The sequence below is a fragment of the Vibrio sp. SCSIO 43097 genome (genome assembly GCF_023650755.1).
GTDB lineage: Bacteria > Pseudomonadota > Gammaproteobacteria > Enterobacterales > Vibrionaceae > Vibrio > Vibrio alginolyticus.
The window spans coordinates 1,267,270-1,323,304 of the sequence record NZ_CP071841.1 but is presented as its reverse complement, the minus strand read 5'-3'; the positions used below and the strand labels follow the sequence as shown (position 1 = coordinate 1,323,304).

The following is a 56,035-nucleotide window of genomic DNA, read 5'->3' as shown; positions in this document are numbered from 1 at the left end:
GAAGGCTTCGGCCCTGGCGGTACTAGCGTTATCGTTGACTGTCTAACAGACAACGGCAACCGTACTTTCCAAGATGTACGCCAATGCTTTGTGAAAGTCGGTGCGAAAATTGGTGTTGAGGGCTCGGTTTCTCACATGTTCGATCACCAAGCGGTATTCCAGTTCAAAGGCGACGATGATGAAATCATCCTAGAAACGCTAATGATGGAAGATGTAGACGTTACTGACGTTGAGCTAGAAGACGGTGTTATCACTGTATTCGCACCTCACACAGAATTCTTCAAAACAAAAACTGCGCTTAACGGTGCATTCCCAGATCTAACGATCGATGTTGAAGAAATCACATTCGTTCCGCAAACTCATACGCCTGTATCGGGTGAAGATGCTGAGAAGTTCCAGAAATTCCTAGATCTTCTAGATGACTGTGATGATGTTCAGCAGGTTTACCACAACGCAGAGCTGTAATTAATTCGCTCATATCGTTGTAAAAAGGCTTCCTCGGGGAAGCCTTTTTTGATCGCTTTTTCTCAAGCAGAGCTATACGTTACGATATTTGGAATAACACAGCGACATGATTACACCAAAACAGATACCTTGAGTTAGCATCGCCGTGCCGCCATAGCTAAAGAAGGGAAGTGGGCTACCCATTACTGGCAACAAGCCACTCACCATGCCCGTATTGATAAAAGCATACAGAAAAAAGCTCATCGCTAATGCGCCACTTACCAGCCGACTAAAAAAGTGGTCAGACTGACATGCAAGCAACATAACGCGTGCAGTAATAAACAAGTACAATGCGAGTAAGACTAAACTGCCAACAAAGCCCCATTCTTCCGCATAGGTCGAAAAAATAAAGTCCGTATGACTTTCTGGAATAAAGCCAAGTGTTCCCTGCGTTGCATTCATCCAACCTTTGCCTTTCATACCGCCTGAGCCAATCGCAATCAAAGATTGGATGATTTGGTAGCCCGAACCCAGTGGATCGGACTCAGGGTGCAAGAACTGTGTTACACGGCTCTTTTGATAGGTTTCCATAACGAAGAACCATAAAATAGGTGCTAACGTTAAAATGCTCGCAATAAACCCGCAGATTATTTTCCAGCTCATGCCAGCCAAAAACAAAACGAACAATGCATAAATGATGGTAAAAACTGCACCGTCTAAATCCGGTTGTAGCGCGATTAACCCGGCAGGAATCATTGTAATAAGTAAGCAAAATGCAATTTTCCGACTGTCTGGTCGACCTCCTTCAATATGCAGCATCCAGGCGATCATGATTGGAATGGAAAGTTTGATTAGCTCAGACGGTTGAAAGCGGAAGAAGCCGATATCGAGCCAACGTTGAGAGCCATTGGTGCTATCACCAAATAAAGCGACAGCAAGTAGCAGAGCAACCGCAATAATGTAGAGATATGGAGCTGAGCGCTGATAGCTGGACGCTGGAATCGAGGACATGACCAAGATACAAACTAATGTCAGTCCGCAGCGCGCCAAATGTTTGAAGAGCATCGCCTCATTAAAGCTACTGGCACTCCAGAGAGTGAGCGAACTTAACAGCATGATCGGAATGATCGCCATGAGTAGTGGCAAATCAACTCTTGGGAAATAACGCTTATTCATTTTCAACGACCTAATAACGCACCTATTTTGAGTGCGAAAACAACTAAAACTCGAAGAGTTCAAACTATTCCGATGCTAAGAATCTCGATTTCGAAACAACAGACACCATGCAAAGGTGTGTAAGAAAGGAGAGTGCGCACTGTCTGTTATGGGTAGCTGTGGGATGGATAAATACACTAGCCTCAGATTTTAAGCCAGTGTTTTTATTGTGACTGCCGTAAAAATGTAGCGTTACGAATGAACGGAATTGTATTTTCTGTTTAAGTGAATGTCATTCATCCTCTCTCAATACCATTCACTCCGCATAACTGCCATTGGTCGCATGCAAAAGCAGCGTGCGATCTTCTCCCTTAATCTGAAACCATCAAATCACGTTCAACTAAGGACAGTACATGATGGTTTCTCAATTTCGCTCAATCAAAGCTCTTAAACTGGCAAGTACCTTTATCGCCGCATTTGCACTCAGCAGCAATCTGACTCTGGCTAACCCAAGCGAGCGCACACTCAGTCAATTCAACCAAGCGGCGCAGGGTGACTCTGGTTTAGTTGATACCGTTTACGGCGAATTATCCAAACAACTTGAAGAGCAGGGCGCTACGCCGGTGACTTTGGTGTATTTAGGCAGTGCAGAGACGTTGCAAGGTCGTGAGGCGTTTATGCCTTGGAACAAGATGAAGTTCACCGAGCGCGGTCTTGCCACAATCCAAAAAGGTTTGGACCTAATGGCGAATCAGCCAGTACCACTGCAAGAGCAACAACGCTTACAAGGTTTGCCGGAATATCAACTAGCCACCGCTATGGCAGCTACTACGTTTACCTCTCTGCCAGACATGTTCAATCACTTTGAGCGTGGCTACGAGCTGTACCTTTCTCTGCTCGATGAACCGAGTTTTAGTCAGCAACCTTTCGCGGCTACTTCGTGGATTTACCGTTATGCCATTGAAGCGGCACTGCGCGCTGAAGATGTTCAACAAGCCAAAATATGGTTAGCGCAAATGGAGCAATTGGGCGACAGCAATCTAGAAACGCAAACCGCGAAAGCGTTGCTAGCCAAGTATTAGGGAGGCGTCATGATCGTTTTTAATCAACTCAGTCGCGATTACGCCCTTGGCAACCAAACGGTGCGTGCATTGCGAGACGTGTCTGGTGAAGTGTTTGCCGGCGAAATGGTGGCATTGTGCGGGCCGTCTGGTTCAGGCAAAAGCACCTTACTTAATGTGCTTGGCATGCTGGATACTCAATACCAAGGTCAGGTGACATTTGCAGGCAGCCCATACCCAACCGGACAAATGCAGGCTGCAAAAATGCGCCGTGAAAAGCTTGGTTTTGTATTTCAAAAATTCAATCTTGTGCCCGTGATGACAGCGTTAGAGAACGTGGCGTATCCGCTACACCTCAACGGTTTTTCAAAAGCGGAACAAACCGAGCTCGCTACACAAATGCTAGAACACGTTGGCTTGGGCGAGTTTATTCATCACATGCCCGATAACTTGTCGGGCGGTCAGCAGCAGCGTGTGGCAATTGCTCGTGCGTTAGTACACAAACCGGCGTTGGTGATTGCCGATGAGCCAACCGCAAGCCTTGATAGCCAAACTGCCAACAAGGTCATCGACATTATGAAAGGGCTCGGACACGAGCTAGGCACCACTTTTATCGTCGCCACTCACGACCCTCGCATGGCATCCCGTTGTGACCGCACCATTGAGTTGGTGGACGGCAAGATTACCCAAACGCACGCAAGTGTGGAGGAGGTTTCATGGGCAAGCTAATTCCTGTTCCCGTTCGCCTTGCTTGGTTGAACCTACAACGCAATCGCCGCCGCAGTTTGTTGTCGATGCTGATCATCGCCATTGCCGTGTTTGCCTTAACCAGTGCGGGCGGTTTTGGTCTGTACACCTACGACAGTTTGAAAGAGTCGACAGCGCGTGACACGGGGCATCTGACGTTAACCACGCCGGGTTACTTCGCTAAAGAAGAAGAAATGCCACTGAGTAACGGGTTAACTCATGCTGACGACATCACCAAGCAATTGATTGGGTTGAATGAAGTGCGAGGTGTGCAGCCTCGAGTTGAGTTCAGCGGTTTGATTTCCAACGGCAACAAGTCATCGATCTTTATCGGCATTGGTGTTAACGAACGCGAATTCGATATGAAAGGACCGTTTTTGGACGTGCGCGAAGGGCAAACGCTGTCCAACATTCATGCATCGCGTTATGACCCTACAGAGCCAGAAGTGATGCTTGGCGTTGATTTAGCGAACAACCTAAGCGTGCACGTTGGCGATTGGATTACCTTGCTGGCGACCACTACCGATGGCGCATTGAATGCGTATGACTTCAAAGTACGAGGCATCTACTCAACAGGCGTGCCTGAGCTTGATAAACGCCAGCTTTACGTACACATCAACAGCGCGCAATCGCTGCTCGGTTCAGACAAAGTCAGCGCGTTATCTGTCTTTCTGTTCGATACCAGTTTAACTAGCCAAGTCGAGCAACAAGTGGCTTCGGTTTTGAGTAAGCAAAAGCAGAACTTTGGCGAGCAAGATATTGAGATCACGCCTTGGCAAGAACGTGCGTTCTTCTATCTCAAAGTGAAAGATTTGTACGACCGTATCTTCGGCATCATGGGAGCAGTAATGGCGCTGGTGGTCTTTGTCGCCCTGTTCAACACCATGACCATGTCGGTAACGGAACGCACCCGTGAAATTGGCACCCTGTCAGCACTTGGTAGCTACCCTCGCGAAATCATTGCTGGGTTCTTGCGCGAAGCAGGGTTACTTGCCGTGATTGGCAGCTTAATCGGCGCTTTGTTTACTGCGTTAGTCACCGTCTTACTGATGGTCGTGGATGTGCAAATGCCGCCACCGCCAGGACGCACAGAAGGTTATCCATTGACGATTTACTTCTCTTGGGAGCTGGTCGCTGTCGCAGGATTCGCAGTATTGATGATTTGTTTGGTTACGGCGTTTTTCTCGGCGCGCAAAGGGGTGAACAAGCCAATTACGGAGGCACTGATTTATGTTTAATTTCAAATCACTATTACCAATTGCACTGCTGACGGTAAGCGGCATGGCAAGCATGAATGCCAGTGCGAATGAAACAGCGCTAGATGCACAGCAAGTCGCGCAATTGATTGAAAAAGCGGATAGCTACCGCTTGCAAGATGATTCCTCCAAAGTGGTGTCTCTGGTGCGCTTATATCAAGACCAAGAGTTAGATAAAACCCGCCTTTACCACGTGTACACACGCCCAAATCGAGAATCGCTGGTGGTATTCAAATCGGCGGTTGAAGCAGGGCAAAAGATGTTGATGATGGGCGACAACTACTGGCTACAAATGCCGAAGAGTCGCCGTCCGATTCGCATTACGCCAATGCAGAAGCTGCTTGGTGAAGCGTCTATCGGCGACATCTCAACTCTGACGTGGAGCCAAGATTATCAAGGTGAATGGAAAGCGACAGAAACCGTTTCGGTAAACGGGGAAAGTGTCGCGGCTTATCACCTTGCTTTAACCGCGAAAACCAAAGGGGCGAGCTATCAGAAGATCGACTTGTGGTTGTCTGAGCAAGATGCGTTTCCAATTAAAGCTGATCTTTACCTGCGCTCTGGCAAACTCGCCAAGCAAGCGCAATACGGACGTGCAACTGACAACGGTGAAGACTACGTCAGTGAGATGACCTTGCTTGATAGCATTCAGCCGAGCAAAAAGACCGTTATCGAGTACCAAGAAATCGTGCCTTGGCAGCTAGATAACAAGTTCTACAACCCAAGTTATTTGCCGAAAGCCAACACGACTCAGCTTTAGTCTGAGCTTCGTAAATAGAACCATGAAAACGAGCAAGGAAGTCACATGAAATCGCACCAGCCTAACCTTAACAAAAGCACCAGTTTGTTGATTGCTGCGTCGTTGTGTGTGGGCGCAGCAGCCCCAGTTTTTGCCAATGATGAGCTGAGTTTTGAGTGGGATTGGGCTGTCAGTTACGAAACCGCTAAGCAGCGTGACAGTGCGTTTATGCAGGCGCAGGGCAGTTCTCGTGATTCACTTAATGCACTGTTGGATGTGCAGGTGAATTATCAGAACTTTAGTGGCTTGTTTGCTCTGTACAGCCAAGGGTTGTACCTCAACCAACAAGGAGAGAGTGATTGGTGGAGTGAAGCTGATAACCAACTGTTGATTCGAGAGTTGGCTTGGCTAGGGGAGTGGCAAGTCGGTGACACTACACTTGATGTGAGTTTGGGTAAGTTGCGCGTGGATTGGGGAGTGGGTTATGGCTACCGACCTTTGGACCTGTTTAAGCCTTATCGACAAAACCCGGTTGGCTTAGTCGCAGAAGAGGGGGCGGGCGTGTTTTCACTTTCACACTACGATATGGCCGGCGAGTGGACAGTCATTGCGACGGATTCAAGCTGGGGGCAACAAGACCAGAGTGCACTTGATCAAGCCGCAGAGCAGCAAGGTGTTGGTATTCGTCGTTATGCGCTGGTGGGTGATACCGAGTATCAACTTATTGGTTATTACGATGATGTGCGCCGAGGTTTACTCGGAGCCAGTGCCATTGCGGTGTGGGATGAATCCATCGCCATGCACGGTTCCATGCTGTGGCAAAAGCAAAGTGTTGGCTATCAGTTTCAGCAGGGTGATCTTTACCAACCCGTTTCGGTTGAGGAGCAGGGCAGCGCATTCCAAGCCTTAATTGGATTGAACTGGGCAAACCAAGCTGGACACAACGTGATTGCTGAATATTGGTACGACAGCCGTGCATGGTCGAAAAGCGAATGGCAACAAGCAATAGAACGTGGCGAACTACTCTCTCAAACCCTTAATCCCCAAACGTCTCTACTTGCAACAAGCTACGCTCAAGGGTTTCAGCATGCCAATATCGTTCAGCATAACGTAATGCTGCACTGGAGTTGGGATGTAGAAGCATGGGCTGCATGGAACGGCAAAGCGGATATGGGCTGGCTAAGTGATGTAACTCCTACGTTGGATGTGATGTTGTCGCCGCAAGATGGCGGTGTGATTGTCACGCAGTGGCTTAACTACCAATGGATTGATACTGGCGACCAAAGTGTAGAAGTGGAAGTTGCCGCACGCTTTTTAACCGGAGACGACCAATCTGCTTACGCACAAATCAATGATAAGCATATGATTGTATTTAACATCAAAGGGAAATTCTAAATGTGTTCAGCAAAATCAGTGGTGAAAAGTGGATGGCCGCGTAGCTTATTAGTGACCACGGCATTTTGTCTCTTTATCGCAGCAATGACGCTCTCGGTTTGGGGCGGTCCATTTTACATTCATGTAGCGGTTAGCTTTGGATTTGGCTATTCAGCTATTTTTTTCTCATGGCTTGTCGACCGCCTGTTTCCTACCATTCCTCGTTTGGCGGAAGTGGCTATCTCGCTGACGGCATGCCTACTGTTTGGTGTGGTGAACGCTCAGCTTTGGCTTGGGGAATACTTCGGTATCTCAAGTATGCTGTCGGTTGGTCTAATGGGATTGTTATTCAGTGCCATGTGCTTTTTCTATTTCTATTCACGCGAGCAACATGCGATCGCTCAGCGAGAGTTGGAAGCCATCAAACGCGAGAAAGCAGAGCAAGATCGTGCGCTGTTGCTGAGTCAGCTTAAGCAGATGCAAAGCCAGATTGAACCACATTTTCTATTCAATACCTTGGCGAATATCAGCGCGCTCATGTCGCAAGATGTTGATAAAGCCAAGCTGATGTTAGAACAGTTAACCGCGCTGCTGCGAGCAACGCTCAAAAGCTCACGTGAAGAGCACACCACCATAGACAATGAAACGGCGTTACTTGAGGCTTACTTAGGCATCCAACAAACTCGTTTGGGTGACCGACTCAGTTACAAGGTTGAAGTGGAAGAGGGGTTAGGCAGAACCGAATTACCGCCGATGATGCTCCAACCTTTAATCGAAAACGCCATCATCCATGGTATTGAGCCGAAGCGAGAAGGTGGCGAAGTCAGCTTGCTCATAAAGCGCGAACAACAGAACTTGAAGATTGAAGTCAGAGACACAGGTGTTGGCTTGAATCACGTTAGTGGGCACATGGGCTCTGGCGTGGGTTTAAGTAATCTCAAGCAGCGAGTTGAAGCTTTGTTCGCAGGACAAGGAGAGGTTTCTATCAGTGAGTCTGCTCAGGGTGGCGTTTGTGTTCGCCTGAGTTGGCCAATGGAATCGTAATCAAGGAAGAAAGGAATGAATACAGGGTTTACAGCCATTATTGCTGATGATGAACCGCTATTGAGGCGTCATCTAGATAAAAGCCTAGCTGAAGTGTGGCCAGAGCTAGAGGTGATAGCCAAAGTCGCGGATGGTGAACAAGCGTTGCAAGTCATTGAGCAAAACCAACCTGACATTGCGTTTCTTGATATTCGTATGCCAGTTCTGGATGGCATGACACTAGCGCAAAAACTCAATCAACTCGCCAATCCACCTTTGATTGTGTTTGTCACCGCGTACGATGATTACGCCATCAAAGCCTTTGAACAAAATGCCGCCGATTATTTGCTCAAGCCTATCTCGGATGAGCGCCTCCTGACAACGTGTGAAAGAGTGAAAGCACGCCTTGCTAAGCGAGAACAAGAAAGCAGTAATGTGCAGATGAGCAGTCTGTTAGAACAGTTGCAGCAATTATCCGCGCCACAAACGCCGCAATATCTTCAGTGGATTAAAGCGACGCAAGGGGAAGACATTCATCTGATCGCCACGTCTGATGTGTTGTATTTCAAAGCGGAAGAAAAATACGTTTCTGTGTATGCCCAACAAGGACAAGGCAAAGTGCAGGAGTATTTGATTCGTACATCTTTGAAAGAGTTGATAGGGCAGCTTAACCCAGAACAGTTCTGGCAAGTACACCGTTCAAGCGTGGTGCAAGTGTGCAAAATTAACAAAGTAAACAAAGACTTTGCTGGCAGAATGTTTGCTCACGTTGGAGAGAACAAGCTCCCGGTGAGCCGTGCATCTCAAAGTTTGTTCAAAGGGATGTAATCGCTAGAACTGCTCACTTTTTACACTGTAAACTCGCTGCTCATTTTTTTCAGCAATAAAAACAAAAAGCGCCTAGGTCATAAGACGTTAGGCGCTTTCTTCGTTTTATAGCGACGATTTCTCTGCAGAGGCGAATGGGTTTATTCGCTGATCGTCACTTTCTCGATAATGATTGGATCGCATGGCACATCATCGTGACCAAGCTTAGAGGTCGTTTTCACTTTCGCGATGCGGTTTACGACATCCATACCCGCGGTCACTTTACCAAACACGGCGTAGCCCCAGCCTAGGTTGGTAGTTGCGGTGTGGTCTAGGAAATCATTGTCTTCCAAGTTAATGAAGAACTGTGCTGTTGCAGAGTGCGGAGCATCGGTACGCGCCATTGCGATAGTGCCAACAAGGTTCTTTAGACCACGGTTTGCTTCGTTCGCGATAGGGGCGCGTGTTGGCTTTTCTGCCATGTCTTCGGTATGACCGCCACCTTGAATCATAAAGCCATCGATAACGCGGTGGAAAATGGTGCCGTTGTAGAAGCCATCTTCACAGTATTTTTTGAAGTTCTTTGAACTAACTGGTGCTCGTTCTAGGTTCAGTTCAATCTCGATGTCACCGAAATTGGTGGTCATAATAATCATCTGGTTTTGCCCTTGTGGGTGCTTAGTTGGCGGCATTATAGCTAAGTCGCATTATGATAGCAGAAATAAAAACAGCGACGTTTTGGCGTCGCTGTTTGCATGTTGAGTGTTTGAGGAAAGCTCTAGACCGTAAAGCGACCGACCAAGTCGTACAGTTCGTTGGCTTTGTGGTTAAGGTTGCCACTGCCTGCACGGTTTTGATTCGCAAGGCTTGCCGACTGACCGCTTTGTTGAGAGATCACTTCAATGCGTTGTGAAATCTCTTGCCCAACTTGGCTTTGCTCTTCGGTTGCCGTTGCGATCAGGGTGTTCATGTCCATGATGTTAGCAATTGCGGCTTGGATTTCTTGCAGTGCGGCAGAGGCAGCTCGTGCTTCCTCAACCGTTGCTTCACCACGCGCTTGGCTTGAGCCCATGGCTTTCACTGCCGCATCCGAGCCAGACTTCAATTGCTCAATCATTTGGTGAATTTCGCCTGTGCTGTCTTGAGTGCGACTTGCCAGTTTACGAACCTCATCGGCAACGACTGCGAAGCCGCGACCTTGTTCGCCTGCACGGGCTGCTTCAATGGCTGCGTTCAGTGCCAATAGGTTAGTTTGCTCGGCGATGTCTTGAATAACCTCTAGCGAAGAAGAAATGTTTTTTACGTCGCTCTCTAAACGAGAAATCACCGTGCTGGCTTCTGACACTTCTAGCGCGAGCGCTTCGACAGAGTTCGCTGCTGAATCAACAATGTGTTTTGCTTGTTGTGAGTTTTCATCGGCGTCTCTGGCTGATTGCGCTGCTTGGTTAGCGTTGTTTGAAATCTCGTGCGCCGTTGCTGTCATCTCGGTCATTGCCGCAGCGACCTGTTCGGTTTCTTCACGTTGACCTGAAGCTAACTCGTCCACTTGCGATGCACGCTGTGACATCTCGTTGGTCTCTGAAACCACTTCTTGTCCGACATGGCTAACACTCTTGATGATGCCTTGCAGGCTTTCAACGAAGATATTGAAGTTGCGGCTCAGCTGCGTGAACTCCGGCACGCTCGATTCTTCCATGCGCGCGGTTAAATCTGCATCGCCTTGTGCGAAAGAGTGAATTGAAGCATCAAACTGCTCAATAGGTTTCATGATGCTGCGGTTAACAAATACGGCAAAGACTGCAACTATCGCTGTTATCGAGGCACAAAACAGGGCTATTGCCGTCAGTGTGGTGTTGAGATCTTCGTGTGCGGCTTTTCCCATGTCTGCCACAATGGCGTCGATATCGTCCGTGTAGAAACCCGTTCCCAACATCAAGTCCCATTCAGGAATAAAGACTGAGTAGCTCAGTTTCGGTAGTGCTTCACTCTGACCGAGTTTCGGGAAGTAATAAGTCGTGAACTCGCCAGTTTTGGCATTTTTTAACAAATCCTGAATCAGGTAATTGCCTTTCTTGTCCTGCAAGTTATAGAAGTTTTCCCCGATGCCTTTGGTGTTTTTACCCACCACGACGCGAACGCCTTTTGAATCATAACCAAAGATGTAGCCGGATTGACCAAACTCTAGTTGTTTCAAGATAGGCAGAGCCTCTTCCAGTGGGGCATTTTGTGCGAGTAGCGGCTCGACAGCGGAACGCGCCATTTGGACGTAGTTTTTGAGCTCGGCTTTTTTCATCTCCATCATTTGACTTCGAGTCTGCTCAATCTCGTGTTCGTTGTAGGCTGTGGTTTGTAGATAGGTGAACCACATCATGCCTATTGCCATGGTTAGAATTGGAATTATTGAAAGGATATATAGTCGCTTTCTGATCGTCAGATTCATAGAGACGTCCTTCTCTCGGCGCAGCGTTACAAGTGACAAGCTGAATAAGCTTGCCTGATAAAATTATTAATACTTATTGTTGTAATGCTTAGAGATTAACCGAGTTAATCAATCAGAAGTACTGGAAGTTTATAAATTTAGACTAAGGTCGTAGCATTTTTAAGCAGGATCACAATTAACGTGAACACGAACCGTTATTGCAGCGAGAAGTGCCCGTTAACCAGTAGGAGACGCGGTAACGGTTTTTGGCAAATTTGAGGTAAAGCCAATCCGCAACAGGTTTGACAGCGCGCCAACGCAGCGGTGCATACAACCAACCGCTACCGACCAGTTGCCATGCGCGATGAGTCACATCCAACCCAAGCAGAAGCTCTCCCTTATCGTTGAGGGCATGCAAAATGGTGTTGGCTTGCTCCGGATCGATCTGCGGATAAGCGGCGAACGCCTCGCTGTAGATATCGACGGTTTTGATTTGCTGCTCGGCATCGCGTTGTTTTAGCGCCTTCATCTCTTTGGCACAAAGCGGGCAGGTTCCGTCATAAAATATGGTGAGTTTTGTCATTGCGGTTTTCTTGTTTGAGATTTTCTAATCGCTTTTACGTGGCGAATTTTCTTTTGGTTCATTGTTTTGCAAGTAATGCAGCCAATTGTCGCGAATGTTGCCGTAATTGAATTGGCAGAACTCTTTGCGATCACGCAGGTAGTCTTTTTCTACTTCATCGAGTAAGGCTTTGTATTGCTCAGGATCACTACCGTACACCAGACATAACGTTGAAAAGTAACGCTGCAAATCAAAGCTGTGTTCGTCAATGTACTCGCCAAAATCGTAGTAGTCCGGTCTGTCGTCGGATTCGAATGCGAACATGTCGGCGGCGCTAATGGCCATATCTGCGCCATCTTCTAGGAAGTCAATCATTAAAATAGTGGCAAAATTATCGACCGCATCTTCTTCTTTTCCGAGAACAGGGATGCTTTGATCTTCGATGTAAGCATGTCCAGCTTCATGAAGTAAAGTGTGCAATAACGTATCTAGCGACCCTGTTTTTGGGGATTTTCCGAAGCGTTCTTCATACTGATTATTGGAGAAGTAATTGAGCGACTCCAAATAAAAAGTGTAAGGAACGTATATTGTGTGTGTATCAGGGTCATACATTGGACCATCTTCTCCGCCGTAAACCAGCGTGAGAGCTTTATCAAATGGAAAGTAGGCCTGAGATAGCTCAGCAAAGATGGTGTTTACATCGCTGCTTTGAATCGATTGTTGGGCGATTTTTTCATGAGTTGTCTCTACGGGAGAATATTGAATACGAATGTTTTCAGCTGCTGTAGCTGATGAGACGACGCTGAGTAATAGCGCAGCGCAAAGCGAATGAATGTTCATGTGGGACTCTTGTTATTGAATAACTTGTATAAAAAATTATACATGTTTTTGCCTGATGCATAGTTGGGGTTGTACTCATTAGCCAAAGTCGGGACGTCGGTCTCGAAAAGCAATCATGATAACATCGCATATTTCGGCTGCTTGGTTGTCTAGGGCGTTTATCAAGACCTCTTGGATAAGAACGGCGGTGAAGTTATTAGCTATGCATCGTATTCTAAGAAGCTTACTGAGTAACTGTGCTTCGATCTTTATCTGTAAAAATGATAATAGGCAGTTAATCATTGCAAGGTTTAACCATGGGGTTGGTGAATGTCACTGAATTGAAGAAAATTATCAGCGATATGTTATAATCCTGCTCCGTTGTAACGAAAACGTTTGTTGCAGCCTGAGAGTTTCCTTGGATTCGGCTCGTTTATACACCATGAGCCAGAGTTGAAAAGCTACGACAGGAACAGGCAAACCCAATTGTTTTGAACGCGCTCTCGGCGTTTAGCGGTTACAACGGGAAGGAACTTTGTTTGATAGTAATTGACACATTCTGTTTAAGTAAGGGAGCCCGAAGTGGTTCAGAAAGTGTCACCCAGAATTTACTCACAACACGACACCCCAAGCGATAACGCACAGGTATTGCGAGGGGCCATTTGAAGGAGCTGTATCAGCTCCTTTCACATTTAAGGGCTTGCTAACAGCGTAAAAACTGACACATCGCTTAAGGAGCGCCCCTTAAACTAGCCTAAGGCGCATCTACACCAACTTTTTGAGTATTTTCGAAACAATAAAGCGAGAAAATTTGCTATTGAACGAAGGTTAAACTAACACTCATTCATTACGGAGAATGAAGAGAACAATAATAAGAGGCGATATGAATCATTTAATATCTGTAGGTGCACTGGAGTCCTTCTTGGTCGCAATCAGTGTGCTTTTCCTGGGGCATTTTATTAATGCTAAGCTACCGATTTTAAAGAAATTCAACATACCTGAGCCGATTGTAGGTGGTCTTATTGTGGCCTGCATGATTACTGCTCTTCATTTCAACGGCATCGACTTAGAGTTCGACTTGCCATTACAAAATACGTTTATGTTAATGTTTTTTGCGACGGTTGGTTTGGCCGCAAATTACACTCAGTTGATGAAAGGAGGTGCGAAGGTTTTTATCTTCTTAGCTGTCGCATCGTTTTACATCATCATACAAAACGGCGTTGGCGTTTCACTCGCGGCGGCGCTCGGTTTAGATCCTTTGATGGGGTTAATTGCTGGCTCGATTACTCTGTCAGGTGGTCATGGTACAGGTGCTGCGTGGTCACAAACCTTTCAAGACGTGTATGGATTGGATAACGTCTTAGAAATTGCAATGGCATCAGCGACTTTTGGTTTGATCATCGGCGGTATCATTGGTAGCCCTGTAGCGCAGCGCCTCGTAGAAAAAAACAGCATTGAATCGGAGTATGGTCGTGGTGGTCGAGATGCCAAAACTCACGAAAAATTCCCTGAGTTGGTGACCTACAACGAATATGAAGAAGATAAAGTAACGGCGAAAAAAGTGGTTGAGAAACTCTTCTTCCTACTGATCTGTGTTACTGGGGCGAAGTATGTTGAGCAATGGGTTAGCACGTATGAAATCTCATGGTTGATGATTCCAGACTTTGTATATGCGCTGTTCATTGGTGTGATCATCACGAACTTCTTGGAGGTGACCAAGCTTCGTAAGTTAGATGCAGAAACCGTCGATATGCTCGGTACCGTTTCTTTGTCATTGTTCTTGGCGATGGCATTAATGAGCTTGAAGTTATGGAATATCTTTGACTTAGCGATTCCATTCTTGGTCATTTTAGCTGTGCAGTCTGTGGTCTTAGCTATCTTCACTTACTACGTTACGTTCAAAGTGATGGGAAGCAACTATGACGCTGCGGTTATTGCGGGTGGTCACTGTGGTTTTGGCTTGGGGGCAACCCCAACAGCCGTGATGAACATGGGCTCTATCGTTAACCGATTTGGCCCGTCGCCGCAGGCATTTATGGTGGTGCCAATTGTGGGGGCTTTCTTTATCGACATCGTCAACTTAATTATCTTGCAAGGCTACATTTCATTCCTTGGTTAAAGTTAAGTGGATGAGCTCCTAGAGGCGAAATAAAAACGGTCACAACACTGGTTGTGACCGTTTTTTTATGACTTGGTTTGGTCGTTTATTGAACGAAAAATTATTGGATAGTTCGGCTGAACTTGAGGCTAGCTGTCCAACCAAGAATACCAATGAAGGCGTAAATGCCGACGTTTAACCAACCCGCTTGAGGAATGGCATTGAATGGGTTTGGTGTAATAATGGCGTGCAGCGGAAGGTAAAGCACTTCGGAGAAAAACTGATCTAGTCCGTAGAAACCAAAAAGTGCGATAGGCATCCAACGCAGCGCATAAATGGCGATAAACAAAATGACCAGTGGTGAGTTCACTTTTTGTGAAATAGCCATCGCAGTTAATGCCAGCGGTAACAGCAGAATACCGGCGAACAACATTCTGATTAAAAACTCTCCCCAATGCAGCAGCACGTAACCTAACGAGGCTTGGCGGTACAATAAAGCCAATTGGTGATCAGTAGAGATGTTCAGCAACCACAACATTAAATTTGCAGCGAGTACGAGCACCGAGCAGACGAGCGGAATCACCAATAAGCCAAATCCTAGCTTCACTAAATGGGTTTTTATGTCACTGACAGGCATACTGCGCCAAAACATAATGCTGCCTTCCGCCCGTTCTTTGCGTAGCGTTCTTGGGAAGTACTGAACGGCTAACAAGATAGACAGCAGCCCTGCTCCTCCGGTAATCAACATATTGACATCATCACCAAGCTCTTTGTGAATGTCACTGACATCGCCACCAAAGCTCATTTGGAAAAACATATTGTGTTGTAGAGTGTCGTTACTCATCAAACTCACAAAGAGAATAACTCCACACGCCAACACAAACAGTGGAATACGTAAAACAAGAGGGTTTTCTAACCACTCTTTTTGCAACATCGCGACAACTGAACGCATTACTCTGCCTCCTTCTGCAATGCTAAAAATAGATCCGCTAACTTCACCCCATGGATGGAACCCATTGTTTCTGCTTGTTGGGCATACTGGGCTTTGAGTAACCATTTCGTTGAACCGAGGCCTTTTTGTGACGAGAGTGGGTTCATCGCTTCAATTTGTGTGCGGTGCTCGTCGTTGGCTTCAAGAATGAAATAGTCTTCACTGATACTGTCCATCGAGGTTTGCAGAACGGGGCGACCATGCTTAAGAATCAGAACATCTGTCAGCAAGTGCTCAATCTCTGATACTTCATGACTGGCGATGATCAACACGCGCTCGCCGTCGTGAAACCATTCCAATAAGTGACGATAAAACGTCTCGCGATACACGAGATCTAACCCGAGTGTCGGTTCATCCAATATGAGGATTTGGGTGTTGGTCGCGATCACAATCGCGAGGTGTAATTGCACCTTCATCCCTTTGGATAAAGATTTGATACGCGCACGAGGTTTGATGTCCGTTTGACGAAGTAGCGTATCTGCTTGGGCGCGATTGAACCCTGGGTGCACGCCCTCGGTATAGTTAAGCAGTTGAGCAACGGTCATCCAATCTGGCAGAACGTTGACATCCGAGATGTAGGATAAGCTCTGCATTATCTTGTCGCGTTGCATAATGGGTTCAAATCCGTTGATACGAATAGTGCCCTGATATTCATGTGCACCGAGTAGGGCATTAATAAGCGTTGATTTACCTGCGCCATTATGGCCGAGTAAGCCAAGTACTTGTCCTGCATGTAGGTCGAAACTCACTTCATGCAGTGCTTCTCCTTGTTGCTGATATTGCTTGGAGACGTTGTTTACACTGACTAATGCGCTCATTGGTCACCTTTCAAGTGTGGTTTTAGTTGTTGAATGAATTCGTCGAGTGACATATCCAGACGCTGTATTGTGTCGGCTATCTGCGGAATTTGTTGCTGAAGAAAACGTGCCTTCTCGTCTGCGAGTAATTTGAGCTTTGCTCCTGAAGCGACAAACATACCTTGACCGCGTTTTTTCTCCACTAGCCCGTCATCAACAAGCAATTGATAGCCTTTCATAACGGTGAGGTGGTTAATTTTCATATCTGCAGAGATGCTACGGACGGAGGGCAGAGCATCGCCTTCTTGCCAGACACCTTGCAGTATTTGCTGCGTGATCTGGTCTGCCAACTGTCGAAATATCGGTTGGCGATCATGCCAATTAGTCATGAGTGAATCTCTTGGTTGAGATGGTGTTATATATATGTATAACACCTAGTGCATTAGAGAGAAAGTAATAATTTAAAACCTAGTGTATCCGCCTGTCTCATTCGCTCTAAATATCCACCTATGTGGTCGTTGTTTTGAGGTTTTGTTTTATATGGAAATTAATTGCTTCTCATAAGTTGAGAAGTGTTGTTTTTCTCTTCCCATCAATACACTTATCGCCTGTTCTAAATGAATATTCTCACTGAATGATAATTAGCATAATTTTAGCTCTGCCTATTTCTTACTTGATGAGAATCAATGGTCAAAGAGGCCTAGAAAACAAAAGTTTCGAGAGGCAATCTGACTGGCTTAGGCACCTATCTCACGTTGAGCGCGTGCTCAATGAATGAGAAAGAGTAGAGTAAAGAGGTCTCATGAATCAGGTAATATCTATCGGCCCACAGGAGTCGTTCCTTGTCGCAATTTGCGTGTTGTTTTTAGGGCAGTTCATCAATACCAAGTTACCAACCTTAAAAAAATTTAATATTCCAGAGCCAATTGTTGGTGGTCTAGTGGTCGCTTGCGTAATCACGACGATGCACTTAAACGGTGTGGATGTATCCTTTGATTTACCACTGCAAAACGTTTTTATGCTGATGTTTTTTGCAACCGTTGGCTTAGCGGCAAATTACACCCAACTGATTAAAGGCGGTGCGAAGGTTTTCATCTTCCTAGTTGTGGCATCGGTCTACATTCTTATCCAAAATGCGGTCGGTGTGTCCTTAGCAACAGCGTTGGGGTTAGATCCACTCATGGGGTTGATCGCCGGATCCATTACGCTTTCTGGCGGACATGGAACTGGAGCTGCGTGGTCCCAAACTTTTCAAGAAATGTATGGTTTGCATAATGTTCTAGAGGTGGCAATGGCTTCTGCTACATTTGGCTTGGTGATGGGCGGGATTATTGGCAGCCCTGTTGCACAAAAGCTACTAAACAAACACAACTTGGAATCGGAATACGGACGCACCAATCAAAGTCATCAGAGTTTCCCTGAACTGGTGACGTACAACGAACATGAGGAAGATCGCGTCACAGCGAAAAGAGTCGTTGAAAGCTTGTCCATCATTCTACTTTGCGTGACAGGCGCGAAGTATCTGGAGAGTTGGGTAAGCAGTTTTGACATCAAGTGGTTAATGATTCCCGATTTTGTGTATGCGCTGTTTATTGGTGTTGTTATCACTAACATCATGGAAGTGACGAAGGCGCGCAAGGTTGATTTAGAAACCGTTGATATTCTTGGCACGGTTGCACTATCTCTATTTCTTGCCATGGCCTTGATGAGTTTGAAATTGTGGAATATTTTCGATCTTGCGATCCCATTCCTTATTATTCTTGCTATTCAGTCGGCAGTGTTGGCGATGTTCACTTACTACGTAACATTCCGCATGATGGGAGGCAACTACGATGCGGCGGTGATCGCTAGCGGACACTGCGGTTTTGGGTTAGGTGCTACACCGACTGCAGTCATGAATATGGGCTCCATCGTGAGTCGATATGGTCCATCACCACAAGCATTTATGGTGGTTCCAATTGTCGGTGCATTCTTCATCGACATTGTGAATTTAGTGATTTTGCAAGGATGCATCGCTTTTATTCGATAACATTCGCTTTTTTACCGAAATAACAAAGCCAGCACCTATACGCTGGCTTTGCTATTTGTAACACGAAATCTTGTTTGCCTGACTTCAAGCCGTGAAATCAATGCGTTACTATGACGACATAGTGTTCAATTTTGCAGCAGCATGAGGTACCCACATGTCTGAAAAAATATCGACGTCGGCATTAGCGAAAATGCGCAAGGTAGAAGCTAAGCTGCTGTTTGCCGATCTCAAACGTGCAGGCTACATCGTTCGCCAAGATGAAAAGTGGATTTTGACCGAAGAAGGGGCAAAGTTTGGCGGTGAGTATGTGGATCACCCTAAATTTGGCCAGTTCATCGTCTGGCCGACCAACTTACATATTGAGCTGACTCCCAGCTCAGGGAAAACATTGAGCGCGACACAACTGGGTGAAAAGCTGAAATTGAATGCGAAGCGCATGAACCAGCTTTTGAGTGAACTGGGTTGGTTGACCAAATCCGAAGAGGGATGGAGTGTCACAGAAGCTGGTGTGCGCGCTGGTGGGCAGCAAAGAACCGATAAAGAAACACAAAATACCTTTGTCGTATGGCACGATGTGGTGCTGCGTAACAAGCGTCTTAAGCAGTCTGTCATTGAGTTTTTAGGGCAAGACGCGGAGTCACATTCTACGGATAAATCGTACTCAAGCTTTCGCCAAAAATTTGAAGCCAAGCACCGAACATTAGATGGGCATTACGTGCGCTCTAAGGGGGAGTTGCTCATCGACAACTGGCTGTACTTGGCTGGTGTTGTGCACGCTTATGAGCGTCAGTTGCCGATTGACCAAGATGTCACTAGCGATTTTTACTTGCCAGGTGGCAAAGTCTATTTGCAATTTTGGGGAAGTGACGATGGGGAGATGGCTCAGGCCGACCGTGAGACCATTCGTACTGTTTATGAGCAGCATCATTTCAATCTTATCGAAGTCGAACCGAGTGAACTAGACAAGTTGGATGAAGTGCTTCCTAAGCGTCTTCGTCAGTTTGGTATTAAAGCTTATTGACGACTTAAGCCCGCTGTTCAGATAAGAAAAAACCCGTGTTCAACACGGGTTTTGTATTTTTAGTGTGTTTCTAGGCTGCCATCCTATGGGTTAAAAGCCTTTGATGTTTTCTGCTTCTAGCTCAGAGAAGTACTTCACTGTCTTCACTTTCAGTTCTTGTTGAGCTGGTTCGTCGCATACGATCACCGCTTTAGGGTGAAGTTGAAGAGCAGAAACTGTCCATAGGTGGTTTACACAACCTTCCACGGCTGCTTCAAGTGCCTGAGCTTTGTTATGGCCAGTGACCAAGATCATCACTTCTTCTGAGTCTAGAAGCGTACCAACACCGATAGTCAGCGCGTATTTAGGCACTTGGTTGATATCGCCGTCAAAGAAGCGAGAGTTCGCAATGCGAGTGTCTTCAGTGAGGGTCTTGATGCGAGTACGAGAAGAAAGAGATGACGCTGGCTCGTTGAACGCGATGTGACCGTCGTTACCCACGCCGCCCATGAACAGGTTGATCTTGCCGTAAGACTTAATTTTGTCTTCGTAACGCTTACATTCTGCGTCGTGATCGTCTGTGTTACCGTTCAGTAGGTTGATATTTTCTTCTTGAATATCAATGTGATTAAAGAAGTTGTTGTACATGAATGAGCGGTAAGATTCTGGGTGATCCGCAGGGATGCCAATGTACTCATCCATGTTAAAAGTCACGACGTTTTTGAAGCTGACTTCGCCGGCTTGGTAAAGCTCGATTAGGGCTTTGTAGGTTGCTAGAGGAGTGCCACCAGTTGGTAGACCCAGAACGAATGGACGCTCAGCAGTAGGTTTAAAGTCGTTGATACGCTTAGCGATATGCGCAGCTGCCCACTTACCTACTTGTGCTGCTCGAGTTAACGGGATAAGTCTCATTTTGTGCCCCTAGTTATTGGAATTGACGATGTACTGAAACATTAATTCGCATTATAAAATAAGTAATGGCGAACTGCTATTGTTTTAGGTCAAAATTTTGCTTTTTCTTTAACCAATGTTGGTTTTGTCGACGATTTTTATATCTAAATGCTTTTATAAGACGATTTTTTACAAAGAAATTGCATTATGAAACTGACGAATCAATAGATAAAATTTATGATCTAAATTAAGTTCTGCCTTCGCACTTAACCTTGTTTTTTAACAACCTACAGAGTGCGAAATCGCACACGAACTTCAAATATTATGGGTTAGATATGGCATGGCGCTCATTCTTTAACCATAATTGAAATGTGTAAACCAGTGAGGAATTCGGTATGAAAAATGAGTTAGATCCGAGCAAAGTACTACAGGCTTACGAATGTGTGATGAACAACGGTACGCCAACCGAATTTGGTAAAATGTATGAAGGTGTAGAAGCGTTTTCTGACTACGATGGGTACAACGTTTTCTTGAGAGGGAATGGTGTTGAGCTAAAAATTGGCTTCCACAACACCTATCACTTGGAATATGACCAAGAGCATTTGAAAGAGAGCTTTCTGAAAAAGATTGCGACGCTCGCCAAGTAAACGGTCATCACCCAAATATTAAAAAAGCCCTTGGGAGAATGCCCCCTTGGGCTTTAGGAGAAGAAATGAGCTTGTCTTGCTCGCTCAGTAAAGTCAAACGAGCTTTCGCCTACTGCTAGAAAAAGGCGAGAACTAGGTAGGTTATTGGTTATTAATCGTCTTCAACCAAACTCTCTTCAATGTATTCTTCTGTGGCGTCAGGCTTGTTACGACCATTTAGCGTATGGAAGCGCTTGCGACCACGAGCAAGTTGGGTGTACTTTAGCCACGTACGCTCAAGTTTTGTTTTTGCTTTGCCCGGGTTTTCTAACACCTTGATGAAGTGTTTCTCTTCGCTGTTTTCAGGTGTTAATTCGCCTGACTCTAAGCCAAGCATTGTATCCCCATAAATTGTTAGGATTTCCTCTTCTGAAAGAGTAAAATCGCCAGACTTTGCAAAGCCGCGTGGGAATTTTACGTTATCGTAAAAACGTTTTTTGCCATGACGGAATTCAGTGTCAGACATGTCAACAGCCTCTGTAACCGTTATTGATGAATGTAGTGAACTTACGGCGAAAATTAGGCTTAAATCTAACAAAAGAAAAACAAAACTTTTTTGTCGTCATGATTTTAATTAGTTGTTAATCTGGTTTTATATTAACCAGGAGATGGTTTATGGATGTAAAAGTCTTTCGAACATTTTTAGAGCTGGCAAGAGTTCGTCACTTCGGACGTGCTGCTGAGAACCTTTATATTACCCAAGCCGCTGTGAGCGCACGTATCAAACAATTGGAAAGTTACTTCGATACGCAATTGTTTATTCGTGATCGAAATAACATAAAGTTGACCTCTGCAGGTGAGCGCTTAATCAGCTATGCCGAGGTAATGGTCACTACATTGCAACAAGCGAAGCTAGAATTATCGCTTGAAGATGGCAAAGCGCTGCAACTAACGTTAGGTGGCACGCCAAACATTTGGGACGCTTATTTACAGAATTGTTTAAGTGTCGTCACAGATTCGTTTGGTGGTTATGGCTTCATGGCAGAAGTGATGGGACGTGAGATGCTCAGTCGTAGCTTGCTAGAGCGCACGTTAGATATGGCATTTGCGTTCGATCAGATCAAAGCTGATGAGCTTAACTGTAAAAAAGTGGCAGATGTTGTTCTCGTTCTGGTATCAACTGAGAAAGATTCTTTAGACACCGTTTTCGAAAACAAATATGTGTACGTTGACTGGGGGACGCGTTTCTCCTCGGAGCATTCTGAGCGTCACCCTAAGATTCCGGCTCCATATTTACGCACTTCAACAGCGCGTATCGCATTGGACTTTATTTTAGAGAAGGGTGGAGCCGCGTACTTACCAATCTCTCTCGTGGAGCCATTTATCGCTAATGGGCAGCTTCACAAGGTGTCTGGAGTAGAAGATTGGTGTCGCCCTATCTATTTGAGCTATCGTAAAGCTAGCTCGTCTGTAGACGCGATTAAGCAAGTGGAAGAAATTGTCAAAGAGATCGATCCACTGACCGCTTACAGTTTTCAGCAAATTGGTTCTGGCACTTCCGACGAATAGCGTTGAATGAAAAGTCAGAAAAACGAAAAAGCCGCCTTGAGAAATCAAGGCGGCTTTGTTTTTATCTCGATGAATCGATAGTTATGGTAAGTCAAACAACAGGGCTGTTGTGCTTTCGTTTGATGTATTGCGCAAAACAACCTTACTCTGGTGTTCAATCTTCGCGCCGTCGCCAGCCGTCAAAGTGGTATTGTCGACACTAAGGCTCCCAGTCACTTGATGGATGAATAGATTTCGGCCCGACTCAATCTCAAAGTTTAGTTCGCTACTTGGCTCAAGAATTAACTGATGCAAAGTCGCATCTTGCTTAATAAGTAGCGTGCCGTTTTCTCCAGTTGGAGTTGCGATAGTCGTTAACCCAGGATTGCGACCAAAATCTTTTTGCTGATAACCTGGTTTGGTTCCAAATGTGTTTGGTTGAATCCAAATCTGTAGAAACCGCAGCGTATCTTGGTTCGACGCATTGTACTCACTGTGGTAAATCCCTTTCCCTGCCGACATGAGTTGGAATTCACCTGCAGGTAGTGTTTTGACGTTACCTTCACTGTCTTTGTGTGCGATAACACCTTCCAACACATAGCTGATGATCTCCATATCACGGTGGCCATGTGTATCAAAACCCGCGCCAGGCTTGACTACATCGTCATTAATGACTCTCAGCTCAGAAAAGCCCATATGTTGAGGATCGTAGTAGCTACCAAAAGAAAACGTATGTTTGCTATCAAGCCAGCCAAAGTTTGCTCGACCTCGGTCTGCTGCATGTCTTACCGTAATCATAAGGCCTCCTTAAGAGAGCTTTTTGTTTAAGAAGTTATCTAACGCTGCTTTACCTGCGCCAGAGAACGCCAGAGAAACGCTCGCTGCCAGTAATGCCAAGCCAAACTCGTAACCGTTGTTTGCCATGAACAGGCCATTTTCAAAGTGGACAGAGAATATCGCTACCACCATCGTGAACGCCAAAGCAATCGCTGCTGGTCGAGTTAGCAGACCAAGTAAAATGAACAAGCCGCCAAAGAACTCTGCGCTGCCCGCAAGTAACGCCATGAGCAAGCCAGGACCTAAACCGATAGATGCCATCCACTGACCTGTGCCTTCTAGCCCGTAGCCACCAAACCAGCCAAATAGTTTTTGTGCGCCGTGCGCCATAAAGATAATGCCGATTGGAACGCGAAGTGATAGTGCGCTGTAACCTGCGTTTGATGTGGTAATTTTCTGTAATAGTGCTTTCATGATTCTGTCCTCTGACTCTTTTCAATGAGTGGGATGCGTGTGCTCCCGTGCTGTTGAGAACAGTTTAGGTAGAGGCGAACATAAAAATAACGGGAGGATTTTGATAAACTCATTCTAAAAAATTGAATAAGTGGTTTTTATTATTTTAAATCAATGTCTTGTAAAGTTTTTTTGGGTTTATATTTGCCTATTATGTTCTTTTTAAAATCAAGGTCTGTCATTATTTTCGATAAACATTTTTGCTGTTAAACAAAAAAAGAGCACATGTACTGTGCTCTATTGCTTTCGCTTTTAACAAGGGAGAAAGGTGTGTTAAAGAAAACCGTCAGAGGTTCATTAAGCTCTCTAATGACTCCTCTACATTATTGTAGTGATAAGTTCGAATATTACGTCCATCCGTCGCATTAATCTGAATTTCTGAGATCTCGTTATCTGAGTCTCGTTCGATAATTCCAATAGAATGATCTACGGATTTACTGGTAATAACCTTTTGGTTTCTTAATACAATTACGCAAGTATGTAAGTCCATGCCAATTCCCTTTAGCCGACGTTGTTGTGATGTTCTGGATCTAACTTTAGTGTACAAAAGCGCTAATGCCAATAAATCTCAATATTGAGTTCCGAAAATGGCTAATTGTGGGCGCTTAAGCAAGCTACAATAACACTATATTGAACGATGCCTATGAACAATAAATGACAAAAGGCATGAGCAAGGAAAGCACTATGTTTATTCACCCTCATACCTCACTGACCTTCGAGCAGTGTCACAAGGCGCGAGTCGCGCGAGACAGTCGTTTTGATGGGCGATTTTATGTGGCGGTAAAAACAACGGGAATCTTTTGTCGTCCGATTTGCCCGGCAAATTTGCCTAAAGAAGAAAATGTTGAGTATTTCGCTGATAAGACGCAAGCCCTTCAAGCAGGGTACCGTCCGTGTTTACGCTGTCGACCTGATAGCGCGCCTGGATCTTGGGCATGGAAAGGTGTCGAGACGACCTTTCAACGAGCGATTTCGTTAATTGATAGAGGGGAGTTGCATCACCATTCGGTGTTAGAGTTGGCTGAGCGTGTTGGGATTTCTGACCGTTACTTACGTATGTTGTTTGAGCAGTATCTAGGTATGTCACCCAAGCAGTATGCGCAATATCAGCAACTAATGTTCGCCAAACAGTTGCTTCACTCCAGCTCTATGTCGGTCACCGACGTGGGGTTTGCATCAGGCTTTAACAGTACGCGCCGCTTTAACGATGCTTTTCAAAAGTTTCTCAAACTAACGCCTTCTCAAGTACGCCGTAAAGAGTTTGATGGTGCGGGTTGCAATCGAATTGCCTTACCTTATCGAGGTGAGTTGAATTGGTCGCACATGTTGGACTTCTATCGTTTGCGAGCGGTTGAGGGGGTTGAGCTGGTGAGTGATGAGAGTTATCAGCGCAACGTTTTTTTGGATAACAGCAAAGCCTGGTTTAAAGCGACAAAAGGTGAAGGATACTTAGAACTGGCGTTTGAAATTGAAGACGTAACGAAGCTGCAAAACTTGGTGTCTGACATTCGTCGTATGTTCGATCTTGACGCTGATATTTGTACTGTTGAGCAGCATTTGGAGTATGTTGCGCCTGGGCTCGTGTCGAGTAAAGGTATTCGTATTCCTGGTGTATGGAATGCATGGGAAGCAGGGGTTAGAGCGATTTTAGGCCAGCAAGTGTCGGTTAAAGCTGCGATTGGTCAACTTAACTTATTGGTGGCCACACTTAGTGGAGAGTCAGAAAAACGTTTTTTCCCGACTCCCAGTGATATTGCGAACGCCGACGTGAGCTTTTTGCGCATGCCGCAAAGCCGTAAAGAGACGCTAGTGCGCTTCGCCCAGTTTATGCAGGACAACTCAGAAGCTGACCCCCAGCAGTGGCTAGCTTTGAAAGGCATTGGACCTTGGACCGTCAGTTATGCTCAACTGCGAGGGCAATCTCAACCCGATTGCTTTCTAGATAAAGACTTAGTGGTGAAAAAGGCGATGCAGCGTTACCCATCACTGAATACGCACACTGCGGCCCCTTGGGGAAGCTACGCGACGTTTCACTTATGGAATCAATCATGAAAACATTTTATACCGAAATGCCGAGTCCACTAGGAACGGTGACTATCCAATCGAACGCTGAGGGCTTACTTGGCATTTGGTTTGAAACATGCACCACTAAGCCGAGTGAGCTGGGGGTGCGAGACGAGCAGCATCCGGTCTTGCGCCAAGCTGTCACCCAACTGGATGAATACTTTGCTGGTCTGCGCAACGAATTCGACTTGCCCCTTGCAGCGACAGGCACTGATTTTCAAAATCAAGTTTGGCAGGCACTAACGACCATTCCATATGGGGAAACGTGGAGCTATCAAGATCTCGCGAATGCGATAGGTAACCCTAAAGCTGTGCGTGCTGTTGGGTTAGCAAACGGGAAGAATCCGATTTCTATCGTGGTACCTTGTCATCGCGTTATTGGCAAAAGCGGAAAACTGACTGGGTATGCAGGTGGAGTGGAGCGCAAGCAACGTTTGCTCGCGCTGGAGCAAGGTACACCGCTTTAAGTGAGGCGATTCTCGTATTGGGATTAAGCGTGCTACACAGGGGTAACGATAGTGTAGAGTTTCATAATCGTTATACGAATAGAAGAAGGACAATAAGGACATGCCTTTCAAAACGGATTTTGATGCCTTCATGAGTGAGTGTTGGCAGCATCACGAGGAAAATCCCGAACAAGTTTATGCTAAGCTAGAAACGGCTCTGAGCGAGGTGGAAGACGTTACCCAAATCGAGCGAATATTCGTATTGATGCTGCATACCGCTATTGGGCATCTCCAGTGCCCAGAACAGTTTCTTACTTGTTTAGAGCACTTTGATGAACGCAAGGTTGCCGAGAGTTTGGCATTTCAACGCAGTATTGCCGTTGCGCGCTATTTCGTAGATGGCACTGACAATATGGAATTATTGGAAGAGCAAGAACAACGCCGAGTTTACGCTTTGATTTCGAATGAACTTTCTGCACTTGTTCAGCTTGAACTGGCGAGTCAATGGTTGGTGAAGGCAGCGTTAGGAATGACGCCGAACGATGCAGAAGGGCCATTAGCGCGCGCTATCGCGATCACTGCGAACAACTTAGCATGTCAGTACGAAGCGCTGGCTGAGCGCACGTGCATGGAAAAATCGAAGATGCTAGAAGCAGCGACACTCGCGCTAGACTATTGGAAAGTGGCAGGGGGTTGGATGCAAGAAGAGCGCGCAGAGTATCGCTTAGCGATGAGCTTGCTTAAAGCAGATAAACCGCAAGAAGCCAAAGTGCATGCTGAGCGCTGTGAGGTTATTTGTCAGCAAAATGGTAGCGACGCGTTTGAGCTGTTCCACGCACATGACTTGTTGATGCAAGTACACTTCCATCTTAGTCAGAAATATAAAGCTAAATTGGATGAAGAGATGCAGCAGCACTGCAAAACGAGCTCGTTGACGTGATCTTAGCGTTGAATGAAAAAAGCCCCGAGCGACTGGCTGGGGGCTTTAGGGTTGTTGACTATGCAGCGATGATTATGCTGCTTGCGCTTTTGCTTGGTATCGTCCTGGTTTATGGTTCATCGCCAAAATCAAGTTCGTTGCGATGGCACCTAGAACAGATAGAGCGATAAGGTGCACATCTACAATGAACAGTGACATCACCACGATGGCACAATCTAACGCCATTTGAACTTTACCCGCTCGAACTCCAAAACGTTCCTGAAGGTACAACGCTAGAATGTTAAAGCCACCCAAACTCATTTTGTGACGGAAAATTACCAACATACCGATTCCAATCAGTCCACCACCCAAAAGTGCCGCATAGAAAGGTTCGATTCGTGAAATCTCAATCACATGATGCAGATGATCGACCGCAAAAGAGACAATCGAAACCGCAATAAAGGTATTGATAGTGAAGCGCCAACCCATGCGCATCACAGATAAAATATAAAAAGGGAGGTTAAGAGCGAAAAATATCTGACCAAAACTGAAGTCACTCACTTTGGTTAGGAAGATCGCCAAGCCAGCCGTACCGCCAGTGAGCAATCCTACTTTGCTAAAAAATATCACCCCAAGTGACACTAACGCACTGCCGAGCGTCAGAGCCAAGAGGTTCTCTCTTAGGCTATGATCTTTGTCCATAAATTAATTTCCTTGGTTTAAAAACCGCGCCGGAGATAACACGTCTCACGGACGCGATAGACAGTCGCCAAAATAGCAACTAACAAATCGGCCAATAAAATGTCGCGAAAAGTGATGGATGTCGAGTTTTTGGACGAGATTATGATGATATTAACCTGTTTAACATAATGTACACAGATAGAAAAACAACAAGGAAAAGTTATGATTAAGAAAGTTGGCAACACCCAAATCAACACATTACATCGACTGAGTTGTCACTGTGGAAAAGTTGAGTTGGAACTGGCGTTACCCAATGGTATTGAGAAACCGAGACGGTGTGACTGTTCTATGTGTCGACGTCGTGGCGCGATTGTCGCGTCTGTACCTTTGAACGGTATTCGTATTGTGCAAGGCGAAGACGTCTTGAAGCAGTATCAATTTAATACACACACTGCGAAGCACTTTTTCTGTGGCGAGTGCGGTATTTATACGCACCATCAGCGTCGTTCTGACCCGAGTGAGTATGGCTATAATGTCGGCTGCTTAGAGGGCGTCAACCCATATGAGTTGGGAGCGATTGAAGTGATGGATGGCGTTAACCATCCATCCGACCGTTAGGTTACATTGCAAGTTAAGTGACTAATTCTAGGTGTTTTTAAGTAAATAAACCGCTATTCATCCACAAGTGTACCGCAATACTGGCGGCATAACCCAAGGCGATGACGGGAGCCCACTTTAGGTGGCCAAAGAAGGTGTATTGTCCACGCGCGGCTCCCATTAAAGCGACGCCTGCCGCGGAGCCAATGGAAAGCAAACTGCCCCCGACACCTGCGGTTAATGTGACGAGTAGCCAGTTGCCCATCGACATGCTTGGTTCCATGGTCAGTACAGCAAACATAACCGGAATGTTATCGACGATTGCAGATAGGACACCAACCATTACGTTTGCCCAGACTGGGTTCCATTGCGTGTACATGACGTTTGAAACCAGTTCGAGGTAGCCAAGTAAACTTAAACCGCCAACACACATCACAACACCGTAGAAGAACAACAAGGTGTCCCATTCGGCTCGAGACACACGATGAAACACATCAAACGGAACCACTGAGCCTAAGCGCTTCAATGCCTGATCATCGCCATTGGCAATTGCCATAGCTGCTTTTTTTGCGAGTGAGTGTTTAAGAGTTTGACGCAAAAAATATCCGAAAAACTGTAAGTACGCCAAGCCCATCATCATGCCCATAACGGGTGGGAAGTGCAGCATAGCATGGAAAGAGACTGCGGTGGCAATCGTCAAAATGAACAACGCGACAATACGCCTTGCCCCGCGTTTTAGCTCAACGTGTTGGTGAATCGTATTCGGTTTTGTGTTTGGAACAAAAAGTGACATCAAAAATGCGGGAACCAAGTAGTTCACCAATGACGGTACAAACAACGGAATGAACTCAGCAAAGCTGACATGACCGGCCTGCCACACCATCAGGGTTGTAATATCTCCAAATGGGCTGAATGCACCGCCAGCGTTGGCTGCGATAACAATGTTGATACAAGCAAGATTGACGAACTTAGGATTATCACCAGAGACTTTCATCACTACAGCGCACATCAAAAGGGCTGTAGTTAAGTTATCGGCAATCGGTGAAATGACAAAAGCGAGAAACCCCGTCAGCCAGAACAACTTTTTGAATCCAAAACCTTTACCAACCATCCACGCCTGTAAGGCATCGAAGAGTTTGCGTTCTTCCATTGCGTTGATGTAAGTCATCGCCACGAGCAAAAACAGCAGCAACTCGGCATATTCCAACAAGTTGTGTTCTAGTGCGGATTTGGCGATTTCAGGCTGGTTGTGCTGAGCAAAGGTGTAGCCAATCAGAATCCAAATTAACCCTGCAGCGAGCAGCACTGGCTTGGATTTTCTCATTTTCAGATACTCTTCCAACATAACCAGTATGTAAGCGATCGAAAAGATAATCAGAGCCGCGTAACCGACACCAGAATTAACAAGATTCAGTTCATTGGTTGATGCAGCAAAGGTGGCGCTAGAGAACAACAAACAGCAGAAAGCCACAATTGGATAGATTGGCATAGACATTTCTCCTTTGTCTGGTTGGAGAAATATTAGCCACAAATGAATGAGTTAGTTGTGAGAGAGCTCGAATTAACAGTAGGAGTTAGGAAATGATAGTGTGCGCCACTATTTTCTGAGTGACGCAATGCTTGCTGCGCCGAATAAAACCGCAGCGGCATATAAACCGTAAGTTAACCAGTGACTAATCTCTAAAAAAGGAACGAGTCCTTGACCTGCCCACATACAGCCTCCGTTTAATGAGCAATGTTGTAATAGTCGAGCCAATTTAAAGGAAATGAACAATGTTTTTTGTGAGTGAAAGCAAATTCTGAAGGATTAGAAAGTCAAAAATTGGTCAGTGAGAGAGAAATCTCATTTTTAACTGGCTAGCTCTAACCCTTTTGAGTTAAAGCTAGCTATATCTAGAGCTGAATGCATTTAGCGTAGGAGCCATTTTTTCAACGGTGAAGCGTCAATTGCTTTCACAAGCAGTATGGTTGCAACAATCGTTGCAGGATAAATAAACACATCTTTCGCGAGGTGTTGCAGCCCGATAAATCCAGCGACATTCATCATGACAATTATGATAAGCAGATGGCTAACATATATTCCTAACACGCTAGGAGATAGTTTGAAGACCCAAGGCATGTCGCCAAAATGAGGGTGAGCCAAAAGCCACATAAAGACACCTACAGCCCAGATAACGGTACCGAATAGGAAGTCGTGCGAGTTGAAAGCGATGTCATGTTGCATCAGCCAGTAAGCTTCACCAAAATGCAGTGCTATGCCAAGAATAATGCATCGAACCGTATTGTTTCGCGACCACCGCCACTGCGCTTCTCGTGCGAAATAACCCAGAACAACTAGCAACGTGCTGAAAAAAGGCCCGTTACGAGTAAAGAAAGGCGCTGGCAGGTCGGTAATGGTCGCGTAACTGCCAGCAAAGACCCCGTATATGTATAGCAATACTGCAGTTGGCAGTATCAGTTGCACCATATTGATATGCACGAGAAAGGCAATTAACGCTACGGCAATGACCAGAGCCGGAATAAACCACAGATGAACGAGTCCGCCTTCGATGAGTGAATTGATCGGGGTTGACATTAAGTACCCCCAATAACCTTGCCTTTCGGCGAGATACCCAGCCTCAGCGACCGTCTGCCATTGGAATGGCATCAGTAAACTGATCATGCTCCAAATGAGCCAAACCTTCATTAACGGTTTGGCGTAGTTCTTAAGAGTATCGATAGGTGAATGACTCAACTTCGGCTGGATTAGATAACCCGAGATGAGAAAGAATAGCGGAACAGCAAAACGAGCCAGTTGGTTGAGCATATAGCCAACCCATGATATCCCATCCCACTGCCAGTACGTCAGTGCCATCTGGCAATGCAAACCCACAATCGCAAGCATTGCAATGATACGTGCAAACTCTAAGCTGGCTATTTTTTGTTTCTTTGCCATTACATTGTTTACCTAAATAAAAAACTTAGGTGAAAATAGCAGGTTGTTACTGAAGTAATACGTGAAAAAGTCAACAGACTTGCGCTTACATTGAAGCTGTTTTGAAAATTAAGACTTACTTCAAACTTCTTAATTATTAACCTATTAACGCAATCAATACCTGATTCGTGAGTCGAAAATAGCACTGAATAATGGTTAGACCAGTTAACTCGAGATTGCAAAAAAGAACGATCGTGCTAAAAATAAGACTATGCAAAAAGGAAAAGTGACAAAAGAGTTTATTCTGCAGCGGGCTTTTGAGATCGCCAGCGAAGACGGATTAGAAAGTCTTACGATTGGAGAGTTAGCCAAGCAATGCGGTATGTCGAAAAGTGGTCTGTTTGCCCACTTTAATTCGAAGTTGAATTTACAGCTATCGGTGCTTGATCACGCCAATAAAGTGTTCGCTGATCGGGTTATTGAGCCTGCTCGAGAACTCGGGGATGGCAATATCGAGCGTAAAATTCGAGGGTTGCTCGACTCTTGGATGACTTGGAATCACGCATTCCAAGGAAGTTGTATGTTTCTTGACGCTTGGAATGATACGGCAGATAAAGATTGCCCGCTTCAGGCCGGACTGCGTAAATCCATAGACACTTGGCTGAGTTATTTGGAGATCCAAATAGCGAAAGGCAAAGAGAAGCAAGAATTTGCAGCAGACTTAGATACACGCCAAGCAACGTTTGATTTGTACGGTCTCTATTTGAGTGCGCATGTTTTTTACTCAATTAAAGGTGAGCAAGAAAGCTTGCGTCTGTTTTGGCAAGGGATCGACAACTTATTTTCTCGCTGGAAAGGCTAATATCGGTTATTCGCTTCCCAGATTCGTAGACATAAAATCACAAAGAGCGGCTGAGTTCGCTCTTTCTTATCAGTATAAAAAGCACGACCGTTCTATTTTGTGCAAAGCTGATAGTTAAGGACATGATTATGAGTGAAAAAATTTACTTTAATACATCGCAACGTTTCAGTATTAAGCGCAGTTTGGTGAACATTAGTACTCGGTTACACCATACACTGGCCCCGTCACATGCAAAGAAGACCGCGCGCAAGCTTCTTCTGACACCGGCTCGTACGCAACCTAAAAATATTGAGCCTCAAGGGCTTATCAAAGGTGAAATTAAAGGGCATGCAGGCATCATCAAAACCTATACTTTGGGCTCTGGACCTATTTGGGTGCTAACTCATGGTTGGTCTGGAACGGCAAGTCAGTTTTATCCACTGATGGAACATATTGCGTCGAAAGGGTTTACTGCTTTGGCGTACGATCATCCGGCACATGGTGAGAGTGAGGGGCAGTATGGGCACATTCCGGGGTTTGTCAGAGGATTAGAAGATGTGTTGGATACGGTCGAGGATATTGTTGGCCTAGTTGGGCACAGCATGGGCACCGCTTCTGCTCTTGAGTGTAGGCACAGTAAATTAGAAAACAAGCCTTTGCTGCTTATTGCTCCGGTATTAAATTACGTAGAGAACTTATTCGGTAGCATTGCGCGTTCCGGTTACTCGATGAAGCTTTTTAATGCTGTGGTTTCAGAAGTTGAAGACCAATTTAGTTATCCGTTACAGTCCATTGATCCGATGAAGCGTTTGTCTGAGCGTCCGTCTCACGCCATTATTATTCATGATGAGCAAGATAAGTTCACCAAATACAGTGTCTCGGCAAAAGCGGCTGAAGAGATTAAAAACGTTGAGTTAGTGACAACACAAGGTCAGGGGCATGGTCGAGTGATGAAGTGTGAGCAAGTCTTCAGTAGTTTTGACCGTTTGCTCGATAGTGCTTGGTAACCCTTACTTTTACTGATTGATTCGCTCCGTTTTGCGCTAATTCGATTTGAAAGTAACACCTCAGACTTTTTCGTCTCTGGTGTTGCTCTTCTCGTTAAGAGGTTAAATCCAAAAAGGACAGCCGAAGCTGTCCTTTGTTTATTTAGCAGAACGTCTGCAAGGCTGAAATTAGTTACAGTTAGCTACGCCAACTTCTTTCCAAACGCCCCATTCGCCAGATTGGCTAGGATCGTCACCCTGAGTCCACCATTTCGCTTCCCACGTTTTACCTGCGTGAGTCACTTGGTTACCACCTGTGTACACTGCGCTCGCATCCCATGCGTTGTCACAAGTACCAGGGTTCGGATCGGTTGTGTGCTGTGCAACAACCACTGTCGCGCTTGCCGATGAAGACGCTTTACCGTCGCTCACACTTACAGTGAAGCTTAAGCTTGTGTCTTGCGGGTATTCCGCAGCAGTGAACGTGACTTTAGAGCCTTCAACCGTTGCATTCAGACCTTGAGGTAGAGTCCAGTTGAATGTCAGGGTGTCGTTGTCTGCATCGCTAGACGCAGATGCATCTACAACCACAACGTCACCAGCGTTTGCTGTTGCTGGAGCAACAACTTGCGCTACTGGTGCGTTGTTCACTGGGTCAACAACACCTGCTGGTTTCACTGTTACTACAACGAGGTCAGATGCCGTTGCACCTTCGTTATCAGACACCGTCAGCTTGAAAGTTAATTGCTCTTCAACAGTAACTTCTGCTGCATCAAAGCTTGCTTTCGCTGAGTTTGCACCTGTTAGTACCACTGCTGTGCCAGATACTTGTTCCCAAGCGTAGCTTGCGATGGTGCCGTCAGAGTCGTTTGACAGGCTGCCATCTAGAACCACATTTGCAGGACCTGTTACCGATTGATCTGCGCCAGCGGCTGCGGTTGGCTTACGGTTTGGTTGAGGAACCACACCACCAGCCATACCTTCGTGCATCGCGTTTAGAATGTCACCGTTATCCGCGTCAATTTCCCAAGAGAATAGACCAGCAAGACCCAGAGATTTCGCGTAGCTACCTTTTGCTAGCACTGAACGGTGGTCATCAAATGTGATCAACTCGCCCGTAGTACGGTTCCATACCCATGGTGCTTCTGCTTGTGCATCGTAGCCGTACTCGAAGCCGTTAATGCCAGTGTTGTTTGCACCTAACATGAATGACTTAATGCCTTTGTAGTCAATTACGCCATCTTCCCAAACACCTTGTGCTGTGCTGCCCTTCAGTTTACCTGTAGCAGTACCTGTCATTGGGTCGTTTGGATCGGTTAGCGTATCTGGAGTTACGCCTTCCCAGCCACGACCGTACATTGCTGTACCAAGTACTAGCTTGTTCGCAGGAACGCCTTGAGCAAGAAGAAGTTGGATGCCGTTATCTGCTGTGTAAGCAGGACCTTTGTACGGTTCGCCGTTCTCATCAACGCCACTACCGTCACACTGACCAGGACGCATGAATGAACCACAGTAAAGCGCAGTCTGGTGACCAGGAACGTTGTTCCAACCGCCGTAGAAGTCGTAAGTCATTGCGAAGATGTAATCCATGTACTGAACTGCATCTGCGTAGTCTACGTCTTCAATCTTGTCGTAACCGACACCGATAGCGGACGTTAGCTCGTAAGTACGGCCTGTCTCAGCTTCTAATTCATCAAGCATTACGCGCAGTTCACGCATCAGTGCGATGTATGCTGGGCCATCGTTTACAGGGTCGCCCTTATCGGCTGCTGCACCGCCGCCGCCAGGGAATTCCCAGTCGATGTCAACACCGTCGTAGAATTTCCAAGTTTTCAGGAACTTCTTAACTGATGCGACGAATGTGTCACGGTTTTTCTTGTCCACGAAATCGAAGAATGGGTCAGACAGTGTCCAACCACCGATCGATGGGATGATTTTTAGATCAGGGTTACGTTGTTTCAATGCCATTAGCATTGCGTAGTTACCCTTGATAGGCGTGCTGTATTCATGACCAGCTTGTGGGAAGCTCTTCTGATAAGCAGCCCAAGGGTCATGGATAACGACTTCATAATCAGGCACACCTGTACAAGCAGTTTGTAGCGCGTTGAAACTGTTGCCGCCAACAGACTTCACAGACTCATTTGGGCCACAAATTGGGATAAAACCGTAAAGGATGTGAGTCAAGTTGTCGACCGGCATATTATCGACGGTGTAGTCACGGCCATAGATGCCCCATTCAACAAAATACGTACCCATCACGACGCTTGGATCGGTATTGTAGGTTTTGTTGTTTGGATCAACATTCATCGTTAGTGGCTTCAGGTGAGAACCATCGGTATCTGCAATTGTGATTTCAGCTGGTGCGCTTTTCGCACAACCTGTCGCATCACATGCTTCGATTTCCATTTGGTATAAGCCACCTTGGCCGTATTCAAACGAAGCTGTCGTTTGGCTACCAGTGATAGGGCCGCTTGCTACTTTTACACCATCAAAATAGACGTTGTAAGTGTCACCAGGTGTGCCACTCCACTGGTTAAATTTAACAGTGATCTTCGCTTGATCATGGTATTTCACCATGTCGTAGTAGCCTGACGTGGTTTCCATCGCGAGTTCAATTTTAGAAAATTGAAGGTTGTTGGAACCGTACATATCGATACTTGGTGCGGTTGGAGCCGCAACTGCAGCACCTGATAGCGCTAAAGCAACTCCAGCTGCACATAGGTTAAATCGAATCATAACTTCTCTCTCAATCCTTGGATTCATGTTCTACCTAGAACATAGGCTGCTCTTGCACCAGATAAGATGATTGGATTTACTCCACGTGCAAAAGCATCACACTCAGCATTTCAGAGAGTTTTTTTTCGTCAAAAAAAATTAAGACGGTTTTCGAGGCACTTGAGAGAACTTAACTAAAACTCGCACTCTGTTACACAGAAAGTGTCAGACTGAGTCAATAATTTATAAAATCTCAGCAGAAACTAAAATTATTGTTTACTCAGTAACGAGTTGGCTAAATGCGATGAAGGCCTTATTTTGTTGTTTATTAAGGTTTTGTTTCATTGATATAGAAAGAGAATTGAAAGGAAAAATAGCCGTGAAGACGTACTAGTCACGGCTGAAGTGTTCACTCAACGCGGCACGACGTTTAGAGGCTGCGCCGGTTTCTGAGCCCTGAACGGTATGCTCAAATCCTTTACGAATGAATCGCTGATCTGGAATAAGAGGCTCAATACGGCGTATTTGAGGTGAAAGATGAGAGCCCGAGATCTGATACGCGGTCTTTCCTAATCCGGTATTCAACGTGATGACCTTGCCATCGAATTCAAATTCCGTCGTAATAAGTCGATGGTTTCGGTATACCCCATCTTCAGTGAAAACGAGACGTTCTGTTTGGTAGGGTGGCGCGCCAATCTCAATCCATTCGCCGTACACCTTTTCCGGATCAATGTGGTCTTGATAGGAGAGGTGGATTTGATAGCCAAAAAACGTCAACAGACCCATCCCGAAGCAGACAAATGTACTCTTGAGGATTTTGGATTGGTGGCGAGCCAAAAATGAAAGTTTTGGTTCTTGTCGTGCTTTTCGCCTTCGGCGAGTCGAGTCCGTCATAGATCTAATTTTCTCCACTTTTTTAACATGGTGGAAACCTTCCTTTTTAAAAACAAACAATCCCGCCATTGAGACGACGAAACTATGATCTAATGTCCACTTTTACATTCAGATACACATCTTATTGATGGTTTTATTGTTTGCTCACATTCATTACTTCGCAGGTTTTCTTGCTCGGTTTAGGTCGCCTGATTAATCCTCGCGAAAAGAGGTTCTCGCTCAGTAGCAAAGGATGTGCGTTACTACGTTGAGTTTAATGGCTTTCAAAGCTTGAGTAACGGAAAGAAACAAGGTAAAAAAGAGCGGACTTTTGATAAGGAAACCAATAATGAATATTAAGGAAAATAGCTATTTTGCTGGTAGTGTAAAATCACTAGGCTTTAACCAGAAAGATCAGGATGTTAGCGTTGGTGTGATGCTTCCTGGTGAGTACACGTTTGGTACTCAAGCACCAGAGCGTATGACGGTTGTAAAAGGTGCGCTTGTGGTCAAGCGTGTTGGCGAGAGCGATTGGACGACTTATCAAAGTGGTGAGTTTTTTGAAGTGGAAGGTAATTCTTCATTTGAGCTTCAAGTGAAAGAAGCGACTGCGTATTTATGTGAGTACTTCTAGCGTTCATTTGTTGCTCGTCATAAAACCACCTTCGGGTGGTTTTTTCGTCTATGTGCTTCACTTATAACGCATCTTTTTGGTTATTTGGGTATATACTTAATAAAAATGTACCCATCGACCAGGGAGGAAGTGATGGCAGTACAACGCAAGCATTCTGATCTCCCTCCTCGTTACGAGGATAAAGATCTCACCAATGAGCAAAGACAGCGCTTTACCGAAGTTGCCAACGCCGCTCATAAGAGACGTGAATTTTATCGACGTGCTCTAGGAAAGAGCTTAATGGGCAAAATGAAGGGCCGTGCGTTTAAAGATCACCCCACTCGTCAGCAAGACAAGCCGAACAGAACGTTGCAAGTAGTGTGGTTAATCGTATTCCTCGTTGTGGGGCTTTGGGTGATGCATGTGTTCGCTTAGTCATTAGCAAGCTTCTGGTACCGCTGGTGCATCAGATGTTGACTGTTCTTCCGTATTGCAGTGCTCATAAAAGGCGTACTGGTTTTTACCAGTATGTTTAGCTGCGTACATTGCTTTATCTGCACATCGAGTCAATTCAGACAAATCCTTTGCATCTTGCTTATAGATAGCAGCACCTACACTCATCGTTAACTCGTTAATCATATCGTAGCTTCGGTAACCTGTCGGAAACAGATTTACGATCCGTTTTAGGATGCTGTCGAGGTCATCTTTACTTTTTACATCGTAAAGCATGATTACAAACTCGTCGCCCGCAAATCGAGCGATGGAGTAGTCGTGTTTATCTGTTTTTCTGTCTTTGTTGCGAATGTTATTTTTTAATCGAGTGGCGAAGGCTTGAAGTACTTGGTCACCAATATCGTGCCCGTAGGTGTCGTTGATGTGCTTGAAGTTATCGATATCGAGAAAGACCAATGCGGTGATGCTGTCATCAGATGAGTGCTTGATTTCATCGAGCTTTGCGCGCGCCCAAGTCTCAAAGCTCCAGCGATTGGCAAGCCCAGTGAGCTGGTCAAAATATGCTAACTCCTCAATCCCCTCACGATACAGTGTTTGAATGTAATTGAGGACTTTCGTGTAGTAATACGAGAACGTGTGACACACAAACGCGGTCGCTATCAGGGTCAGCATCAATCTCCGCTCTATGATTTCTGTGGCTGCTGGCAGTCGATCTAAAAAAGCGACCCCAAAAAAGATCAGTAAAATGTAGGTGCCACTGAACAACAGACCGACCTTAAACTCATTAATTAATACCAGAGTGGCGACAATAGGATATAGCCATAACATTTTGCCTGACGGAGCATCGTTATACAGAAGTAACAATAACCCTTCGAACATTAAGACAGCACTTAGCCATAAGTCGGCGTATTGATGGTGCCGCTGGACTTTTATTACATAACTGATTGCTAAGCATGCCAAGGCACACAAAGCATGGAAAAAGCTTAAACCCCAGTTATTCTCAAGTGATTGAGCAATGGAACCATAAGTTAAACAGGCAGCGGCGATACTGGAGCATAAAAAGACAATTTTCTTTTTTCTTGTTGAGCGGATGTCCGCCATTTCTTCTAAGCGCGCCCCAGCCAATGTCGACATTACGTATCCTTGCTTAATTAACGTGTACGCTTATTCTAGGCGGTATTTTCGCGATAAATAGAACAACAAAGTTTCCAAATGTGATATCAGTCATTTTTAGTGCAAAGCCATCAGTGTGATTTGGTGCGAGTGTTCAAAGAGGAATGGTGGCGCATGCAGGTTTTCATGACGGTTCTTCATGGCTCTATATGGTTGGACTGATAACTCAAAGTAATGTATCTAGTTGGAGATATTTCTATTGATTATCCTGATTCTGTTCGGTGCTCGTTGATTGAGAGTATTGTTCACCAATCTCTGCTCTACGTATCGTCAAGGCATATGTCGTTTCGAAAATGCATTAGAAATATTTTTCCGAAACAGGGCGAAATATTGTTGTCGTTATGACCAATATGCGACTAGAATCCGCGCTAAATCACAACCTCATATCGAGCTTCGTTCGAGTCACTATTTTTAAACTGCTTCACAAATATTGTGAGGCAGTTTTTAGTTGTAGGAAAGGTTACAAGCATGCCTAAAAGCCAAAACATCAACCAACGAATGTCCATCGTGGCATTAGCTTGGCCAATTCTTGTCGAAATTTTGCTACGGACGGCTTTAGGAACCAGTGACGTGTTCATGCTGAGTGGCTACTCAGACAAAGCCGTATCCGCTGTTGGTGTGATCACGCAGATTACCTTCTTTTTAATCATCGTTTCGACCTTTGTCAGTAGCGGTACGGGGATTTTGATTGCCCAATACAATGGCGCTGGACGCGAGCAAGAGTCAGTGAGCGTTGGTGTTGCGAGTATTGCGTTGTCTGTGCTCGTCGGTGTGCTATTGAGTGTGATTGCCGTGCTTGGTGCGATATATCTACTCCCGTATTACGGCTTGGAAGCGCAAGTCGAGCAGTACGCTCATGAATATCTGCTGATAAGCGGTGCGATGACGTTTAACGTTACGATTGGCGTTGTTTTTACAACTATTCTGCGTAGTCATGGTTATTCACGTTCCCCAATGGTGGTGAATTTGATCTCGGGTGTGTTCAACATCATTGGTAACTATATTGCGCTTTACCAGCCATTTGGTTTACCTGTGTATGGCGTGCAAGGCGTGGCAATAGCAACCGTCGTCAGCCAAGTCATCGGTACGTTAATGTTATGGTTTATTCTCGCGCGCAGCAGCATTGAGCTACCAATGTCGACCATGAAACAAGTGCCCGTAGAGATTTACAAAAAGATCTTAAAAATCGGCGGCATGAACGCGGGTGAGGTGCTGTCTTACAACGTGGCGCAAATCTGCATTGTGTATTTTGTGGTGCAAATGGGGACGGCATCGTTAGCGGCTTTCACTTATGCGCAAAACATTGCCCGTTTCTCGTTTGCTTTCGCGCTGGCAATTGGTCAGGCAGCGCAAATTCAGACTGGTTACTACATCGGTAAAGGTTGGGTGAGCAGCATTTTAAAACGCGTACAAATCTACTTCTTAGTGGGATTTGTGGCATCAACGGCGGCAACCACACTGATTTACCTGTTTAGAGAAGAGATTCTGCGCGTATTTACCGATCAACCAGAGATACTCGCATTGGCAGGTTCGTTAGTCATGGGCTCAATTTTGCTCGAGGCCGGACGTGTGTTTAACCTGATTTTTATCGCGGGGCTCAAAGGCGCGGGTGACATCAAGTTCCCAGTGCAAATGGGGATTTTGAGTATGTGGGGACTAGGCGTGCTTTTCTCTTACATCTTTGGCATCCACTTGGGTTATGGCGTTTTAGGGGCTTGGATGGCAATCGCACTCGATGAATGGGTACGTGGTATCATCATGGCAAGGCGTTGGCGCTCTCAGGTGTGGACCAAGTTTAAGGTGAGCTAACGGTTTTCGGTATCGCGCATCACGCTTATTCTGTTGTTAGAAACCAAAAAAGGCACTGATAGTCAGTGCCTTTTTGTTATTTAAACTCGGGAAGACGTTAGAATTCGCACTCAGCTTTGAACACCATGCGCTCTTTGCTGTATGGATGATCCAGCTCTAGCATCTCAGCATGCAGGTGTAAGCGGTTGGCTTTTTCGCCGTATAAACCATCACCAACCATCGGCATGTTTAACCCCATGTGATGAGCACTGTGTACACGTAGTTGGTGAGTTCGCCCGGTTTTCGGATACATGTATACCTTGCTGCGCCCATCTTTGACTTCAATCAGTTGCCAGTAGGTTTCTGCATGTTTCCCGTGTTCAAAACACACCAGTTGACGTGGGCGGTCGTCGGGGTCACCACGCATTGGCAGTGAAATTTCCCCTTCAGGCTCGTTTAATACGCCTTCGAGCAGTGCCATATAACGTTTTTGTACGCCGCGAGCCATAAACTGTTTTTGCAGACTTTTGTTCGCGCGCTTAGTTAAGGCAAACACCAAAATGCCAGAGGTCGCCATGTCGAGACGATGAATCACAAACGGCCCTTCCACATCAGGGTACATCGCTTGTAGGCGCGTATAAGCAGAGTCCTTGATAGTTTTACCAGGCACTGAAAGTAAGCCCGAGGGCTTGTTGACGACGACCATAGCGTCGTCTTGGTAGATTATCTCTAGTTCTTTGTCTTCTGCCCAATTCTCCGCCAATGGATTAGGTTCGACATCCAGCCCTTGCATCATATGGCCCAAAATCGGCTGACATTTGCTGTTGCACGATGGGTAGAATTTTTTGTGTTGGCGAACTTCAGACTTTGGCGACACACCCCACCAAAATTCTGCCAGCGCCAGCGGTTTGAATCCGTATTTAAACGCGTATTGGAGCAGTTTTGGCGCAGCACATTCCCCTGCACCTGCTGGTGGTATTGGGTTTGTGGTGTCCGCAAAAATGTCCACCAAGTCGCGTGCTTCGCCATGGCTGTTTAGAAAGCGGTACTGTTTATGCAGTTTGTGCTGTAAAGCGTTGGAGAGCGTTTTGCGCTGTTCTTTCAGATGAGCAAGTTGCTGCTCTAACTCAGCCAAGCGCGCTTCTTTGATTGCAAGCTTTTCATCCCACGCTTGCTTTAAGTATTTGAGAACGTTTTTCTCGGCGACACTTTGCTTACCCAACTCATCCAATAAGATTTTGAGGTCATCGGCATTGAGTGTTTGCTCGCCCTGTTGACGCTGTCGTTTGCGTGCGGCGCGGCCGTCAATCATCACTTGGCGCTGTGTTTGCTCTTCTTGTTGATAAGCGGCTCGGTCGGCTTGTATTTGCGCTTTAAGATCTGCCAATTCCGGATTCGCGGCACAGGTTTTGTACTCCGCATTGGCGGCGTTGATGGCATCCGTTTCTGCGCGGAAGAAACCTTCATCGGTCAGCATGTCATACACAGGAGGGACAAACCCTGGAATCAAGTTTTGGTCAGCAATTTTGCCAGAAAACGCACTTAAAAATCCGAGTTCGCCTTGAGGGTTTTCTACCAGCAATACGCCAAACATTTTGCCTCGCCCCGTTTCTTCATTAACCAAACCAAAATCGTGTTCGAAGTCGGTTTGCGCTAATAAGTGCTGTTGCAATTGCTTTGCGGCCATAACGCAAAGAGGATGCGGCGTGTAGTAGAACGGAAACGTAAACTGCGTTGGCAATTCATAGCCAGAAATATCAGCAGTAAAACGAGTAAAACAATGTTCAGGCGAGTGCATGGTGGGTATCCGCGCGAGTAAAAAATCGAGCGAGGATTGTACCTGTTTGAGTCAGGATTGCCATGTCGGTGTTGGCACTCGCTCTTGGATTAAGAACAAGAGCGAGTGGGGAAGAGCTTATTGCAGTTTTTGTAATGCAAGCTTCCACTGTGCCGGTTTGTCGTAGTAGGTCGAGTGCGGCAAGGTCAAGTACTCGCCATTTACTTCTGCAATCAGGGTTGGATAACCACCAACGTGTAACTGTCGCATCAATTGTCGGCTAGAGCGAATTCTCTCATCTAGTTCGGCTTCGCTTAACGCCATGTTTTGCTCCCACGCATCACTTGTTAAACCTAGCGATTCTGCAATGGCTTTGAGCGTCGATGCTTCATTCACTTTTAACCCGAGCTGATAATGCGCAGATTGGATGGCCTTTAGCATGTGCCATGGATTCAGCCCCATTTTCTCCGCACTCAAGATCGCTTGTGTGGGTAGATAAGAATCAAGAACAAACGCATCTTCGCTTTTCACGCGTTGCAGATATGCTTCACCAAACGTTGCTCCGGTTTCGGTTGCGATACGAGCGTCACTGTTGATGATGTGCTGACGAAATTCAGGTTCAATCGCGCGTTTCTCAATCATACCGCCGGGATGAAGCTCTACCTTAAATTGAGAGGTGTCCATCAAGGCTTCGATGAGTGGTGATGCCCCGTAGCACCAACCACACATGGGATCGAAGAAGTAATGCACGGTTACCATGACATTTCACCAGTATGCACTTTCGCACCGATTTCTAGCGCGATTGGCAATTGAGCTTCTGGGTATTTCGCAGACATGGTGTCAATGAGTTGAACGCTGTTATTGCTGTGTTTTTTCGCTTGCTGAAAATCCTGCAAGTATTGTTGCGAGTAGCGAATGGTGTCTGCGTTCAGCTTTGTGCCTGCTTTCATGTGACCAGGAATGACCACTTGAGGTTTAAGCGCAAGCATCTCGCTAAGTTGCTGCTCCCAAGCATTGATGGCGGTCTGGTCAGCGGCATCTGCCATCCACAAATGTACGTTTGAGTACACGGCTACGTTACCTAGAATCGCTTTGTTATCTGGAATCCATAGGTAAGGGCGGTGTGCTGATGTGCCATGGTTACCACGAATTTCAATCTTATGACCTTCTAGCTCCAATGATGCTTTATCGTACGCGACAGGGATCACTGGTTTTACCGGTGCGTTTGCGCCAAGCTTTGGTCCCCAGTACGCCAGCTTTCCAGCCAATTTCTCTTTAATAATTTTTTGAACCGCAGGCGTTGTGATGATCTGCGCATCAGGGAACTGTTGGTGTAAGGCCTCTGCGCCAAAGTAGTAGTCTGGGTCCGCTTGGCTGATAAAAATGGTTTTAAGCGTTTTGCCTGAGTCCAGCACTTTAGCGGCAATGCGCATCGCGTCAGCTTTGGTGAAGCCAGTGTCGATAACCATGGCGTCAGTCTCACCGTATACCAAGGTTGAGTTTACGTGGAAGCTGTTACCGTCGGCGTTGTAAACCTCAAGAGTAAGGGGAGAGGCTAGGACAGGGCTTGCCATTAAAATGGATGCAGCAATCAAAGTTAATTTTTTCATAATAAGCTCCTAAAGAATTTGGGGCCAAGCGACCATGGCTTGGGAACGGGAGCTATATTAGGAAATTGATACGCTCGGAAAAATACACAATAATGTGCATCACTATTTCTTATTTCGATCAAATGTATGGATAGAGTAACGGCAGCAAAAGTGTTTGTGGATGTGGTGTATTCTGGCAGTTTTACCGCGACCGCAGAGCGGTTAGACATGTCTCGGCCAATGGTGACTCGTTATGTAGAGGCGATGGAGAACTGGCTGCAAACTCGTTTGTTACACCGCACCACGCGCAAGGTGTCCCTCACCACCGCAGGGGAGCGCAGCTTGCCTCAGATTGAGCGCTGGTTAAAACAGGCCGATACATTAACGTCGAACATTGCCGTTGATGGTGAGCTGTCCGGAAAAATCCGTCTTGCGTCTAGTACTTCATTTGGATTCTCACAGTTGATCCCCGTAGTAAACAGTTTTATGCAAAAGCACCCCAAAGTGTATATCGACATAGATCTGCAAGATTCAGTGAGTGATCTAACCGAACAACGCATCGATCTGGCGATCCGAATTGCGTCAGATCCCGATCCTTCTTTGATTGGTAAGCCGATTGCGGTGTGCGAATCGGTGTTGGTAGCATCACCGCAATATTTACAAACTCACCACGCGATCGCGCATCCGCGAGATTTATCTTCACACGACTGTTTGGGATACAAAAACTTTGAGCGTCACGTGTGGCATTTGTCTCAGGGCGACCAGTTCGAATCGGTGGGAATTGAGTGTCGCCTAACCAGCAATGAGGCCACGGCGTTATTGCATGGCGCTTTACAAGGCATGGGTATTTCGATGTTGCCAACTTACTTGAGCAATATCTATCTCAAATCGGGTCAGCTTGAGTCGGTGTTGCCGGATTGGAAGCCAAATGATCTCAACATTTACGCGCTGTATTCATCACGTAAACACTTGTCTCCTGCGGTGAGAGCTTTCATCGATCACAGTGAAGATTACTTTAAACAGCACCCTTGGTGAATGCGAAAAGCGTCGTCATCCCGACTTGAGATTCATACAAGATCCTGTACCTTACATGGATATATTTTCGCAGCATCATTTAGAGTTTTCGTTAATGTCACAAGTTTGCATCAAATTTATTGCTTCCGATATGGATGGCACATTGCTTGACCAGTACGGTCGTTTGGATCCAGAGTTTTTCGATCTGTTTTTGCAACTGGAAGAGCAAGGCATTTTGTTCTCCGCTGCGTCTGGTCGTCAGTATTACAGCCTGCGAGACACGTTCGCGCCAATCAAAGACAGACTGTTGTATGTGGCTGAAAACGGCACCTTGGTGATGTACCAAGACAAAGAGCTCTACAGTTGTACCATTCCTAAAGCGGAAGTGTTGGAGATTGTGAAAGCGGCTCGTGAGATTGACGGGGCGAACATCGTATTGTGTGGCAAGCGCTCGGCGTACATCGAAACGCATGATCAGCAATCGCTGGAAGAATTTCAAAAGTACTACCACCGCTGTGAATATGTGCCGGATTTGCTTGAGGTCGAAGACGAGTTTATTAAGGTAGCAATTTGTCACTTTGACGGTTCGGAAGAGCTCCTGTTTCCGACCATGAACGCTAAGTTTGGCGCAACGCATAAAGTCGTGGTGAGTGCAAAAATCTGGCTGGATGTGATGAATGCCGAGGCCTCTAAAGGTGCGGCCATTCAGCATCTTCAAGAGACGATGAATTTTACTCCGGCAGAAACCATGACGTTTGGTGATTACCTCAATGACCTCGAAATGCTGCAAGTCAGTGAGCATTCGTACGCGGTTGCCAACGCGCACGAAGAGATTAAGAAAATTGCTCGTTATTCTGCGCCAAGCAACCAAGAGGCTGGGGTACTCAAAGTGATTAAAGAGAAAGTGTTAGCGAAGTAACGCTCATTTATTCGATGTTATTTTCTTCTTCACGTAAAAAGCCCCGCAGTGTATGCGGGGCTTTGTTTTTTTTGTGTGTGTGGTGGGAGGGGGTAGTAATGTTCCCGTTTTAGCGTACGTACTTGGCGGTTGCGCTGACTAAAAAGTGCTGCAATTTCCCGTCTGATTTTGGCACCCACAAGTCGTTATGATAATGGTAAATACGGCCATTGACGGTCACAGACAAGGTATTATCACCCGTTTTCTCCATGCGAATAAACTGATCCGAAGTGACCAAAAACGGCTCTTGCTCTTCAATGCTCTGGCCCGTTGCTAATACGAAGTAGCCGAATCGGTTGCCAGCATCCGGATCGGTTGAGTAGATTCGATGTCCAACGAGGCTGTAGTCGTCGTTGAGTGCCTGCTCAAGCGTTTTTTGCCCGATGGTTTCGTGCGATGGAATAAATACCCAAGCCAACACACCTGCCGCAATGACTGCCAGTAGAAGCAGTACTTGCATGAACTTTCTCATCATATATACCGTTTAACGTTGAAATTTCATTTTGTACATGCGCTTATCCGCTATGCTGATAAGAAAGTCAACATTGTCACTGTCTTTAGGGTATTGCGCTAAGCCCATGCTTGTTGAAAGTGTTGAGACTTTATCGGAGTTTAATATTTGTGCATCAAAGACGGTATTTATCTGCTCACGTACGTTCTCTTCATTGAGATATTCACCTTCAAGGATAACCGCGAACTCATCTCCTCCCATGCGATAAACAGTAAAATCATTGAGTGCCATAGAATTAAGCCGCCTAGCGATTTCCCGCAGTACAGTGTCGCCAACTTGGTGTCCGTGTGTGTCGTTGACTTCTTTAAAACCATTTAAATCTAGAATCCAGAGAGAAAAGGGCGTTTTTTCTTGAGTAAATTTGTTTAGGGTTATGAATAGTGCATTGCGGTTCCCTAGGTTCGTCAAAGGGTCGCTTAGCGCCAATTTTCTATGAAAATGGGATTCACGATAAAAGAAATAAGTTAGAGAGATAATCGACAAAACGAACGTCGCAAACAACATATATTGTGCTTGCATTAAGCGCTGGGTTTGACCTTTTTGTGCTTCATAAGCTTTACTGCTTAGACGGAAGTTTTGATTAACGAAGTCTATTAAGCCTAAATATAGTGTTTGAGTTGAACGATAAAATGCAGCAGCAGCTTGGCTGTCACCTGTTCTAGCTTCTACTAGTTGTTTTTCTAGCTCTTTGAACTCTTCAAAAAGATTAATGAAGTAAAGGTGCATGTTGTTCCGAGAAAAGAACTTATTGGCTTTCGTGCTACTGGTCAATAAGTCAAAGCGACTCCACGCTAACTCGTATTGAAGCTCTGCACCATCAATATTCAATACGTTTTCATCTAACCGTCTGGCCTCGCCGACAAGTTCTGATAGTTCTTTGGAGAGTTGGAATAAAAACCAAGTCGCTTGTTTTTGTTCGTTATTAAAATTTTGTGAGAGTGAACGTGTTTGCTGTAAAAGCACGACATTCGCGAGGAGCAAAGAAACGGCAAACACCACCAGCAGCATTTTGCTGGTGGTAGAATATTGCAATATTCTTTGTTTCTTAGAATAGGGTTCTGATAACTTCATTCTTATTATTTTTCTTTTATTTCATTTACTTGCCATACCATTTGCGCATGATATTTATTGTAGTTTAGCTCTGGATAGAGATTGATTGGATATATCACCCAGAAAGGGCCTTTATTCCTGACTTTTATGTAATTCTGATCTTGTTGATAAGCCAGTATTGGTTGATATCGAAGAATATCTTGTCGGGACAATGTCGAGTGATAGTCGTTTAAGCTGCTGATATCAACCTGCTCTGGTACCTTTCCGTAGACGTGTGTAAGAAGCGTGCTGAGTTTAACGCCTAAAAACTCTGACGAAGCAGGAAGCCAAGGCAATGTCATCGTGTAGCTAGTGGTAGGTAAAGCTTGGATCTCTTCCAGTTCCAGTATGACACTAGGCTGCTGGCTACTACTAAATACGATCGTATTTGCAGACAAGAATGGCGCAACAAAAAACAGACCTAGCGCGACTATCTTTTTCATCATATGCCCTTTTGAGTTTTATTCTTTTTTCTTAGCTAGGACAAAGGTGCTAGCGGTAATTTATTTATAATTATAGAGCCAACCGGATGAGATTTTATAATACGTTATGTTTCAAAAATAACTGTCGGTTTACGTCACGTCAAGGTTATTAAGTTGCTTCTTAATTAAAAGCTCAGAGTATTGGGATGATGGTAGAGTTTCGTAATGATTTCGCGGTATTTAATTGGTTTTTAGTGCAACTTTGTGTCATTTTTAATAAAGATACTGTGTCGGAAATGAGAATTTAATAAGGCGAGAAATGGATGTCGAATTTGCTCTTAAGTTACATTATTTTACATATTTAAATCATAGATATTCAGATATGTATTTGTTAGTACGTAAAGAAAATAAAGTCACCTAGTTTTGGTGACTTTATTTTTTATTTCATGAGCTTACTTAAATTAACTATGCAAACAAATATTTTGCATGGAAGTTGAGGTGCTCTTCAATAAAGCTTGAGATGAAGTAATAGCTATGGTCATAGCCAGGTTGCATTCTCAAGGTTAGGTTTGAATCGTGTATTTTTGCCGCAGCAATCAGCGCTTCCGGTCTAAGCTGCTCATTTAAGAAGCCATCAGCATCACCTTGATCAACCAAAATTGGTAATGGTGATTGTTGTTGTTTTAGAAGTTCACTTGCATCGTATTGCTTCCAGCTTTCAAGCTCCTTGCCTAAGTAAGCAGTAAAGGCTTTTTGTCCCCAAGGGCATTGCATTGGGTTACTGATTGGACTGAACGCTGAAATAGAACGGTACTGTTCTGAATTTTTCAGACCAATGGTGAGCGCTCCGTGGCCGCCCATACTGTGACCGGAAATTGACTTCACGTCAGAGACTGGGAAGTTACTTTCGATGATCGCAGGCAACTCCTCAGTCACATAGTCGTACATACAGTAATGCAGTGACCAAGGTGCTTGCGTCGCATTAAGGTAAAAGCCAGCTCCTTTTCCTAGGTCATAGCTTTCGTCGTCAGCGATACCTTCGCCTCTCGGACTTGTGTCTGGTGCAATGATCGCAATGCCAAGCTCGGCCGCCATACGAAATGCGCCCGCTTTCTGCATAAAGTTCTCATCGGTACACGTTAAACCAGAGAGCCAGTATAGCGCGGGTACGGGATTTGATTTCGTTGCGTTAGGTGGCAAGAATATCGCGAAGCGCATGGTGCAGTTTAGGGCATTGGATTCGTGTGTATATTGCTTGTGCCAACCGCCAAACACTTTGGCTTGGCTTACATTTTCAATGGTCATGAATAAACTCTCTAATTAGCAGAAGGAATTCAGGCTCCCCAAAAGGAGAGCCTGAGGCAGCATTATTGATCCATATGGATAACTGTTCGGATGCTCTTACCTTCATGCATCAGATCAAACGCTTTGTTGACGTCTGCTAATCCCATTGTGTGGGTAATGAACTCCTGTAAGCCGAATTCACCAGCCATGTAACGGTTTACGATTTCTGGAAGCTCAGAGCGACCTTTAACGCCACCGAAAGCGCTGCCACGCCATACACGACCAGTTACCAGTTGGAATGGACGAGTTGAGATCTCTTGACCTGCACCAGCAACACCAATGATGACTGACTCACCCCAACCTTTGTGACAGCACTCAAGTGCTTGGCGCATCACGTTTACGTTACCGATACATTCGAATGAGTAGTCAACACCACCGTCTGTCATTTCAACAATCACTTCTTGAATTGGCTTGTCGAATTTTTGTGGGTTGATGCAATCAGTTGCACCAAGTTGTTTCGCTAGGTCGAATTTGCTTTCGTTGATGTCTACACCGATGATGCGGCTGGCACCAGCCATGCGAGCACCGATGATTGCAGAAAGACCGATACCGCCTAGACCAAAGATTGCCACTGTGTCGCCTTTTTCAACTTTAGCTGTGTTTAATACCGCACCCATACCAGTGGTTACGCCACAACCTAGAAGACAAACTTCTTCAAGTGGTGCTTCTTTGTTTACTTTCGCTAGTGAGATTTCTGGAAGAACCGTGTACTCAGAGAAAGTAGAACAACCCATGTAGTGGAAGATAGTTTCGCCGTTGATAGAGAATCGGCTTGTGCCATCTGGCATTAGGCCTTTACCTTGCGTTTCACGAACGGCCTGACATAGGTTCGTTTTGCCAGATTTACAGAACTTACACTCACCACATTCAGCAGTGTAAAGTGGGATAACGTGGTCGCCAACTTCAACGCTTGTTACGCCTTCGCCAACCATTTCAACGATGCCGCCACCTTCGTGACCAAGGATTGAAGGGAAGATACCTTCTGGATCGTCACCTGATAGTGTGAATGCGTCAGTGTGACAAACACCAGTTGCTACGATGCGTACTAGCACTTCGCCGGCTTTTGGAAGTTGTACATCAACTTCTTCCATTTTAAGCGGCTCACCTGCAGCCCAAGCGACCATTGCTTTTGATTTTATGTGAGTTTGACCAGGTTTGATTTCAAGCGACATTGGATGTTTCCTTTATATTTTCAGTATATGGAGTGACGTAATAAGCGTAGTTAAGGTTTGCTTACCGCGCTGCGTCGTTTTGTTGGTGCTCATTTTAGGTGTTTCAGTAAAAATGATAATCCGTCCATTTTGAAAATGATTTTTACATATGCGTAATAATGATAAGGTGAGCATGTAAAAAGAGTGCTATGCCTCCTTAAAGCGGAAGGGAAATGGAAAAGGTGATTGACCTGAAGTTAGATAGAGGGGCTAAAGTAGAAAACAGTCAAACCATCAGCTAAGTAAGAGTCATTATGAATAAGACGGATCTGAGTGCCTATTTAACCAAGCTAGGCTTGCCTAGTGAATTGCCCGCCGATTTGGAGTCATTGCACAGAGTTCACGTGGCGCAGCATCGTTGCCTGCCGTTTGAGAATTTTGACATCGCATTGCAGCGAGGCGTTTCTGTTGAGATTGAAGATATTATTCAAAAAACCGTGTACCACTCTCGCGGTGGTTACTGCTTTGAATTAAATGGTTTAATGCTTGATGTGCTCAACACTCTTGGGTTTGAAGCGCGAAGTTTGCTAGGGCGTGTACATGTGTCTGGTACACCAACAGGTCGTAGTCATCAAATCACGTTAGTGACGTTAGAGGAACAAACATGGATTGTCGATGTGGGTTTTGGCTCCAATACCCCTCGAGCGCCATTGCCATTTATCCTTGACCAAGTGATTCAGACGGATTTACAAACCTTCCGTTTTGTCAAAGATGCTCAGTTTGGTTATTTCCTCCAAGTGCTTTCAACCGATGGAACGGACGTGTGGAACAATCTATACAGCTTTGACCTAGAGTTCGTGTGTGCTGGTGACATTGCATGTAGCAACTTCTTTACCTCGACTTCGCCTAATTCGCGTTTTACTAGCGCAAGAGTCGCTGCTAGAGCGACAGAAAGTGGGTTGGTGACGCTGCTTAACTACACACTCAGATGCACCAATCATGAAGAGCTAACAGAAATAGAGCTAGAGCCAGGTCAAACCTACCTGGATGCGTTGAAAGAATATTTTGGCATTGAGCTTGATGCGCAATACGACGATCTTCGTCCGTTACCTGACGCGTAAAGTTTTCCAGTTTTCAAAGCGTAGCGCGACGAGAACAATGTAATCACTATTTGTCTAGAAGAGGTCGACAGGAATACAGCATGGCGAATTGGGAAGGAGTCAGCGAGTTTGTTGCCGTAGCGGAAACTAACAGCTTTACAGCTGCCGCGGCTAAACTGAAAACGTCAGTGGCACAAATCAGTCGCCGCGTATCGGCACTTGAAGAGCGTCTTGCGGTCAAGTTACTGCATCGCACGACGCGAAAAGTTTCTCTGTCTGAAGCTGGACAGCTTTATTATCAGCAGTGCAAACATTTGGTCGAAGGGCTAGAACTGGCCGAGCTTGCCGTAACGCAAATGCAGACCGAACCGCGAGGTTTGCTGCGTGTGACAGCGCCTGTGACCTATGGGGAAATGAACCTCGCGCCGCTCTTGCATCAGTTTTTGGAGAAGTACCCGCGTGTGGACCTCGATTTAGTTCTGACCAATCAAAAACTGGATTTGATAGAGCAAGGGGTAGACGTGGCGATTCGTCTTGGCCGCCTGCAAGATTCCAGCATGATCGCAAAGCGTCTTTCGTCGCGTCAAAATTACGTGTGTGCTAGCCCTATGTATTTGGAGCGATTTGGCGAGCCTCACACATTATCCGAACTGGCTCGACATCAGTGCCTAGTTGGTTCGGTCGATTATTGGCATTTTAAGGAAAATAAACGCGATAAGTCTTTGCGCGTATCGGGGAGAATTAAATGCAATAGTGGTTTTGCGCTAATGGGCGCCGCAAAACGTGGTTTGGGTTTAGTGCAGTTGCCGGACTATTACGTTCAAGAAGCTCTAGATAACGGTGAGCTAGTCGAGGTGCTGACCGATTACCGAGACGATCGTGAAGGCATTTGGGCACTGTATCCACAAAGCCGAAATTTATCGCCCAAAGTGAGGTTGTTAATCGACTTTTTAGCGCAGGAACTAGCGGATTAGAGTTTTCATGAACTTTAATACAACTGAAGTCGCTAAAACGCCCGGTGATGCCGGGCGTTTTTATTAGGATGAGAGCTGGAATCGAAAAGACATGAATCACTATTGGTTGGATTCCGCGTCTTCACGTTTAATCACTTTGTGCCCATCTTCAGACACGCCTTGCTTCCAATAGCTGCTGATGTAGATATTCTCGCGATCGACTTCTTTTTCGTTGCGGAAATATTGGCGCAGCGCACGCATTGAATCGAACTCACACGCACACCATACCGAAGCGTTACCATCTAACCACTCGAGTTCGCGAACGCTATCAGCCAAGGTTTGCTGTTCAGTTAGCCAAATCAACTCCATGCCTGCTGGCGCGTGTAGGGGTTGAATGTCGGCTGGAGACATCACGCTGATCACAGCGTAGCCTTTGGCCTCTTCTGGCAGCGTGCGAATTTTCGCAGAAAGTGCTGGAAGTGCTGTCATATCGGCAGCCATGAAGAACCAATCCGCCTCAGTATTTAAGTTGGAGATGCTACCTGGCCCAACAATGCTGATCGTGTCGCCTTTTTGCGCGGCCATTGCCCAACGCGCTGCAAATCCGCATTGCAGATCTTGCGTTACGTGTCGGACGAAATCCACTTCGATTGAACTGGTTTCTGGATGAAAGCGTCGGATAGTGTAGGTGCGCATGATTGGTCGGTCGTCTTCTGGCAGGATGCTCAGATCCGCGCCGCCCATATCGTTAAACAGTAATTTGATGTAACTGCCTTCGCAGTCACGAGGAAAGTGGCTCAGCGCCTCACCTTGCAAGGTAATGCGCTGCATGTTTGGAGTGATGGTTTCTGTGTCTGTGACAACAAGCGTTTTAGGTTGAGGCTTCTTTTTCATTGTTACTTTACTCGATAATTATTCTCTTTCTCATTTAAAGATTATCAAGTTCCCTAACAAGAGGGTAGCGTCTTTAAACAAATTTACACTGTGAATTAACGCCAAAGCCTCAAGCAAAATGCAGTATCTGTCCTTTCCCAATTACGTAAAGTGAGTCGTTTTTTAACCCAAAATAGACTTATATCATTGGAATCGTAGACAAAAGCAACAGCGCAGCCATGCTGTAGTTGAACCCCTTAACGCGTTTATCGGTGGTCAACCAACGCTGCAATTGCATACCTGCCGCCGTCCAAAATGTTACCGATGGCAAGTTAGCTAAGCAGAAGATACCGGCGATAAAAGTCAGTTCGAGCCAAGAACCGCCACTGCTGTATACCGTAATGGCCGTCAACGCCATCGACCAACCTTTTGGGTTCACCCATTGGAATGCGACAGCCCCTAAAAAAGACATTGGGCGAAAATCGTGTTTTGCTTCGGTTTTGTCGCTGGTGGCGATTTTGTACGTCAAGTACAGCAAATAACTCAAGCTCAACACTTTCAAAATGGAGTGTGTAATTGGATATGCGTGGAACAGGCTCATCAAGCCAATACCCACCAAAATTAGCATGGCACCAAAGCCGAAGGTAATGCCCAACATGTGTGGGATAGTGCGTTTAAAGCCGACATTTGCCCCTGAGGTCATCAACATAATGTTATTGGGACCCGGCGTAAAAGTGGAGACAAAAGCGAACAACGCCAAAGCGCCCAGTTGATGATATTCCATAGATTGTTCCTTGAATCAGTTCTCGATAAGTTGAGAACAACTATAAGTAGAACTGAGGTCAATATTGTGCTTTTATTTGATGATTAGAAACTAAATAAGCAATGAAACATCATGATGGATAGATTTGACGAAAGAATATTGCAAGTGCTCAAACGAGATGGAAGAATCTCCAATGTGGAGCTGTCGGAACGCGTTGGTTTATCTCCGTCTGCAACCTTACGCCGAGTGCAAGATTTAGAGCGTAAAGGCGTGATCAAAGGCTACCGAGCAGTACTGGATAATCAGCAACTTGGCGTGGGTTTTGTCGCTTATGTGTCGATTGGTTTGGCCTCGCACTCTAAGCAGGCACAGCTGGGTTTCGAAGAGCATGTGCGTTTTGTAAACGAGGTGGTGGAATGTCACAACATTACGGGATCTAACGAATATCTCATACGCGTAGAGACGCAAAATCTCGCCGCTTATAAAGCGTTCCATGCTGATGTGTTGGGTGAGTGCGAACACGTCAAGTCGATCACAACGATGGTGGTGATGGACACACCAAAAGACGAGCGATAGCCAAACGAGAGTGACAGTTTTTGTGGCACATGAATTTGAAGTGACTCGAAAGAGTCAGTCGAGTATGAGAATGGTTCACAACAAATGCTGGAAAGCAGATGGCACTCTTACAATTTCCATATTTATTCTCACCTTCTAAATAATCCCATCCTGCTAGTTTTGCTTAAACCGCTTGTGTTTCAGAGCGGCGAGTCAGCAAAATTAAGGATGAACGATGAAATCACATGTAACACTTCCTCTTTTGAGCTTAAGCGCTGTTGCCGCATTGAGCTCATTTAACGTCAACGCCCATGGCTGGGTAGAGTTTCCAAGTGCTCGTCAAAATACGTGTTATTTAGACGGTGGTTTTTGGACCAACGAGATCCCTAACCAAGCGTGTAAAGCGGCTTTTGAAGAATCTGGTGCTTACCCGTTTGTGCAGCGCAGTGAAATTGCAGCAAACGTACCAAATTACCGAGATATGGAGCATGTGAAAGCCGTGGTTCGCGACGGTGAGCTATGTTCTGCTGGCGATGCCGCTAAGAAAGGCTTGAACTTTCCTTCTCCAAACTGGCAGCGCACCAATGTTACGCCAGATGCAAATAACCAGATTGAATTGGTGTTTTACGGCAAAGCGCCGCACAACCCATCGTACTGGGAATTCTATCTCACCAAGCCAACTTATGATGATTCAAAGCCTCTTACTTGGAGTGATTTAGAGCTGATCGACACCGCAGGTGATGTGTATGTTGATGCGGAAAAACGCTACCGTATTCAGGTGACTTTCCCTGCTGATCGTTCCGGCGATGCGGTGCTTTATACTCGTTGGCAGCGCATTGATGTCGCTGGGGAAGGTTTCTACAACTGTAGTGACATTACGTTAAACGGAACGGGCACGACGCCACCGACTGACCCTGTTGATCCAACCGAACCGGGCAATAATCTGACATCTCTGGGCTACTTTGTTCAGCAAGGTTTCGGACCAGTAGAAGCGGGTGACACCATTCGTTTTCGTACGTTTAATGCGACAGGCAATGAAATTGTCGATATTTCACTACCAATCAGTGCAAACAATACGGCGACTTGGGCGGCAGAAATTGCGGATCAATTTAATGCGCAGCAAACGGGCGATTGGTACGTGGGCATTTGGCATCAAGAGATGAGCCACTACATGTTCGATAGTAACAACGTGAATGC

Annotated in this window: 57 protein-coding genes (2 of these 57 running past the window's edge); 28 read left to right on the top strand and 29 right to left on the bottom strand. The window is 45.7% G+C overall.

Annotated features, from left to right (window positions below; all coding sequences use genetic code 11):
- A protein-coding gene (locus J4N40_RS22385) for a YebC/PmpR family DNA-binding transcriptional regulator (protein WP_005374482.1) crosses the window boundary here: on the top strand, positions 1-465 show its 3' portion. The gene continues 252 nt to the left of window position 1, outside the view; 465 of the gene's 717 nt are visible here — the last part of the coding sequence; its start codon lies beyond the left edge, outside the window; the stop codon is at positions 463-465.
- A 72-nt stretch (positions 466-537) separates the two neighbouring features.
- On the opposite strand, the gene rodA is transcribed toward J4N40_RS22385, so the two are convergent.
- Positions 538-1,620 carry a rod shape-determining protein RodA gene (rodA, locus tag J4N40_RS22380; protein ID WP_104980289.1) on the bottom strand — a complete coding sequence of 361 codons (1,083 nt, stop codon included), beginning with the start codon at positions 1,618-1,620 and terminating at the stop codon, positions 538-540.
- Between the two features lie 392 nt (positions 1,621-2,012).
- On the opposite strand from rodA, the gene J4N40_RS22375 reads away from it, so the two are divergent.
- Genes J4N40_RS22375 through J4N40_RS22345 form a run of 7 tightly spaced genes read left to right on the top strand, consistent with a single transcriptional unit; the run spans position 2,013 to position 8,627 of the window.
- Complete coding sequence (locus J4N40_RS22375) at positions 2,013-2,681, top strand: hypothetical protein (RefSeq protein WP_104980291.1); 669 nt, start codon at positions 2,013-2,015, stop codon at positions 2,679-2,681.
- A 9-nt stretch (positions 2,682-2,690) separates the two neighbouring features.
- A complete protein-coding gene (locus J4N40_RS22370; RefSeq protein ID WP_005448872.1) occupies positions 2,691-3,389 on the top strand; it encodes an ABC transporter ATP-binding protein in 699 nt (232 codons plus the stop codon).
- On the top strand, positions 3,377-4,645 hold the full coding sequence (locus J4N40_RS22365) for an ABC transporter permease (protein WP_250654525.1): 1,269 nt from the start codon (positions 3,377-3,379) through the stop codon (positions 4,643-4,645). Before J4N40_RS22370 ends, J4N40_RS22365 begins: the two co-directional genes overlap by 13 nt.
- Positions 4,638-5,423, top strand: coding sequence for an outer membrane lipoprotein-sorting protein (locus J4N40_RS22360; protein ID WP_085342431.1), 786 nt, complete (start codon positions 4,638-4,640; stop codon positions 5,421-5,423). The genes J4N40_RS22365 and J4N40_RS22360 overlap by 8 nt, the downstream gene beginning before the upstream one ends.
- 45 nt (positions 5,424-5,468) lie before the next feature.
- Positions 5,469-6,797 (top strand): hypothetical protein, encoded by a 1,329-nt coding sequence (locus tag J4N40_RS22355; RefSeq protein ID WP_213896386.1) that lies wholly within the window; start codon positions 5,469-5,471, stop codon positions 6,795-6,797.
- Positions 6,798-7,820, top strand: coding sequence for a sensor histidine kinase (locus tag J4N40_RS22350; RefSeq protein WP_250654524.1), 1,023 nt, complete (start codon positions 6,798-6,800; stop codon positions 7,818-7,820).
- A gap of 15 nt (positions 7,821-7,835) precedes the next feature.
- Entirely contained in the window at positions 7,836-8,627 is a 792-nt protein-coding gene (locus tag J4N40_RS22345) for a LytR/AlgR family response regulator transcription factor (RefSeq protein ID WP_250654523.1), read from the top strand.
- A gap of 140 nt (positions 8,628-8,767) precedes the next feature.
- Here J4N40_RS22345 and J4N40_RS22340 read toward each other — a convergent pair whose 3' ends face one another.
- The 4 genes from J4N40_RS22340 to J4N40_RS22325 all read right to left on the bottom strand — a co-directional run bounded on the left by J4N40_RS22340 (position 8,768) and on the right by J4N40_RS22325 (position 12,427).
- Positions 8,768-9,262 carry a peptidylprolyl isomerase gene (locus J4N40_RS22340; RefSeq protein WP_020195057.1) on the bottom strand — a complete coding sequence of 165 codons (495 nt, stop codon included), beginning with the start codon at positions 9,260-9,262 and terminating at the stop codon, positions 8,768-8,770.
- Positions 9,263-9,384: 122 nt separating this feature from the next.
- Positions 9,385-11,046 (bottom strand): methyl-accepting chemotaxis protein, encoded by a 1,662-nt coding sequence (locus J4N40_RS22335; protein ID WP_250654522.1) that lies wholly within the window; start codon positions 11,044-11,046, stop codon positions 9,385-9,387.
- Between the two features lie 175 nt (positions 11,047-11,221).
- Positions 11,222-11,608: a thiol-disulfide oxidoreductase DCC family protein gene (locus tag J4N40_RS22330; protein WP_250654521.1), complete on the bottom strand. Its 387-nt coding sequence runs from the start codon at positions 11,606-11,608 to the stop codon at positions 11,222-11,224.
- A 24-nt stretch (positions 11,609-11,632) separates the two neighbouring features.
- Complete coding sequence (locus tag J4N40_RS22325) at positions 11,633-12,427, bottom strand: DUF4344 domain-containing metallopeptidase (RefSeq protein ID WP_250654520.1); 795 nt, start codon at positions 12,425-12,427, stop codon at positions 11,633-11,635.
- Between the two features lie 862 nt (positions 12,428-13,289).
- On the opposite strand from J4N40_RS22325, the gene gltS (J4N40_RS22320) reads away from it, so the two are divergent.
- Positions 13,290-14,525, top strand: a complete 1,236-nt coding sequence (gene gltS, locus J4N40_RS22320; protein ID WP_005392050.1) for a sodium/glutamate symporter — start codon at positions 13,290-13,292, stop codon at positions 14,523-14,525.
- A 100-nt stretch (positions 14,526-14,625) separates the two neighbouring features.
- Here gltS (J4N40_RS22320) and J4N40_RS22315 read toward each other — a convergent pair whose 3' ends face one another.
- From J4N40_RS22315 to J4N40_RS22305, 3 genes are read right to left on the bottom strand one after another with little or no spacing between them, the layout of a single operon-like run.
- The gene (locus J4N40_RS22315; RefSeq protein ID WP_054576512.1) at positions 14,626-15,456 is read right to left on the bottom strand and encodes a hypothetical protein; all 831 of its coding nucleotides are present in this window, start codon (positions 15,454-15,456) and stop codon (positions 14,626-14,628) included.
- The gene (locus J4N40_RS22310) at positions 15,456-16,313 is read right to left on the bottom strand and encodes an ABC transporter ATP-binding protein (protein WP_149191669.1); all 858 of its coding nucleotides are present in this window, start codon (positions 16,311-16,313) and stop codon (positions 15,456-15,458) included. Before J4N40_RS22310 ends, J4N40_RS22315 begins: the two co-directional genes overlap by 1 nt.
- Positions 16,310-16,681, bottom strand: a complete 372-nt coding sequence (locus tag J4N40_RS22305; protein ID WP_005374444.1) for a GntR family transcriptional regulator — start codon at positions 16,679-16,681, stop codon at positions 16,310-16,312. The genes J4N40_RS22310 and J4N40_RS22305 overlap by 4 nt, the downstream gene beginning before the upstream one ends.
- 413 nt (positions 16,682-17,094) lie before the next feature.
- Between J4N40_RS22305 and gltS (J4N40_RS22300) the strand changes: the two genes are divergently transcribed.
- Together gltS (J4N40_RS22300) and J4N40_RS22295 are read left to right on the top strand one after the other, a co-directional pair.
- Positions 17,095-18,321 (top strand): sodium/glutamate symporter, encoded by a 1,227-nt coding sequence (gene gltS, locus J4N40_RS22300; protein WP_005374443.1) that lies wholly within the window; start codon positions 17,095-17,097, stop codon positions 18,319-18,321.
- A 154-nt stretch (positions 18,322-18,475) separates the two neighbouring features.
- On the top strand, positions 18,476-19,342 hold the full coding sequence (locus J4N40_RS22295) for a hypothetical protein (RefSeq protein ID WP_005374442.1): 867 nt from the start codon (positions 18,476-18,478) through the stop codon (positions 19,340-19,342).
- Between the two features lie 90 nt (positions 19,343-19,432).
- Here J4N40_RS22295 and nagB read toward each other — a convergent pair whose 3' ends face one another.
- Positions 19,433-20,233 carry a glucosamine-6-phosphate deaminase gene (gene nagB / locus J4N40_RS22290; RefSeq protein WP_005374441.1) on the bottom strand — a complete coding sequence of 267 codons (801 nt, stop codon included), beginning with the start codon at positions 20,231-20,233 and terminating at the stop codon, positions 19,433-19,435.
- A gap of 374 nt (positions 20,234-20,607) precedes the next feature.
- Between nagB and J4N40_RS22285 the strand changes: the two genes are divergently transcribed.
- The gene (locus J4N40_RS22285; protein WP_005374440.1) at positions 20,608-20,859 is read left to right on the top strand and encodes a DUF3081 domain-containing protein; all 252 of its coding nucleotides are present in this window, start codon (positions 20,608-20,610) and stop codon (positions 20,857-20,859) included.
- A gap of 151 nt (positions 20,860-21,010) precedes the next feature.
- Here J4N40_RS22285 and J4N40_RS22280 read toward each other — a convergent pair whose 3' ends face one another.
- The gene (locus J4N40_RS22280; protein WP_005374439.1) at positions 21,011-21,364 is read right to left on the bottom strand and encodes a MaoP family protein; all 354 of its coding nucleotides are present in this window, start codon (positions 21,362-21,364) and stop codon (positions 21,011-21,013) included.
- Between the two features lie 149 nt (positions 21,365-21,513).
- Here J4N40_RS22280 and J4N40_RS22275 point away from each other — a divergent pair, with 149 nt between their 5' ends.
- Positions 21,514-22,407, top strand: a complete 894-nt coding sequence (locus J4N40_RS22275; protein ID WP_005374436.1) for a LysR family transcriptional regulator — start codon at positions 21,514-21,516, stop codon at positions 22,405-22,407.
- A gap of 81 nt (positions 22,408-22,488) precedes the next feature.
- Here J4N40_RS22275 and J4N40_RS22270 read toward each other — a convergent pair whose 3' ends face one another.
- The 3 genes from J4N40_RS22270 to J4N40_RS22260 form a co-directional block, all read right to left on the bottom strand.
- Positions 22,489-23,184: a pirin family protein gene (locus J4N40_RS22270; protein ID WP_005383228.1), complete on the bottom strand. Its 696-nt coding sequence runs from the start codon at positions 23,182-23,184 to the stop codon at positions 22,489-22,491.
- A 9-nt stretch (positions 23,185-23,193) separates the two neighbouring features.
- Complete coding sequence (locus tag J4N40_RS22265) at positions 23,194-23,637, bottom strand: DoxX family protein (protein ID WP_042522325.1); 444 nt, start codon at positions 23,635-23,637, stop codon at positions 23,194-23,196.
- Positions 23,638-23,962: 325 nt separating this feature from the next.
- Positions 23,963-24,166 (bottom strand): hypothetical protein, encoded by a 204-nt coding sequence (locus tag J4N40_RS22260; RefSeq protein WP_017633816.1) that lies wholly within the window; start codon positions 24,164-24,166, stop codon positions 23,963-23,965.
- A 194-nt stretch (positions 24,167-24,360) separates the two neighbouring features.
- Between J4N40_RS22260 and J4N40_RS22255 the strand changes: the two genes are divergently transcribed.
- From J4N40_RS22255 to J4N40_RS22245, 3 genes are all read left to right on the top strand, one after another.
- Positions 24,361-25,728, top strand: a complete 1,368-nt coding sequence (locus J4N40_RS22255; RefSeq protein ID WP_042522327.1) for an AlkA N-terminal domain-containing protein — start codon at positions 24,361-24,363, stop codon at positions 25,726-25,728.
- Positions 25,725-26,207 carry a methylated-DNA--[protein]-cysteine S-methyltransferase gene (locus J4N40_RS22250; RefSeq protein ID WP_005374431.1) on the top strand — a complete coding sequence of 161 codons (483 nt, stop codon included), beginning with the start codon at positions 25,725-25,727 and terminating at the stop codon, positions 26,205-26,207. Before J4N40_RS22255 ends, J4N40_RS22250 begins: the two co-directional genes overlap by 4 nt.
- Positions 26,208-26,307: 100 nt before the next feature.
- A complete protein-coding gene (locus J4N40_RS22245) occupies positions 26,308-27,126 on the top strand; it encodes a hypothetical protein (RefSeq protein WP_213869889.1) in 819 nt (272 codons plus the stop codon).
- Between the two features lie 72 nt (positions 27,127-27,198).
- Here J4N40_RS22245 and J4N40_RS22240 read toward each other — a convergent pair whose 3' ends face one another.
- Positions 27,199-27,807, bottom strand: coding sequence for a DUF6198 family protein (locus J4N40_RS22240; RefSeq protein ID WP_005374427.1), 609 nt, complete (start codon positions 27,805-27,807; stop codon positions 27,199-27,201).
- 201 nt (positions 27,808-28,008) lie between these two features.
- Between J4N40_RS22240 and J4N40_RS22235 the strand changes: the two genes are divergently transcribed.
- Positions 28,009-28,404: a GFA family protein gene (locus tag J4N40_RS22235; protein WP_017821038.1), complete on the top strand. Its 396-nt coding sequence runs from the start codon at positions 28,009-28,011 to the stop codon at positions 28,402-28,404.
- A gap of 37 nt (positions 28,405-28,441) precedes the next feature.
- Here J4N40_RS22235 and nhaD read toward each other — a convergent pair whose 3' ends face one another.
- The gene (nhaD, locus tag J4N40_RS22230) at positions 28,442-29,872 is read right to left on the bottom strand and encodes a sodium:proton antiporter NhaD (RefSeq protein ID WP_005383238.1); all 1,431 of its coding nucleotides are present in this window, start codon (positions 29,870-29,872) and stop codon (positions 28,442-28,444) included.
- 420 nt (positions 29,873-30,292) lie between these two features.
- Positions 30,293-31,318 (bottom strand): acyltransferase, encoded by a 1,026-nt coding sequence (locus tag J4N40_RS22225; RefSeq protein WP_213967956.1) that lies wholly within the window; start codon positions 31,316-31,318, stop codon positions 30,293-30,295.
- A 250-nt stretch (positions 31,319-31,568) separates the two neighbouring features.
- Here J4N40_RS22225 and J4N40_RS22220 point away from each other — a divergent pair, with 250 nt between their 5' ends.
- Positions 31,569-32,159 (top strand): TetR/AcrR family transcriptional regulator, encoded by a 591-nt coding sequence (locus J4N40_RS22220; RefSeq protein ID WP_005374416.1) that lies wholly within the window; start codon positions 31,569-31,571, stop codon positions 32,157-32,159.
- A 128-nt stretch (positions 32,160-32,287) separates the two neighbouring features.
- Entirely contained in the window at positions 32,288-33,145 is an 858-nt protein-coding gene (locus J4N40_RS22215) for an alpha/beta hydrolase (protein WP_064354448.1), read from the top strand.
- 168 nt (positions 33,146-33,313) lie between these two features.
- Here the strand turns inward: J4N40_RS22215 and J4N40_RS22210 are convergent, their stop codons facing one another.
- Together J4N40_RS22210 and J4N40_RS22205 are read right to left on the bottom strand one after the other, a co-directional pair.
- Positions 33,314-35,860, bottom strand: a complete 2,547-nt coding sequence (locus tag J4N40_RS22210; protein ID WP_064354449.1) for a glycosyl hydrolase family 18 protein — start codon at positions 35,858-35,860, stop codon at positions 33,314-33,316.
- 369 nt (positions 35,861-36,229) lie between these two features.
- Positions 36,230-36,733, bottom strand: a complete 504-nt coding sequence (locus tag J4N40_RS22205) for a DUF2850 domain-containing protein (protein WP_005374408.1) — start codon at positions 36,731-36,733, stop codon at positions 36,230-36,232.
- Positions 36,734-37,061: 328 nt separating this feature from the next.
- On the opposite strand from J4N40_RS22205, the gene ppnP reads away from it, so the two are divergent.
- Together ppnP and J4N40_RS22195 are read left to right on the top strand one after the other, a co-directional pair.
- Positions 37,062-37,346: a pyrimidine/purine nucleoside phosphorylase gene (ppnP, locus tag J4N40_RS22200; protein ID WP_005383244.1), complete on the top strand. Its 285-nt coding sequence runs from the start codon at positions 37,062-37,064 to the stop codon at positions 37,344-37,346.
- Positions 37,347-37,478: 132 nt separating this feature from the next.
- Positions 37,479-37,760: a hypothetical protein gene (locus J4N40_RS22195; RefSeq protein ID WP_005374405.1), complete on the top strand. Its 282-nt coding sequence runs from the start codon at positions 37,479-37,481 to the stop codon at positions 37,758-37,760.
- Between the two features lie 3 nt (positions 37,761-37,763).
- Here the strand turns inward: J4N40_RS22195 and J4N40_RS22190 are convergent, their stop codons facing one another.
- Positions 37,764-38,912 carry a GGDEF domain-containing protein gene (locus J4N40_RS22190; protein ID WP_053308037.1) on the bottom strand — a complete coding sequence of 383 codons (1,149 nt, stop codon included), beginning with the start codon at positions 38,910-38,912 and terminating at the stop codon, positions 37,764-37,766.
- A 507-nt stretch (positions 38,913-39,419) separates the two neighbouring features.
- Here J4N40_RS22190 and J4N40_RS22185 point away from each other — a divergent pair.
- Positions 39,420-40,760, top strand: coding sequence for an MATE family efflux transporter (locus tag J4N40_RS22185; protein ID WP_136976766.1), 1,341 nt, complete (start codon positions 39,420-39,422; stop codon positions 40,758-40,760).
- A 97-nt stretch (positions 40,761-40,857) separates the two neighbouring features.
- Here the strand turns inward: J4N40_RS22185 and J4N40_RS22180 are convergent, their stop codons facing one another.
- From J4N40_RS22180 to J4N40_RS22170, 3 genes are all read right to left on the bottom strand, one after another.
- Complete coding sequence (locus J4N40_RS22180) at positions 40,858-42,537, bottom strand: RluA family pseudouridine synthase (protein WP_250654519.1); 1,680 nt, start codon at positions 42,535-42,537, stop codon at positions 40,858-40,860.
- A gap of 117 nt (positions 42,538-42,654) precedes the next feature.
- Entirely contained in the window at positions 42,655-43,275 is a 621-nt protein-coding gene (locus J4N40_RS22175) for a DsbA family protein (RefSeq protein ID WP_047102496.1), read from the bottom strand.
- Positions 43,269-44,126 carry an MBL fold metallo-hydrolase gene (locus J4N40_RS22170; protein WP_169628496.1) on the bottom strand — a complete coding sequence of 286 codons (858 nt, stop codon included), beginning with the start codon at positions 44,124-44,126 and terminating at the stop codon, positions 43,269-43,271. The genes J4N40_RS22175 and J4N40_RS22170 overlap by 7 nt, the downstream gene beginning before the upstream one ends.
- 126 nt (positions 44,127-44,252) lie before the next feature.
- Between J4N40_RS22170 and J4N40_RS22165 the strand changes: the two genes are divergently transcribed.
- Together J4N40_RS22165 and J4N40_RS22160 are read left to right on the top strand one after the other, a co-directional pair.
- Entirely contained in the window at positions 44,253-45,140 is an 888-nt protein-coding gene (locus J4N40_RS22165; protein ID WP_017633830.1) for a LysR family transcriptional regulator, read from the top strand.
- A gap of 94 nt (positions 45,141-45,234) precedes the next feature.
- Positions 45,235-46,038: a Cof-type HAD-IIB family hydrolase gene (locus J4N40_RS22160; RefSeq protein ID WP_042522338.1), complete on the top strand. Its 804-nt coding sequence runs from the start codon at positions 45,235-45,237 to the stop codon at positions 46,036-46,038.
- 109 nt (positions 46,039-46,147) lie between these two features.
- Here J4N40_RS22160 and J4N40_RS22155 read toward each other — a convergent pair whose 3' ends face one another.
- The 5 genes from J4N40_RS22155 to J4N40_RS22135 form a co-directional block, all read right to left on the bottom strand.
- The gene (locus J4N40_RS22155; protein ID WP_005374387.1) at positions 46,148-46,537 is read right to left on the bottom strand and encodes a hypothetical protein; all 390 of its coding nucleotides are present in this window, start codon (positions 46,535-46,537) and stop codon (positions 46,148-46,150) included.
- Between the two features lie 24 nt (positions 46,538-46,561).
- Entirely contained in the window at positions 46,562-47,659 is a 1,098-nt protein-coding gene (locus tag J4N40_RS22150) for a GGDEF domain-containing protein (RefSeq protein ID WP_250654518.1), read from the bottom strand.
- A 5-nt stretch (positions 47,660-47,664) separates the two neighbouring features.
- Positions 47,665-48,120, bottom strand: coding sequence for a putative pterin-binding protein (locus J4N40_RS22145; RefSeq protein WP_193837827.1), 456 nt, complete (start codon positions 48,118-48,120; stop codon positions 47,665-47,667).
- A 444-nt stretch (positions 48,121-48,564) separates the two neighbouring features.
- Positions 48,565-49,404, bottom strand: a complete 840-nt coding sequence (fghA, locus tag J4N40_RS22140) for an S-formylglutathione hydrolase (RefSeq protein ID WP_005374382.1) — start codon at positions 49,402-49,404, stop codon at positions 48,565-48,567.
- Positions 49,405-49,466: 62 nt separating this feature from the next.
- Entirely contained in the window at positions 49,467-50,615 is a 1,149-nt protein-coding gene (locus J4N40_RS22135; RefSeq protein WP_017821027.1) for an S-(hydroxymethyl)glutathione dehydrogenase/class III alcohol dehydrogenase, read from the bottom strand.
- A gap of 293 nt (positions 50,616-50,908) precedes the next feature.
- Between J4N40_RS22135 and J4N40_RS22130 the strand changes: the two genes are divergently transcribed.
- The gene (locus J4N40_RS22130) at positions 50,909-51,715 is read left to right on the top strand and encodes an arylamine N-acetyltransferase family protein (RefSeq protein WP_005383272.1); all 807 of its coding nucleotides are present in this window, start codon (positions 50,909-50,911) and stop codon (positions 51,713-51,715) included.
- A gap of 80 nt (positions 51,716-51,795) precedes the next feature.
- Positions 51,796-52,668, top strand: a complete 873-nt coding sequence (locus tag J4N40_RS22125; RefSeq protein ID WP_017633836.1) for a LysR family transcriptional regulator — start codon at positions 51,796-51,798, stop codon at positions 52,666-52,668.
- Between the two features lie 99 nt (positions 52,669-52,767).
- On the opposite strand, the gene J4N40_RS22120 is transcribed toward J4N40_RS22125, so the two are convergent.
- The gene (locus tag J4N40_RS22120) at positions 52,768-53,541 is read right to left on the bottom strand and encodes a siderophore-interacting protein (RefSeq protein ID WP_062730859.1); all 774 of its coding nucleotides are present in this window, start codon (positions 53,539-53,541) and stop codon (positions 52,768-52,770) included.
- 178 nt (positions 53,542-53,719) lie between these two features.
- Positions 53,720-54,304 (bottom strand): LysE family translocator, encoded by a 585-nt coding sequence (locus tag J4N40_RS22115; RefSeq protein WP_064369529.1) that lies wholly within the window; start codon positions 54,302-54,304, stop codon positions 53,720-53,722.
- Positions 54,305-54,418: 114 nt separating this feature from the next.
- Here J4N40_RS22115 and J4N40_RS22110 point away from each other — a divergent pair, with 114 nt between their 5' ends.
- Both J4N40_RS22110 and J4N40_RS22105 read left to right on the top strand, forming a co-directional pair.
- A complete protein-coding gene (locus tag J4N40_RS22110; RefSeq protein WP_031780811.1) occupies positions 54,419-54,859 on the top strand; it encodes an Lrp/AsnC family transcriptional regulator in 441 nt (146 codons plus the stop codon).
- Positions 54,860-55,073: 214 nt separating this feature from the next.
- Positions 55,074-56,035 carry the 5' portion of a lytic polysaccharide monooxygenase gene (locus tag J4N40_RS22105; RefSeq protein WP_136976759.1) on the top strand. 217 nt of this gene lie beyond the right edge of the window, so the window shows 962 of its 1,179 coding nt (coding positions 1-962); its start codon is at positions 55,074-55,076; its stop codon lies beyond the right edge, outside the window.

Excerpts from the sequence above, each read along its gene's own strand:
- J4N40_RS22190 (WP_053308037.1), bottom strand. The coding sequence starts at position 38,912 with ATGTCGACATTGGCTGGGGCGCGCTTAGAAGAAATGGCGGACATCCGC.
- J4N40_RS22235 (WP_017821038.1), top strand. The coding sequence starts at position 28,009 with ATGATTAAGAAAGTTGGCAACACCCAAATCAACACATTACATCGACTG.
- J4N40_RS22210 (WP_064354449.1), bottom strand. The coding sequence starts at position 35,860 with ATGATTCGATTTAACCTATGTGCAGCTGGAGTTGCTTTAGCGCTATCA.
- J4N40_RS22305 (WP_005374444.1), bottom strand. The coding sequence starts at position 16,681 with ATGACTAATTGGCATGATCGCCAACCGATATTTCGACAGTTGGCAGAC.
- J4N40_RS22340 (WP_020195057.1), bottom strand. The coding sequence starts at position 9,262 with ATGATTATTATGACCACCAATTTCGGTGACATCGAGATTGAACTGAAC.
- J4N40_RS22260 (WP_017633816.1), bottom strand. The coding sequence starts at position 24,166 with ATGGACTTACATACTTGCGTAATTGTATTAAGAAACCAAAAGGTTATT.
- J4N40_RS22180 (WP_250654519.1), bottom strand. The coding sequence starts at position 42,537 with ATGCACTCGCCTGAACATTGTTTTACTCGTTTTACTGCTGATATTTCT.
- J4N40_RS22295 (WP_005374442.1), top strand. The coding sequence starts at position 18,476 with ATGTCTGAAAAAATATCGACGTCGGCATTAGCGAAAATGCGCAAGGTA.
- J4N40_RS22370 (WP_005448872.1), top strand. The coding sequence starts at position 2,691 with ATGATCGTTTTTAATCAACTCAGTCGCGATTACGCCCTTGGCAACCAA.
- J4N40_RS22375 (WP_104980291.1), top strand. The coding sequence starts at position 2,013 with ATGATGGTTTCTCAATTTCGCTCAATCAAAGCTCTTAAACTGGCAAGT.
- nhaD (WP_005383238.1), bottom strand. The coding sequence starts at position 29,872 with ATGCCAATCTATCCAATTGTGGCTTTCTGCTGTTTGTTGTTCTCTAGC.
- J4N40_RS22165 (WP_017633830.1), top strand. The coding sequence starts at position 44,253 with ATGGATAGAGTAACGGCAGCAAAAGTGTTTGTGGATGTGGTGTATTCT.
- J4N40_RS22130 (WP_005383272.1), top strand. The coding sequence starts at position 50,909 with ATGAATAAGACGGATCTGAGTGCCTATTTAACCAAGCTAGGCTTGCCT.
- J4N40_RS22115 (WP_064369529.1), bottom strand. The coding sequence starts at position 54,304 with ATGGAATATCATCAACTGGGCGCTTTGGCGTTGTTCGCTTTTGTCTCC.
- J4N40_RS22285 (WP_005374440.1), top strand. The coding sequence starts at position 20,608 with ATGAAAAATGAGTTAGATCCGAGCAAAGTACTACAGGCTTACGAATGT.
- J4N40_RS22265 (WP_042522325.1), bottom strand. The coding sequence starts at position 23,637 with ATGAAAGCACTATTACAGAAAATTACCACATCAAACGCAGGTTACAGC.
- J4N40_RS22355 (WP_213896386.1), top strand. The coding sequence starts at position 5,469 with ATGAAATCGCACCAGCCTAACCTTAACAAAAGCACCAGTTTGTTGATT.
- J4N40_RS22135 (WP_017821027.1), bottom strand. The coding sequence starts at position 50,615 with ATGTCGCTTGAAATCAAACCTGGTCAAACTCACATAAAATCAAAAGCA.
- J4N40_RS22310 (WP_149191669.1), bottom strand. The coding sequence starts at position 16,313 with ATGAGCGCATTAGTCAGTGTAAACAACGTCTCCAAGCAATATCAGCAA.
- gltS (WP_005392050.1), top strand. The coding sequence starts at position 13,290 with ATGAATCATTTAATATCTGTAGGTGCACTGGAGTCCTTCTTGGTCGCA.
- J4N40_RS22315 (WP_054576512.1), bottom strand. The coding sequence starts at position 15,456 with ATGCGTTCAGTTGTCGCGATGTTGCAAAAAGAGTGGTTAGAAAACCCT.
- fghA (WP_005374382.1), bottom strand. The coding sequence starts at position 49,404 with ATGACCATTGAAAATGTAAGCCAAGCCAAAGTGTTTGGCGGTTGGCAC.
- J4N40_RS22220 (WP_005374416.1), top strand. The coding sequence starts at position 31,569 with ATGCAAAAAGGAAAAGTGACAAAAGAGTTTATTCTGCAGCGGGCTTTT.
- J4N40_RS22280 (WP_005374439.1), bottom strand. The coding sequence starts at position 21,364 with ATGTCTGACACTGAATTCCGTCATGGCAAAAAACGTTTTTACGATAAC.
- J4N40_RS22125 (WP_017633836.1), top strand. The coding sequence starts at position 51,796 with ATGGCGAATTGGGAAGGAGTCAGCGAGTTTGTTGCCGTAGCGGAAACT.
- J4N40_RS22250 (WP_005374431.1), top strand. The coding sequence starts at position 25,725 with ATGAAAACATTTTATACCGAAATGCCGAGTCCACTAGGAACGGTGACT.
- J4N40_RS22255 (WP_042522327.1), top strand. The coding sequence starts at position 24,361 with ATGTTTATTCACCCTCATACCTCACTGACCTTCGAGCAGTGTCACAAG.
- J4N40_RS22185 (WP_136976766.1), top strand. The coding sequence starts at position 39,420 with ATGCCTAAAAGCCAAAACATCAACCAACGAATGTCCATCGTGGCATTA.
- J4N40_RS22170 (WP_169628496.1), bottom strand. The coding sequence starts at position 44,126 with ATGAAAAAATTAACTTTGATTGCTGCATCCATTTTAATGGCAAGCCCT.
- J4N40_RS22120 (WP_062730859.1), bottom strand. The coding sequence starts at position 53,541 with ATGAAAAAGAAGCCTCAACCTAAAACGCTTGTTGTCACAGACACAGAA.
- J4N40_RS22325 (WP_250654520.1), bottom strand. The coding sequence starts at position 12,427 with ATGAACATTCATTCGCTTTGCGCTGCGCTATTACTCAGCGTCGTCTCA.
- J4N40_RS22330 (WP_250654521.1), bottom strand. The coding sequence starts at position 11,608 with ATGACAAAACTCACCATATTTTATGACGGAACCTGCCCGCTTTGTGCC.
- J4N40_RS22175 (WP_047102496.1), bottom strand. The coding sequence starts at position 43,275 with ATGGTAACCGTGCATTACTTCTTCGATCCCATGTGTGGTTGGTGCTAC.
- J4N40_RS22345 (WP_250654523.1), top strand. The coding sequence starts at position 7,836 with ATGAATACAGGGTTTACAGCCATTATTGCTGATGATGAACCGCTATTG.
- J4N40_RS22350 (WP_250654524.1), top strand. The coding sequence starts at position 6,798 with ATGTGTTCAGCAAAATCAGTGGTGAAAAGTGGATGGCCGCGTAGCTTA.
- J4N40_RS22110 (WP_031780811.1), top strand. The coding sequence starts at position 54,419 with ATGGATAGATTTGACGAAAGAATATTGCAAGTGCTCAAACGAGATGGA.
- ppnP (WP_005383244.1), top strand. The coding sequence starts at position 37,062 with ATGAATATTAAGGAAAATAGCTATTTTGCTGGTAGTGTAAAATCACTA.
- J4N40_RS22270 (WP_005383228.1), bottom strand. The coding sequence starts at position 23,184 with ATGATTACGGTAAGACATGCAGCAGACCGAGGTCGAGCAAACTTTGGC.
- J4N40_RS22240 (WP_005374427.1), bottom strand. The coding sequence starts at position 27,807 with ATGGACAAAGATCATAGCCTAAGAGAGAACCTCTTGGCTCTGACGCTC.
- J4N40_RS22205 (WP_005374408.1), bottom strand. The coding sequence starts at position 36,733 with ATGACGGACTCGACTCGCCGAAGGCGAAAAGCACGACAAGAACCAAAA.
- J4N40_RS22335 (WP_250654522.1), bottom strand. The coding sequence starts at position 11,046 with ATGAATCTGACGATCAGAAAGCGACTATATATCCTTTCAATAATTCCA.
- J4N40_RS22245 (WP_213869889.1), top strand. The coding sequence starts at position 26,308 with ATGCCTTTCAAAACGGATTTTGATGCCTTCATGAGTGAGTGTTGGCAG.
- J4N40_RS22195 (WP_005374405.1), top strand. The coding sequence starts at position 37,479 with ATGGCAGTACAACGCAAGCATTCTGATCTCCCTCCTCGTTACGAGGAT.
- J4N40_RS22275 (WP_005374436.1), top strand. The coding sequence starts at position 21,514 with ATGGATGTAAAAGTCTTTCGAACATTTTTAGAGCTGGCAAGAGTTCGT.
- rodA (WP_104980289.1), bottom strand. The coding sequence starts at position 1,620 with ATGAATAAGCGTTATTTCCCAAGAGTTGATTTGCCACTACTCATGGCG.
- J4N40_RS22215 (WP_064354448.1), top strand. The coding sequence starts at position 32,288 with ATGAGTGAAAAAATTTACTTTAATACATCGCAACGTTTCAGTATTAAG.
- J4N40_RS22160 (WP_042522338.1), top strand. The coding sequence starts at position 45,235 with ATGTCACAAGTTTGCATCAAATTTATTGCTTCCGATATGGATGGCACA.
- gltS (WP_005374443.1), top strand. The coding sequence starts at position 17,095 with ATGAATCAGGTAATATCTATCGGCCCACAGGAGTCGTTCCTTGTCGCA.
- nagB (WP_005374441.1), bottom strand. The coding sequence starts at position 20,233 with ATGAGACTTATCCCGTTAACTCGAGCAGCACAAGTAGGTAAGTGGGCA.
- J4N40_RS22155 (WP_005374387.1), bottom strand. The coding sequence starts at position 46,537 with ATGCAAGTACTGCTTCTACTGGCAGTCATTGCGGCAGGTGTGTTGGCT.
- J4N40_RS22225 (WP_213967956.1), bottom strand. The coding sequence starts at position 31,318 with ATGGCAAAGAAACAAAAAATAGCCAGCTTAGAGTTTGCACGTATCATT.
- J4N40_RS22360 (WP_085342431.1), top strand. The coding sequence starts at position 4,638 with ATGTTTAATTTCAAATCACTATTACCAATTGCACTGCTGACGGTAAGC.
- J4N40_RS22145 (WP_193837827.1), bottom strand. The coding sequence starts at position 48,120 with ATGAAAAAGATAGTCGCGCTAGGTCTGTTTTTTGTTGCGCCATTCTTG.
- J4N40_RS22365 (WP_250654525.1), top strand. The coding sequence starts at position 3,377 with ATGGGCAAGCTAATTCCTGTTCCCGTTCGCCTTGCTTGGTTGAACCTA.
- J4N40_RS22150 (WP_250654518.1), bottom strand. The coding sequence starts at position 47,659 with ATGAAGTTATCAGAACCCTATTCTAAGAAACAAAGAATATTGCAATAT.